Below are 47,746 nucleotides of genomic sequence, written 5' to 3'. Positions count from 1 at the left end.
CCCCCCCCCCCCCCCCCCCCCCCCCCCCCGCGGCCGGAGAGGAGGCCGGCCGCGTCCTCGGGATGGACATCAAGGGGCACCGCGCGCACGCCGTCCTCGTCGAGGCCGCCACCACCCCGGCCGCGGAGTACTACGCGGCCTTCCTGGTCGACAGGGCTGAAGGCGCCTTCCTGGCCGTCGTCTCCCGGCAGGGCGGGATGGACATCGAGGAGGTCGCCGCGACACGCCCCGACGAGGTGGTGCGGCTGCCGATCGACCCGCTCGCCGGCGTGGACGCCGCCACCGCGCGGCTGCTGACCGAGAAGGCCGGCCTGCCGGAGGAGGCGGCCGAGGCGCTCGAACGGCTGTGGCGCGTCATGGTCGAGGAGGACGCGCTGCTGGTCGAGGTCAACCCGCTGATCCGCACCGCCGGTGGGCGGATCGTCGCCCTCGACGGCAAGGTCACCCTCGACGGCAACGCCGCCTTCCGGCACGACCGGGAGGCCCCCGCCCTGTCGGACGGGCTGGAGGACCGGGCCCGGGCCAAAGGGCTGAACTACGTCAAGCTGGACGGCCGGGTCGGCGTCGTCGGCAACGGCGCGGGCCTCGTCATGAGCACGCTCGACGTGGTCGCCGGCGCCGGGGCGGCCCCCGCCAACTTCCTCGACATCGGCGGCGGCGCCTCCGCCCAGGTCATGGCCGACGGGCTGGAGATCATCCTGTCCGACCCCGGCGTGCGCTCGGTCCTGGTCAACGTCTTCGGCGGCATCACCTCCTGCGACGCGGTCGCCACCGGCATCGTCAGCGCGCTCGGACTCCTCGGCGAACGCGGCCTGGCCAGGCCCGTCGTCGTACGGCTGGACGGCAACAACGCCGAGGCGGGGCGGCGCATCCTCGGCGACGCCGCCCACCCGGCCGTCCGCCAGGTCCCCACCATGGACGGCGCCGCCGAGCTGGCCGCCGGACTCGCGGCAGGTGCGTGATGGCGATCTTCCTGACCAAGGACAGCCGGGTGCTCGTCCAGGGCATGACCGGCGCGGAGGGCATGAAGCACACCGCCCGGATGCTCGCCGCCGGCACCGACGTCGTCGCCGGGGTCACCCCGGGCAAGGGCGGGCGGACGGCCGGCTTCGGCGAGCGCGCGGTGCCCGTCTTCGGCTCGGTGGCGGACGCCGTCGCCGGCACCGGAGCCGACGTCAGCGTCGTCTTCGTCCCTCCCCGCTTCACCCTGGCCGCCGGCGAGGAGGCCATCGACGCGGAGATCCCGCTCTGCGTCGTGATCACCGAGGGCGTGCCGGTGCACGACGCCGTCCGCCTGCGGGCACTGGCCGCCGGACGGACCAGGATCATCGGGCCCAACTGCCCCGGCCTGATCAGTCCCGGCCAGTCCTCCGCCGGGATCATCCCCGCCGACATCACCTCCACCGGCCGGATCGGGCTCGTCTCCAAGTCCGGCACGCTCACCTACCAGCTCATGTACGAGCTGCGCGACCTCGGCTTCTCCACCGCGGTCGGCATCGGCGGCGACCCCGTCATCGGCACCACCCACATCGACTGCCTCCAGGCGTTCCAGGCCGACCCGGCGACCGACGCGATCGTGATGATCGGTGAGATCGGCGGCGACGCCGAGGAGCGGGCCGCCGCCTACATCGAGCAGCACGTCAGCAAGCCCGTCGTGGCCTACGTCGCGGGCTTCACCGCGCCCGAGGGCAAGACGATGGGCCACGCCGGCGCCATCGTGTCCGGCTCGTCCGGCACCGCCCAGGCCAAGAAGGACGCGCTCGAGGCCGTCGGGGTCCGGGTCGGGCGCACCCCCTCGGAGACGGCCGCGCTGCTGCGCACGGTGCTCGGGAAGGCGGCGCCATGAAGCGGTTGGAGGACCCATGCTGAAGTTCGACGTCAACCTCTCGATCATGCTCACCGACCTGCCCCTGCTGGAGCGTCCGGAGGCCGCGGCCAAGGCCGGGTTCGACGCCGTCGAGCTGTGGTGGCCGTTCCCCGGGCCGCAGCCGTCCGACCCGGAGCTGGACGCCCTGAAGACGGCCATCGACGACGCCGGGGTGCGCCTGGTCGCGCTCAACTTCGACGCCGGCGACCTGGCCACGGGCGACCGCGGCCTGATGGCCCGGCCCGACGGGTCGGCGCGCTTCCGCGCCAACGTCGACATCGCGGCCGGGTTCGCCGCCGAGATGGGCTGCACGGTGCTCAACGCGCTCTACGGCAACGACCCCGGCACCGACCCCGGCCTCGCCACCGAGAACCTCGCCCTGGCCGCCGACGTGGCCGCGCGCGCCGGCGCCGTCGTCGTGGTGGAGCCGCTCAACTCCTACGAGTGCCCCGACTACCCGATCACCTCGTCGGAGGCGGCCTTCGCGGTGATCGACGCCGCCGCCCGCGACAACGTGGCCCTGCTCGCCGACCTCTACCACCTGCACCGGATGGGCGAGGACGTGCTGGCGCTCATCGACACCCACACCCCCAGGTTCGGCCACGTCCAGATCGCCGACGACCCCGGCAGGGGGCGGCCCGGCACCGGGAGCATGCCGTACCCCGAGATCCTCGCCCGCCTGGAGGCCGCCGGCTACCAGGGCCACGTCGGCCTGGAGTACCGGCACCAGGGGCCGGGCGCGTTCGCTTGGAGGAAGCCGTGACCATCGGATTCGTCGGCCTCGGGATCATGGGCACCCCGATGGCCGCCAACCTGCTCAAGGCCGGGCACGCCGTGACCGGCTTCGACGTCAGCGCCGAGCGGGTCGAGCGGCTGCTGGCCAGAGGCGGCAAGGGCGCGCGGAGCGTGGCGGAGGCCGTCACGGGCGCGGACCTGGTGATCACCATGCTGCCCGACTCGCCCCAGGTGGAGGAGGTCGTCCCCGAGATCCTGGAGCACGCCCGGCCCGGGCTGCTCTATGTGGACATGAGCACGATCAGGCCCGAGACCTCCCGCTGGGTGGCCGGCCGGGCGGCGCCCCTGGGGGTCAGGGCGCTGGACGCCCCGGTCAGCGGCGGGGAGCGCGGCGCGGTCGACGGCACCCTGTCGATCATGGTCGGCGGCGCGGCCGAGGACTTCGAGGCGGCCAGGCCCGTCCTCGGCGTGCTCGGCACCACCGTGGTGCACGTGGGCCCGCCGGGCGCCGGCCAGACCGTGAAGGCGGCCAACCAGCTCGTCGTCGGCGGCATCTACGGGCTGGTGGCCGAGGCGATCGTGCTGCTGGAGGCCTCCGGCGTGGACCCGGCGGCCGGGCTGGACGTGCTGGCCGGCGGCCTGGCCGGGTCGCGGATCCTCGACCTCAAGCGGCACAGCATGATCCGGCGCGAGTTCGCCCCCGGATTCCGCGTCGACCTGCACCACAAGGACATGGGCATCGCGATCGCCGCCGCCCGCGAGGCCGGGGTCTCCCTCCCGCTCACCGGTCAGGTCGCCCAGCTCGTGGCGGCCGCCAGGGCGCAGGGCCACGGCTCGCTCGACCACTCCGCCCTGCTCAAGGTGATCGAAAGGCTGAACGGATGAAACGTGTCCCGTGCATGGAGGCGGTGGTCTCGGTGCTGGAGTCGGAGGGCGTGGACACCGTCTTCGGCATCCCCGGAGCCGCCATCCTGCCGTTCTACGCCGCCCTGCGCGGCAGCTCCATCAGGCACATCACGGTCCGCCACGAGGAGGGCGGCACCCACGCGGCCGACGGCTGGGCCAGGGTGACCGGCAACGTCGGCGTCTGCGTCGGCACCTCGGGCCCTGCCGGAACCAACATGATCACCGGGCTCTACACGGCGATGGCCGACTCCATCCCGATGATCTGCGTCACCGGCCAGGCCGCCACCATCAAGCTGCACCAGGAGGCGTTCCAGGCGGTCGACATCGTGGAGATCGCCAGGCCGGTGACCAAGTGGGCGGTGCAGCTCAAGGAGCCCGCCCAGGCGCCCTGGGTGTTCCGCGAGGCGTTCCGGATCGCCCGGTCCGGCCGGCCCGGGCCGGTGCTCATCGACCTGCCGATCGACGTGCAACGCGGCACCTGCCTGTACGACCGGGAGCTGGACGCGCCGCTGCCCGTCGAGGTGCCCCGCCCGCTGCCCCGGGCGGTGCGCGCGGCGGCCGGCCTGCTCCAGGGCGCGGACCGGCCGCTGATCCTGGCCGGCGGCGGCGTGATCACCGCCGACGCCTGCGACGAGTTACGCGAGCTGGCCGAATACCTGCAGATCCCGGTGCAGGTGACGCTGATGGGCAAGGGCGCTTTCCCCGAGGACCACCCGCTGTTCGCCGGGATGGCCGGCATCCAGACGCAGACCCGGTGGGGCAACGCCGCGTTCCTGGAGAGCGACCTGGTGCTGGCCGTGGGCGCGCGCTTCGGCGACCGGCACACCGGCGACCTCGACGTCTACCGCAAGGGCCGGCGGTTCGTCCACGTCGACATCGAGCCGACGCAGATCGGCCGCGTCTTCGAGCCGGACCTCGGGGTCGCCGGGCACGCCCGGCCGGTGCTGGCCGGCCTGCTGGCCGAGGCGCGCGAACGCACCGGGCAGCGGAGCCCCGGGCGGTGGGCGCGCAGGGTCGCCGAGCTGCGCGGCACCCTGACCCGCAGGGACGACTTCGACGACGTGCCGATCAAACCGCCGCGCGTGTTCAGGGAGATCAACGCCTTCTTCGGCCGCGACACCACGTTCGTCACCGCGATCGGGCTCTACCAGATCTGGTCGGGCCAGTTCCAGGCCACCTACCTGCCACGCCGCTACCTGGTCTGCGGCCAGGCCGGGCCGCTGGGCTGGGAGGTGCCCGCCGCCATGGGCGTGAAGTGCGCGCACCCGGAACGCCAGGTCGTGGCGGTGGTGGGCGACTACTCCTTCCAGTTCCTCATGGAGGAGGTCGCGGTCGCCGCCCAGTACCGGATCCCGTTCGTCATCGTGATGGTCAACAACGAGTACCTGGGCCTGATCAGGCAGGCCGAGCTTCCGTACGAGATGAACTACGCCGTGGACCTGCACTACGGAGAGGGCGGCATCGACCATGTCAAGGCGATGGAGGCCTTCGGCTGCCCGGCCCGTCGCGTGAAGCTGCCCGGCGACCTTCCCGACGCGCTGGCCTGGGCGAGCGCGGAGTCGGAGCGGAAGCGTTTGCCGGTGCTCGTGGAGGTGATGGTGGAACGCGAGGCCAATGCCGCGATGGGCTCCTCGCTCGAAGCGATCAAGGAGTTCGAGCCGCTGCCCGAGCTCGTCGCCGTCGACTGGTCCGACTGAGGAGGCCCACATGCAGCTCAAGCCCGGGATGTCCTGGACGGACGCCCACGACAGATGCTGTGCCGCGGCCCCGGAGGCGTTCCACGACGACCGGGTGCTCAACCACTGGGGCGGGTTCTGGCAGCGCGACGGCCGCCCGGCCCCCGTCTTCTCCCCGGTGGACGGCACCGCCATCACCGGGCCGCCCCGGCTGGACCGGGCGGGGGCGGCGCGGGCCGTGGCCGGCTCGGTCGACGAGCACCGGCAGTGGCGGCACGTGCCGCTCGCCGAGCGCCGGGCCAGGGTGTCGGCGGCGGTCGAGTCGATGGCCGCCCACCGCGACCTGCTCGCCCTGCTGCTGGTCTGGGAGATCGGCAAGCCGTGGAAGACCGCCTGCGCCGACGTCGACCGCTGCCTGGACGGCGTGCGCTGGTATCTCGGCGAGATCGACCGCATGGTGGCGGGCCGGACACCACTGCCCGGCCCGGTCAGCAACATCGCCAGCTGGAACTATCCGATGAGCGTGCTCATGCACGCCATGCTGGTCCAGGCGCTGGCCGGGAACGCCGTGATCGCCAAGACCCCGACGGGCGGCGGGCTGTCCTGCCTCACGCTGGCCACGGCCCTCGCCGTCAGGGAGGGCCTGCCGGTCACCCTGGTCAGCGGGGGAGGGGCCGAGCTGTCACCCGTGCTGGTGCGGGGACGGTCGGTGGGCTGCGTCTCGTTCGTCGGCGGCAGGGACGCGGGGGCGCAGGTGGCCGCGTCGGTGGCCGACCTGGGGCGCCGGCACGTCCTGGAGCAGGAGGGGCTCAACTGCTGGGGCGTCTGGGAGTACTCGGACTGGGACCTGCTGACCCGGCAGATTCGCGCGTCCTTCGACTACGGGAAGCAGCGGTGCACCGCCTACCCGCGGTTCGTGGTGCAGCGGGAGCTGTTCCACGAGTTCCTGGCCGCCTACCTGGCGGCGATCGGGTCGCTGCGCTTCGGCCATCCGCTGGCGGTCCGCGATGCGGACGATCCGCTGCCGGAGCTGGACTTCGGGCCGCTGATCAGCGCCTCGAAGGCCAAGGAGCTGGCCGACCAGGTGGACGAGGCCGTCGACAAGGGCGGCGTGCCGATCCACCGGGCCGCCCTCGACAGCGGACACTTCCTACCCGGTCAAGATATTTCCGCGTATTTCGCGCCGACGGCGCTGCTCGACCCGCCCCGCTCCTCACCGCTGTTCCACGCCGAACCGTTCGGCCCGGTCGACACGATCGTCCTGGTCGACACCGAGGCCGAGCTGCTGGCCGCCATGAACGCCAGCAACGGCGCCCTGGTCGCCACCCTCTCCTGCGACGCCGAGGAGACGGCGACCCGGCTCGCCCCCGAGATCCGCGCGTTCAAGGTCGGCCACAACCGGCCCCGCTCCCGAGGCGACCGCGACGAGCTCTTCGGCGGGCTCGGCGCCTCCTGGCGGGGCGCCTTCGTCGGCGGCGAGCTCCTGGTGCGGGCCGTCACCGTCGGCCCCGAGGGCGAACGCCTGGTGGGCAACTTCCCCCACTACACCCTGCTGCCCTGACCCCGCCCGCCCCCGGCGGGTCAACGGCGGACAACAACTCTTGGCCCGCATGAGAACCGTGCCGTCTCGAATTTGCTGTGAAGCCCCCATAGCGTGAGAAACAGCGGCGAAAACAGGGGGCGTGATGTTCATCGAGGTCATTCAAGGTCAGGTGACCACGACCGATGAGCTGCGGGAGGCCCTCGACTGGTGGCATCGCGAGATGTCGCCCGAGGCGCACGGCTGGCTCGGCACCACCGTCGGCGTGACCGACAGCGGCACGTACATAGCCGTGGTGCGCTACGACACGCAGGAGTCGTCGTGGCGCACGGCCGACCTGGCCCGGCAGGGCAAGTGGTGGTTCGCGACCGCGGGCCTGTTCGAGGGAAAGGTGATCATCCATGGCTGCGCCCGGGTGCGCCAGTACCTGGGCGGAGGGTCCGACTCGGCCGGATTCGTGCAGGTGATCCAGGGCCAGCTCAAGGACGCGGACCGGATGGACGAGATCATCCGGCGCTGCGAGCCCGAGCTGGGCGCCTTCCGCCCCGACCTCATCGGCGGCACCGCGGCCTTGCACGAGAGCGGCCTCTACACCGAGACCGCGTACTTCACCTCCGAGAAGGAGGCCAGGGCGGGCGAGCGCAAGGAGCCCCCGCCCCGGCTGCGCGAGGCCTTCGGCGAGCTGCTGACCCTCTTCGAGGGCGAGCCTGCCTACTACGACCTGCGCGACCCCTGGCTGTATTCGCCCATCGGCACCTGACCCGCTGACCGGCCGCCGCCGTTCGGTCCGCCCGGGTGCGTGTGACGCGCCGGACCAGGTTTCGGCGGACCGTACGAGGTAAGTCAAAGGCTTTCAAAGTCATGGCGGTGGAAGGACGGCCCGAGTGGAACAGGGGACGGAGTCCGGGAAGGAATCCCACGGCGAGCGAGCCGATCGCAACTTCGTGGAGCTGTTACAGGGCGCCCGGGTCGCGGTGACCGGGGTCCAGGTGCTGTTCGCGTTCCTGCTCACGGTCCCGTTCTCGGAGGGGTTCGTCCGGCTGGGCGACCTCGACCGGCGGCTGTACTACGTCGCGCTGGTGAGCGCGGCGATCGCGTCCATCTGCTACATCGCCCCGGCCACCCAGCACCGGGTGCTGTTCCGGCAGGGCATGAATAGACGCTGGTCCGCCGCTCGAACATGTACGGCATCACCGGCGCGCTCGCGCTGGTCGTGGCGATGACCACGTCCTCCATGCTGGTGGTCGACTACCTGTTCGACGCCACGGTGGCGATCGTCACGGCCGCGGTCATCGCGCTGCTGGCCTTGTGGGCCTGGTTCGTCCAGCCGGCGTTCGACCGCTCCAGCCCGCCGGAGGACTAGCGCGGCCGGCCGGGCGAGCCGCCTTCAGGTCGTGGTGTCGTGCGCGGGCAGCGCGCTGCCGTCGTCGCCCGGGGACCCCTCCTGGTAGGCCGCCCGGCCCACGATGTGGGCGGCCACCGAGACCGTGATCACCTGCGCCAGGCCGGTGACCGCCAGCGGCCCCGCCATCGCCCAGGTCGGGTTGCGCAGCCACATCGCCAACAGGATCAGCAGCACGCCCAGCACCTGTGGCTTGGTGCCCGGATGCATCCGCTCCAGCGTGGTGGTGAAGCGGACCAGGCCCACCCCGGCGACCAGGCACAACGCCGCACCGCTGATCATGCTGACGGCCGCCGCCACGTCGAGGAGGCTCATCGCGACCTGCCCGCGAAGAACCGGGCGATCGACACCGAGCCGACGAACCCCAGCAGCGACAGCACCAGCATGATCGGCACGTCGGAGTAGTCGCCCCGCACGGCGGCGAACGCGCCGATGCCGCACATGGCCAGCGCCGTCATCACGTCGAGCGCGACGGCCCGGTCCAGCATGTTCGGCCCCCGTACCATCCGGTAGAGCGTGGCCAGCCCCGAGCAGCCGAGCAGCCCCAGGGTCACCAGATAGACGCCTGTCACCGCACCTCCTCCCAATCCGCCCGGGTGCCGAACGCCGCCACGATGCGCCGCTCCAGCCCGGCGACGTCCGCCGCCACCTTCCCGGCCACGTCGCCCCGGTAGCCGAGGATGTGCAGCACCAGCTCCCGGCGCCCGCTGTAGACCTCGAGGACGAGGCTGCCGGGCACCGACGACAGCGCCACCATGACGAGCATGGTCATCGCGTCCGACGAGGTGCGCAGCCGTACCGGGATGACCTGGGTCGGCGGCGGGCCGGGACGCAGCACCCAGATGGTCACCCGGACGGTGGAGGCCACCATGTCGCCGGCGAACCTCACCAGGAAGGACGGCAGCGCCGTCAGGTGCAGCCGTAGGCCCGGATCGAGCACCGGCAGCGGCAGCAACCACGTGATGACGAGCCCGGTGGCCAGCCCGCCCAGCACGTTGCCCACCGACAGGTCGCCCCACAGGGTCACCCAGAGCAGGGCCAGCATCACCACCAGCGGCAGCGGCACCCGCCTGCCGAACAGCCTCGGCGCGAGCTTCACAGCCCCCTCCCGAAACTCGCGTTCCCGAGCGCCGCGCTTCCGAGGGTCGCCCTCCCGAGGACGGCGGAGATGTACGGCTCGCGGACCATGAGCTCACCCGCGGTCCGCATCGCCAGCGACGACAGCGGCCCGGCCAGCACCGTGAACGACAAAGCCAGCGCGACCAGCGCCGCCGACGCCCCGAGCAGCATGACGGGCATCGCGGCCGTGGTCACGACCGGTTCCCCGCCGGTCGTCTCCTCGCTCTCCACCACCAGGCCCGGGTGCTCGGCCGGCGGCTCCCGCCAGAACGCCTTGCCCCAGGTCTTCACCATGGCGTACAAGGTCAGCAGGCTGGTCACCAGCCCGCCGGCCACCAGCGTGAGCGCCAGCGGGCGGCCGTCCGCCACCCCAGCCTGCACCAGCACGAGCTTGCCCAGGAAGCCCGACATCGGCGGGATGCCGGACAGGTTCATCGCCGGGATGAAGAACAGCACGGCGATCAGCGGCGCCGTCTTCATCAGCCCTCCGAGCCGCTCCACGGACGTGGTGCCGGTGCGCCGCTCGATCAGCCCGGTCACCAGGAACAGGCTCGTCTGCACGGTGATGTGGTGCACGACGTAGAAGACGGCGCCGGCCAGGCCCTGCACGGTCGACAGCGCCACCCCGAACACCATGTAGCCGATGTGGCTGACCAGCGTGAAGGAGAGCATCCGCTTGATGTCGGTCTGGGCGACGGCGCCGAACACGCCGGTCAGCATGGTCGCCAGCGCCACCCACATCAGCAGCGTCGACACCGGCCCGCCGGGGAACAGCAGCGCCTCCAGCCGGATGACCGAGTAGACACCGACCTTGGTGAGCAGTCCCGCGAAGACCGCGGTGGCCGGCGTCGGCGCGGTCGGGTAGGAGTCGGGCAGCCACGCCGACAGCGGGAACATCGCCGCCTTGATCGCGAAGACCAGCAGCAGGGTCAGCTCGACCAGCAGCCGGACGTGCATGGGCAGCGTGGCGAACCGCTCGGCGAGCTGGGCGATGGCCAGCGTGCCGGTGCCCGCGTAGGTGATGGCCAGGGCGATGAGGAACAGCATCGACGAGGTCAGGGCCATCACCGTGTACGTGGCCCCGGCCCGGATCCTCGACTGGGTGCCGCCGAAGGTGAGCAGCACGTACGAACCGCTCAGCAGCATCTCGAACGCCACGAACAGGTTGAACAGGTCGCCGGTGAGGAACGCGTCGGTCACACCCGCCACCATCACCAGGAACGCGGGATGGAAGACCCCCATGGGCGCGGTGTGCTCCTGGTCGGCGTAGGCGCTCGTGACCGCGTAGATCATCACGCAGAGCGTCACGGCCGAGGAGACGACCAGCATCAGCGTGGACAGCCGGTCGGCGACCAGGCAGATGCCGACGGGCGCGGGCCAGCCGCCGAGGTCGGTGACGAGCGGTCCGTGGGTGTCGGCCTCGACCAGCAGCAGCACCGAGACCACGAGCACGATGCCGAGCGTCCCGATGCTGATCAGCGACTGCAGGCGGCGCAGGCGGACGCCGATCGCCAGTTTCAGCCCCGCGGCCAGGAGCGGCAGCAGCACCGGCAGGCCGATCAGGCTCTCCATCAGTCCTCGTCACCCTCGAGCTCCGGGTCCAGCGCGAGCGCCTGCCGCTCCCGCTCGGCGCGGATCGCGGACCGCATCTGCTTGAGCGCCTCCCGCTGCCGGGTCCGCAGCCGCTTGCGCAGCGCCTTCTCCCGCGCCGCCTGCTGGCGCTGCCGGCGCGCGTCCTCCTCACGCAGCCCGAGCAGCCGGATCCGCTTCTCCTCGGCGGGCTCCAGCTCCTGGCGTCTGGTCTCCTCGGCCAGCTGCCGCTCGGCCCGCTCGGCGTCCAGCCGGGCCAGCTCGGCCCGCTGGTCGAGGATGAGCCGCCGGTAGGCCGCCCGCAGCTCGCGGAGGCGCTCGCTCAGCTCGCCGCGCCTGGCCCACAGCCGCACCTGGCGGTCCTCGGTGTCGTCCTGCACCCCGTCGCTGCCGGTCAGCTGCCATGAGCGGTGCACCATGGCCAGCAGGAACGCGCTGACCCCCAGCGTGATCACGATGGAGGTCAGCACCATGGCCTGGGGGAGCGGGTCGGCCATGGTCTCCGGCGCGAACCGGCCCAGGATCGGCGGGGCGCCCGCCGGCCCGCCGACCGTGACGATCAGCAGGTTGACGCCGTTGCCGAGCACGATCACGCCCACCAGGATGCGGACCAGGCTGCGTTCCAGCAGCAGCGTGACCCCGACGGCGATCAGCACGCCGCAGGCGGCGATGGGCAGCAGCGGGACGGTCATGCCGTCTCCGCGTCGATCTGCCGGTCCAGCTCGGCGCCCAGGCCGCGCAGCACGTCCTGCACCAGGCCGACGACCGCCAGGTAGACGCCGAGGTCGAACACCAGCCCGGTGGACAGGTGCAGGTGGTCCAGCACCGGGACCGTCACATCCACGGTCAGGATGTCCAGCGCCGCCCGCCCGAGCACCAGCCCCGCCAGCGCCGTCCCGGTCGACAGGGTCAGCCCGATGCCCATCAGCACGCCCGCGTGCACCGGCACCGCCCTGGCCAGCTCGTAGCGCCCGCCCGCCAGGTAGCGGACGGTGATGGCCAGGCCCGCCACGATGCCGCCCGCGAACCCGCCGCCGACCCGCGTATGCCCGATGACCAGCAGGAACACCGACAGCAGCAGCACCGAGTGGAAGGTCAGCCGCGCCACGATCTCGAACACCAGCGCCCGCTGCCCGGGAGGCAGCGTCGAGGCCAGCCAGTGGGTGCGGCCGGGCGGCTGCTCGCCGCCCTCCCTCTCGATGCTGTACGTCCGGCGGCGCAGGAAGACCAGGCTGGTGACGCCCAGGGCGAGCACCACGATCACCGAGCTCTCGCCCATCGTGTCCCAGGCCCGGATGTCGAGCAGCAGCGCGCTGACGATGTTGTGCGCGCCCGCCGACTGCGCGGCCCGCGCCATGTGGGCGCCCGCGGGCTCGGCGACGCGCGCGCTCATCGCCAGCATCCCGGCGCCCGCGGCCACCACCCCCACCACGGCGCCGAGCGCCAGCCGGAAGCCGAACCGCAGCCGCCCCCTGTCCGCCTCCAGCGGCAGCCGCCGCAGCACCAGCGCGAACACCACCAGGCTCAGCGTCTCGGCGAGGAACTGGGTGAGCGCCAGGTCGGGGGAGCCGTGCACGAGGAAGAGCAGCGCCGCGCCGTACCCGGTGAGGCCGGAGACGACGGCCACCAGGATGTACGCGCGGGCGTACAGGGCGAGCACGGCCGACGCGATCAGCAGCACCACCACGATGGGCTGCTCGACCCGCTCCCAGCCGACGACGGTCACGTCCAGCACGGGCGGCCGGCCGTAGCCCAGGGAGAAGGCGCCGAGGCCGATCATCGCGACCAGCGCGAGCATCAGGTAGTCCGGCAGCGAGCCGCGCTGGGTGATGCCGGTGATCTGCACGGAGAAGAGGTCCAGCCGCCGCATGAGCGACCAGTACACGTGGCCGGAGTCGACGATGTGCAGGCTCGTCCCGAGCCGGGCGACCGGCTCCCGCGCCAGGAACAACCCCACCCCCGCGAGCAGGGCCAGCGCCGACAGGGCCAGCGGCACGGGCGCCCCCGACCAGAGCGCCAGGTGGGTGCCGTGGCCGGGCGGGAACTCCGCGGTGTAGCCCGTCATGGCGGCGCCGAAGGCGGGCGCGAGCGGCGCCACGGCGAGGCCGAGCACCGACAGCAGCGCGGGCGGGGCGAACGACGCCGCCGCGGGCCGGAGGACCGGCGTCGGCCCCCGGCCCGGCTTCCCGGCGAACGCCCCCCACAGGAAGCGCAGCGTGTAGGCGGCGGTCAGGGCCGACCCGAGCACGATCCCGGCCAGGATCGCCGTCGCAGCCGGCTCGCCGGTCAGGAACGACTCCAGCGCCGCCTCCTTGCCGACGAACCCCATGAACGGCGGCAGGCCCGCCATCGACGCACCCGCCGACACCGCGACCGCGCACACCCACGGCATCGACCGGCGCAACCCGCTGAGCGCCCGCAGGTCCCGGGTGCCCGTCGCGCGGTCGACCACGCCGACCACCAGGAAGAGCGCCGCCTTGAACAACGCGTGCCCGAGCAGCATCGCCACGCCCGCGAGCGCGGAGTCCCGGGTGCCCGCGCCGAACAGCGCCGTGAGGAGACCGAGCTGGCTGACCGTGCCGTAGGCGAGCAGCCGCTTGAGGTCCGTCTCGCGCAGCGCGCGCCACCCGCCGAGCAGCATCGTCAGCACCCCGAGGGGTACGGCCAGCGCCCGCCACAGCGCCAGGTCGCCGAAGGCCGGGCCCAGCCTCGCCAGCAGGTAGATCCCCGCCTTCACCATGGCCGCGGCGTGCAGGTAGGCCGAGACCGGGGTCGGCGCGGCCATCGCGGCGGGCAGCCACAGGCTGAACGGGAAGATCGCCGACTTCGACAGTGCCCCCACCAGGACCAGCACCACCGCCCACGTCGCCGGGGGAGGGTCGGCGACGATCACGGAGATGCGGTAGGTGCCCGCCGCCTCGCCGATCAGCACCAGCCCCGCCAGCATGGTGAGCCCGCCGAACGTGGTGACGGTCACCGCCACCAGCGCCGCCCGCCTGCTCGCCCTGCTCTCCGGGTGGTAGCCGATCAGCAGGTAGGAGAAGACCGTGGTCAGCTCCCAGAACACGTACAGCAGGAGCAGGTCGTCGGCGATCACCAGGCCGAGCATCGCGCCCGCGAAGGCGACCATCACCCCGCCGTACCGGCCCAGCCCCTCGTCGCCGGCCCTGAAGTAGCGCATGCTGTAGATCAGGACGAGCGCGCCCACGCCGGTGACCAGCGCCATCATCAGCAGAGCCAGCGGGTCGGCGCGGAAGGCCAGCTCCAAGCCGAGCGCCGGCGCCCATGGGCGGGCCGACGTGACCGGCTCGTTCGCCGCCGCCCAGACCGCGTATCCGAACCCGCAGGCGGGAGGCACGGCCAGCACGGCGAACGAGCCCCGCCCGAGGCGCCTCGCCAGCCACGGAGCGCAGATCGCCGCCACCGCGTGCAGGATCAGCAGCGACTCCATGGGCTCCTCGAGCAGGAATGACCGGGCACGTCCGGTCGAACCTCTCGCGACGCCCCCCGGTCACGCGCCGAGGCGCGACGGCTGTTGACCGGAACCTCACCACCCGCACACCCGCGCATGATCAGGCTCGCGCCGCTCACGTCCCAGCGGCGCAGCGTGGCGTCGTCGTTGATCGCCGGCCGCTGGACGGGACGCCGGAAGGCGGCGTTCTGTGGCACTGTAGGACGGTGCGTCCAGGGACCCGCCCGGCAAGGGGAGCCGACAAGAGGGGTGCCGACAACAAGAGGGGTGCCGACAAGAGGGGTGACCGATAAGCGGCAAAGAGGTCCGGAGCCTGCTGCGCCGGGCGGGGCGGCTGCTCGGAGACACCCGCAACCTCGGCCAGGAGCACGACAGGGCGCTGGCCGAGGTCCAGTCCGCCCTCGACGCGGCGCGCGAGCGGCTGGCCAGGGCCGGGCTGGGCGCCATCCCCTTGGCCCGGCTGAAGGACGTCACCGGCGGGCGGCTGCGGCTCGGGTCGCTCGAGAACGCCGGATACACCACGGTGCTGAGCGTGCTGAAGGCGACGCCGTACGAGCTGCAGAGGGTGCCGGGCATCGGGCCGCAGACACAGCGGCAGGCGCACGCGGCCGCCCGGCAGATCGCGCAGGCCGCGCGGGCGTCCACCGCCGTCCAGATCGACGTCGAGCACCAGGATTCCGAGACCACCGCGCTGCTCGTCGCCCTGCACCGGCTGGTGGCCGCCGGTCCCGACCTGCCGCGCGCCCGCCGCACGGCCGAGGCCGTCGGCCGGCGGCTCGACGCTCTCATCCCGGTCGCGCGTCCCGCGGGCAGCTGGTGGCGCACGCTGCTGTCCGGCGGCGAGCGCCGCGACCGCGCCGCCCGGGCCGTGGCGGAGATCGGCGAACTCCTGGCCCAGGAGACCGAGACCCGGCTGCTGCTCGCGCAGGCCACCGCCGATCTGCTGCGCCCGCCGCCCGACAGGGTCGAGGCGTGGATCGACTTCGAGGTCCGCTCGGCCGACTACTACAACCTGCTGGCCGAGTTCGCCGCCCTGGAGCCGGGCGACCGGGTGGCCGCCGAGGGGTTCCTGCCCGACGACCTGGCCGAACGCGTCAGGGGCCAGCGGCTCGACGACACCCACCGGCGTGTCTCGCTGCGCGGCTACCAGGCGTTCGGGGCCAGGTTCGCGCTGGCCCAGCGGCGGGTGATCCTCGGTGACGAGATGGGGCTGGGCAAGACCATCCAGGCCATCGCCGCCCTCGCCCACCTGCACGCCGAGGGCGCGACGCACTTCCTGGTCGTCTGCCCCGCGAGCGTGCTGGTCAACTGGGTACGCGAGATCGAGGCGCGCAGCACGCTGCGGGCCTACCGGCTGCACGGGGCCGATCGCGTCGTCGCCCGGGCGGAGTGGGCCGAGCGCGGCGGCGTCGCGGTGACCACGTTCGACGGGCTGCACAGGGTGGACAGCGCACGCGACGTCGCGATGCTCGTCGTGGACGAGGCCCACTACGCCAAGAACCCCGAAGCCCGCCGGTCCCAGGCGGTGGCCCAGTGGTGCCGGCGGGTCGACCGGGTGCTGTTCATGACCGGCACCCCGATGGAGAACCGGGTCGAGGAGTTCCGCAACCTCGTCCGCCACCTCCAGCCCCGCCTGCTGACCGAGGTCAGGGGCAGCGACGCGGCGGCCGGGGCCCAGGCGTTCCGCCGCGCCGTCGCGCCCGTCTACCTGCGCCGCAACCAGGAGGACGTGCTGACCGAGCTGCCCGACCTCGTCCACGTGGACGAGTGGGAGGAGTTCAGCGCGGCCGACGCCGACGTCTACCGGGAGGCGGTGGCGGCCGGCCGGTTCATGGCCATGCGCCGCGCCGCCTACGCGGTGCCGGAGAAGTCGGCCAAGCTGGAGCGGCTTCTGGAGCTGGTCGAGGAGGCGGCCGGCAACGGGCTCAAGGTCGTGGTGTTCTCCTACTTCCGCGCCGTGCTCGCGGCCGTGGGCGAAGAGCTCGGCGACCACCACGGGCCGATCTCCGGCGACCTCGCGCCCGACCGCCGCCAGCACGTCGTCGACGCCTTCACGGCCGCGCCGGGCCACGCGGTGCTGCTCGCCCAGATCCAGGCCGGCGGGGTCGGCCTCAACCTGCAGGCCGCCTCCGTCGTGATCATCTGCGAGCCGCAGGTGAAGCCGACCACCGAGAGCCAGGCCGTGGCCCGCGCCCACCGCATGGGCCAGGTCCGCAGGGTGCAGGTGCACCGGCTGCTCTCGCCCGACAGCGTGGACGAGCGGATGCTGCGCCTCCTGCACACCAAGAGCGCCCTGTTCGACGCCTACGCCAGGCGCAGCGACCTCGCCGAGTCGACGCCGGACGCGATCGACGTCTCGGAGCAGGCGCTGGCCCGCCAGATCGTCGAGGAGGAGCAACGCCGCCTGCACGTCGGCGACGCGTCCCGCCCCGCCACCCCACCCTGACGCCCGCCTGCCCAGGTGGGTTCACCCCACCGCCCGCGCAGGCGGACTCACCTCACTGCCTGCTCAGGCGGGTTCACTCCGGCTCAGAAGGTGGGTTCACCCCGGCTCAGCGGTGGAGGGGGCGGCGAGCCGGTGCGCCCACGGCGGGTCGGCGCCCGCCACGGCGCAGGTGAGCGCGGCGACCCGGGCGGCGAACGAGGCGGCCTCGGCGGCCGTGGCCAGGTCGAGCCCGTCCAGGCGCCCGCCGAGCAGCCCGCGCTCGCCCAGCCGGTGCAGCAGCCCGGCGGTGAACGCGTCGCCCGCGCCGACCGTGTCCACGACGGTCACCTCGGGCGCCGCCACCACCACCCGCTCGCCGGCCAGCGACACCAGCGCCCCCGACGCGCCCCTGGTGACCACGATCAGCCGAGCGCCCGCCTCGTGCCAGGTGTCGCAGACCCGCTCCACCGGCTCCCCGGGCGCCAGGAAGGCCAGGTCCTCCTCGCTCAGCTTGAGGATGTCGGCCACGTCGCACCAGCGCGACACCGGATAGTCCTCATGTCTCGCCAGGCTGGGCCGGACGTTCGGGTCGATCGAGACGGTCAGGCGCGCCGCGGCGGCGGCCGCGAACGACTCCACCGCCTGCCGTCCCGGCTCTCTGACCAGCGCCAGAGAGCCCGTGTGCAGGCATGACACCCCGGTCAGGTCACGCGAGCCCAGCTCGGCCGGCGACCACTGCCAGTCGGCGGCGCCCTCGGCGTAGAAGCGGTATACGGCCTGCCCGTGCTCGTCGAGCGACGCCACCGCGAGCGTGCTCGGCTCCTCGGCGTCCACGCAGCCCGACAGGTCCACCCCCGACGAGGCCAGGTGCTCGCGGAACAACCCGCCGAACACGTCACCCGAGATCCGCCCGAAGAACCGCACCGGGTCGCCGAGCCGCGCCAGAGCCACCGCCGTGTTCGCCGGCCCTCCACCCGGGAACACCCGCAACCCCAGGTCGGCGGAGCGCGCCGCCTCACCGCCCGGTCGTGGGGCCACCGAGGAGGCGTCCGGCCGCCGATCGGCGAAGGCGTCCGCCACGCACTCGCCCAGGACTGCGAACACCGCCCGCCTCTCCGCCGGTTGCCGTTGTCGCCACGGGACCAAGGTGCCGACGTCTCCCGGATCGGAGCCCATCATCCCCGCCCAGCGGGTGTCAACGACGACACCGTCCCTGCCGGCCGATCTGCCCGTTGAGCCGCCGGGACGGATTTGCCCGGGGTCCTGCGGCCACCGGCGCCACCAGGCCCCCCGGCGCCAACGGGCGATCCGTTCGCGCTCGGTGATGCCACAGCGTGATCCCTCGGTTCGCCGAAACCGAACGAGGTCCGCGAAACCGAACGAGGTCCGCGCGGGAGAGCCGCGGCTACCAGAACAAGGGCTTCAGCGGTCGTCCAGGTCGCGCAGCCCCGCGAACAGGTCGTGCTCGTGGGCCGGGACGTCGACCCGGGCCCGGACCCGGGTGAAGGCCTCGTTGGAGAAGGCCTGGTGGCGGGCCTCTTCGGGCATGCGCAGCAGGAAGATGTTGTCGCCCTGGCTGGCGTGCGCCTGCAGCGCCTTGAGCTTGCGCTCGACGTAGGGGGCGACGTCGACCAGGGTGGTCACCAGCTCGTCGGGGGTGCCGAAGTCGTCGGACGGCTCGAAGCCGACGTCGACACCGCTCTCGCGCATCAGCTCGAACATCCGCTTGATCGCGGAGCGCGGGATGGCCGTGTAGTAGAGCTTGTCGGGGATGCCCGTCGCCTCGGTGGCCGCCACGGCGACGCGGTGGGTCTGCACGTGGTCGGGATGGCCGTAGCCGCTGCCGCCGGTCTCGTCGTAGGTCACCACCACGTGGGGCCGGTAGCGCTCCATCAGCGTGGCGAGCCGGGCGGCGGCCGCGTCGACGGGGACGTTGGCGAACGCGTCGGGATGGTGATTGGTCTCCCAGCCGTCCATGCCGGAGTCGCGGTAGCCGAGCAGTTCGAGGTGGTCGATGCCCAGGTGCTGCACCGACTCGCGCAGCTCGGCCAGCCGCCGCTCGGCCACGGCCTCGTCGTCGTGACCCGGGTCGCCGGGCTTGACGCCGCCGGGCCCGTCGCCCTGCTCGCCGTTGGTGCAGGTGACCAGCACCGTGCGGATGCCCTCACCGGCGTAGCGGGCCAGGATGCCGCCGGTGCTCAGGCACTCGTCGTCGGGGTGGGCGTGCACGGCCATGAGGGTGAGTTGCCGATCCATGTCTGAGAACACTACCCGCCGGTTCCGGCAGGGCCCGGCCCAGCCTGGCGGACCAGTTCCCCGGCTCTGAGCCGGGCGGCGGCGGCCGCCGCGCGGTCGCCGAGCGCCTCGGCCAGGGCGCCCTGCTTGAGCCAGTTGAACGGGCTGCACGGCCGGACGTTGATCCGCTCGCTGACCAGCACCCGCGCCAGGTCGTGAGGGCCACCCCTGAGCGCCGCCTCCAGCAGCGTCCTCTGCACGGCGTCGCGCTGCGCGTGGCTGCCGCCGAACTCGTTGACCCGGTGCCTGATCGGCCAGAGCAGCTCCACGACCCGGTCGTGCTCGCCCTGCCCGAACGCCACCAGCGCCCGGCAGACCGGCAGGCCGACCCGGGCCGTCATCTGGTGGTTGGTGACCCCGGGACGCGGCTCGGTGACGTAGGCTTCGCGGCCGGCGATGAGCCGCTGGGCGTCGGAGAGGCGGCCCGCGCCCACGTACGACATGACCGCGTGCGTGTCGTTGAACGCGTAGAACGGCTCGGCCACCAGCGCGGGCCAGTCGCCGGCCAGCGCGCTCCACCGCTCCTGCTGGTCGGAGCCCTCCAGGTACAGCCGCCAGAGCAGGGCGGCGGCGTCGAGCAGCTCCAGGGACGTCCGTCCGCCGGCCAGCACGGCGTCGTAGATCGCCAGCGCCCTGGCCACATCGCCCGCCTCGAGCGCGTAGAGCGCGTAGTGCCACCAGTTGTGCACGTTGAAGAACGTGCCGGTCGACCAGTCGTCCACCCTGGCGTCGAGGTAGCGGATGCCGTGGCCGAACCTGCCCTGCATCTCGTACGTGTGCACCACGGCGTGGATGCCCCACACGTCGCGCGCGTTCAGCTCGACCGCGCGCAGCCCGACCTCCTCGGACCTGTCGTAGTGACCGGCCTCCTCCAGCCCGAAGGCGTACATGCCGAGCACGTGACCGAAGTGCCGGTCGTCCTCGTGCCAGGCGTTGAGGGCGCCGCCGATCCTGTCGCGCAGCGAGCGGGCGTCGCCGGTGAAGAAGTCGACCTGGTGGCCCGCGGCCAGGGCCAGCGCGTCACGCGGGTGCTCCTCCGTGATCGTGCCCAGCCGCCTCCCGCAGGTGAGGAAGTCGCCGTCGAGCAGCGCCTGGACGGCCTCCACATGGGCGCGCTCGCGGGGCAGGAGGGCGGAGTGGTCGATCCGGGCGCGGAACGCGGCGAAGCGCCGCCTGGCCGTCCGCGCGTCCTCCGACTCGGTGGTGAGCAGCCCGAGGTAGGCGGCCAGGACGTTGCCCATCGGGAAGTCCGGCGCCTCGGCGAGGGCGGCCGTCGTCTCGGCGTCGACCTCCACCCGGAAGTGCAGCAGTTCGTCGATCGCCCGGTCGTAGTGGCGGGTGGCGGCGTCGGCGGCTCCGGTCATGGCCAGGCCGTGCTGGTCGTTGGTCATCGGATCTCCTTGAGGCTGGAGACCCCGTCCTTCAGCTTCAGGGGCGGGGAGGAAAGCCGGAGTAATGCCATATTTGGCGGATCTTGCAGTACGGTGTGCGGCGTGGCGCGGATCGTGGAACGGGCTACAAGTACCGTTTCTACCCGACTCCCGAGCAGGTAGAGGAGCTTGCCCGGACGTTCGGCTGCGTGCGCCTGGTCTACAACAAGGCGCTGCAGGAGCGCGCCCGGGCCTACCGGCTGGAGGGTCGCGGCGTCTCCTATGCGGAGTCGTCGGCTGCGCTGACGGCGTTGAAGCGCTCTGAGGAGTTCCCGCAAGAAGTCGCGCCTGTCGGCGGAGTCCACCCGTTCGGCGTTCCGCTGGCGCGACGGCCGGCCGCGTGTACGCGCGGATCGCCGACCGCAGGCGGGACTTCCCGCACAAGGTCAGCACACGGCTTGTTCGCGAGAACCAATGACGCATAGGTTTGGATGGCTTCATGGACGTCACCAAGGACGGACGCAGCTGGCGGATCGGCACGGCTGGCGACGTCGCCTGGCTCGCTTGCCAAACCACACACGGCTTGTCGATCACCACGGCGATCCCACCGGTGTTCGACGCCTACGCCACCTTCTACCCGCCCGACGGCGTCAGTATCGAAGCCCATGAACGCGCCGTGGTCGACGAGCTCACCGAGCACACCCCTGACCAGCCCTGGTGGCTGGGCTATCTTGACACCGGCGCCCACGACATCGTCTTCCCCCTCGCTCCGAAGCAGTCCCTCTACTGGGACTGGCCCTATCTGCTGGTCGAAGCCGGACCCGAACAAGCCCTCACCTGGCGGACCGGGCACATGCGCGGCGAAGGATCGCTGCCCGATCTGTTCTTCCCCGCAGATCACTCCTGGCTCGCCTCCGCCCTCTGGGACGACACCTGGACCGACATCGGCGGCACCGCCGCTCTGATCACCGGCCTGCACCGCAATCCGCTGGTCAACGCCCGCCCCGTCGGACCCGACGAAGACGCCCTCCCACCAGGACTCACGCGCGACTAATCCCCGGCCGGCGCGGGCACCGGCCGGGCCTCGCGGTGCTCGGGCACCCCGCCGTAACGGGCGCGCTGTCGTGGACGAGCGAGGCCGACCCCGTCCGCCGGCGCCGCTGGTACACCGACGAAGAGCTCAACGCCGTCCAGGTCGTCAAGACCGACCGAGGCGACGGCGTCTGCTGGGTCGGCAGCGCGACACCTTTGCCGACAGGCCCCGTCACCGCGTGGTACATGGTCATGGCTTTCTCGCCGTTCCCGAGCACGGAAAGAATCTGCGCCCAGGCGGCGGACCGCCTGGGCGCACTGGCCGACCGCCTCAAAGACGCTTCGGTCAGGGGACGATGACGTGGAAGCCGGTGTCGCGGGCGCCGGAGGCGGTGCCGGTGCCGACGAAGACGTCGCGGGAGTCCCCGCAGGGGTTGCCGTCGTAGCGGACGAAGATGCTGGAGTCCCAGGGCGCGCTCGTCCACTGGGAGGTGGCGACCGGGACGGTGTTGGCGGCGTTGATGTCGGAGTCGAGCCGGATGCAGTACTGGCCGATGGCGATCTTGCGGACGGCGGTGACGCCCTTGGAGCGGACGACGGAGCCGTCGGCGTTGACGATGGCGGCGGCGCGGACACCCGGGCCTGAGGCGCCGCCGAGATCGGCCAGTGCCGGGACGACGAAGGCGCCGAGTGCACCGGCACAGGCGGTCAGGGTCACGGCGATGGCCACGGTGGTCTTCTTGACACGAGGCATGCTGGCTCTCTTTCCGAGCAAGGGGATTGTACGGGACACAGGCTTCCCGTCGGCCAGTCGATGATCTCCCGGCCGCTCCGAAGCCAGCACTTACTGTAGTTTTCCGATACTGAAAGTGACTGAGGCGACACGGTAAAGGTGAAGGCTTCTCATCCGGAACACGTATCGGCGGTGGGCCGTTGTGGCCGCAGGTCGCGGGTGCGACTCGAACGCGATTACCCATCGACACGGACAGTAATGACATGGATACTCTTCGTGTAACCCCCGTCTCCCTGATCACTTCCGTACCAGCGGCGGCCACGCGCCGCCCGCGACCGGACGCGAGCCAGGGAACAACGCAAGGAGAGCGATGCATTCGAAGAGGTCCACCGCCCTCACCCTCGCCGTCCTCCTCGGCGGCGCGTGCCTGACGACGGCCGCGGCCAACGCCACGACCGCCGCCGCTCCCGCCAACACCGCGCCCACGGCCGTGGTCCACCAGGCCACCGCGCTGCCCCCGGGCTACCAGCTGGTCACGCTGCCCAACGCCAACGTGCCGAACTTCCAGCGCCGCACCCTCTACTGCCCCGGCTCGAAGAGGGTCCTGGGCGGCGGGGCCGAAGCCCGCGGCAACGACGCGATCCTGGTCGGCTCGTTCCCCACCGATGACGGACGCGGCTGGATCGGCATCGGCCGCCAGAGCGCCTACCGCGACGTCGGCATCAGCGTCTTCGCCATCTGCGCCGACTGACGTCCGGCACCATCAGGCCCCGGTCGCCCGTCGGCCGGGGCCGTCCCATGTCCGGGCTCACCGCCGCCGTTCCGCGGCGATCCACCTGTGGGCGGCCTCCCGTGCGGCGCCCTTCTCGCGGTCGGGCGGCTGCGATTACCCAATGCTACAAGTCATTGACGACGCACGATTTGTGTGTAGAAGATTTGCACACCAAGTTCGCCTGTCGATGGGGACGACCATGTCAGCCGAGTCGTTCAACGCCAGCGTCTATCTCGTGGACCGCCAGGTCGAGGCGGGGCGGGGGGAGCACGTGGCGGTCACCGGGCCCGCCGGCACCCTCACCTACGCGCAGCTCGCCGACCGCGTCGGCCACCTCGCCGACGGGCTCCGTGTCCTGGGCGTCAGGCCCGAGGAGCGGGTGCTGCTCGTGATGTCGGACCGCCCGGAGACCCTGGTCACCATCCTGGCCGTGATGCGCATGGGCGCGGTCGCGGTGCCCGTCTCCACCATGTACGGCGGCGCCGAGCTCGGCACGCTCGTGCGCGACTCGCGGGCCAGGGTGGTCGTGGTCACGCCCGAGTTCGACGCGGTCATGCACGAGGCCCTCGCGGTCGCGCCCGAGGTCGCCATGCTCATCACCGTGTCCGACGAGCCCGACGAACCACCCGAACCACCCGAGGCGGCCGTGCGCGCGCCCGAGCGGGACGCGCAGGACGCGCAATCCGCGCTTCCCGTGACGGCGGTCCCCGAGGTGTCGTGGGCGGACGTGCTGAACGCCGGCCGCGCGCCGGCCGAGCCGTACGAGACGTGGGCCGACTCGCCGGCGCTCTGGCTCTACACCTCGGGCACCACCGGCGCGCCCAAGGCGGCCATGCACCGGCACGGCGCCGTCAGGGACGTCTGCGAGACCTACGGGCGGGAGGTGCTCGGCATCCGGCCGGACGACCGGTGCTTCTCGGTCGCGCGGCTGTTCTTCGCGTACGGGATCGGCAACTCGGTGTTCTTCCCGCTGGCCGCGGGGGCCACCACGATCCTGGATCCGGCCAGGCCCACCCCGGCCGGGGCGCTCGCGCGGGTGGCCGAGGACCGGCCGACGCTGTTCTTCGCCGGGCCGACGTTCTTCGCGGCCCTGCTCGCCACCGACGCCCCGGCCGACGCGTTCGCCCCGGTACGCCTGGCCGTGTCGGCGGGCGAGGCGTTACCCCCCGAGATCTACCGTCGCTTCACCGAGCGGTGGGGCGCCGACATCATCGACGGCATCGGCTCGACCGAGGCGCTGCACATCTTCATCTCCAACCGGCCCGGCCGGGTGCGCCCGGGCAGCTCGGGCACGGTGGTGCCCGGCTACGAGGCCAAGCTGCTCGACGACTCCGGCGCGCCGGTCGAGGACGGCGTGCCGGGCCATCTGCACATCCGCGGCGACTCGGTGGCCAGTGGTTACTGGTGCCGCGCCGCCACCACCCGGCAGGTGTTCCAGGGCGAGTGGCTGCGCACCGGCGACACCTACGTCCGCGACGCCGACGGCTTCTTCCAGTGCCTCGGCCGGTCCAACGACATGATCAAGGCGGGCGGCATCTGGGTCTCCCCGATGGAGGTCGAGGCCAGGCTGCTGGAGCACGAGTCGGTCGGTGAGTGCGCGGTCGTCGCCCACATCGACGGAGAGGGGCTGGAGAAGCCGATCGCCTGCGTGGTGCCCGCCGCGGGCAGGGCGGTGGACGCGGCGGAGCTGATCTCGTTCTGCCGTGACGGCCTGGCCTCCTTCAAGCGGCCCCGCGAGGTGCTGGTGCTGGACGAGCTGCCCAAGACCGCGACCGGCAAGATCCAGCGCGTCGTGGTCAGGAGGATCGCCGCCGACCTGCTCGGCGGGTGACGAGTCAGAACGCGTCGTGCAGCTCGCGGAGCTCGCGCTTGAGCACCTTGCCGCTGGCGTTCTTGGGCAGCGACTCGGCGAACACCACGCGTTTCGGCGTCTTGAACGGCGCGAGCCTGGCCCTGAGGAAGGAGACCAGCTCGTCGGAGCCGAGGGTCGCGCCCGCGCGGAGCACGACGACGGCGGTCACGGCCTCGATCCACTTCTCGTCCGGCACCCCGAACACGGCCGCCTCGGCCACCGCGGGATGCTGGTAGATGGCCTCCTCGACCTCCCGGCTGGCCACGTTCTCGCCGCCCGATTTGATCATGTCCTTCTTCCGGTCGACCACCGACAGGTAGCCGTCGGCGTCCATCACGCCGAGGTCGCCGCTGTGGAACCAGCCGCCCCGGAACGCCTCCGCCGTCTTGTCCGGGTCGTTCCAGTAGCCGAGCATGGCGTGCGGGCTGCGGTGCACGATCTCGCCGACCACGCCCGGCGGCACCGGCTCATCGTGGTCGTCGACGATCCGGGTCTCCACGTTCAGCGCGGGCCGCCCGGCCGAGCCGAGCCTGGTCAGCTGCTCGTCCGGGCCGAGGATGGTGGCCACGGGCGCCATCTCGGTCTGGCCGTAGAAGTTGAACAACCGCACGCCGGGCAGCCGCGCGGCGATCTCCTTCAGCACCTCCACCGGCATGATCGACGCGCCGTAGTAGCCCTTGCGCAGCGACGACAGGTCGCGGCCGTCGAAGTCGGGGTGGCGCAGCAGCCCGATCCAGACGGTCGGCGGGCAGAACAGCTTGGTCGCGCGCTCCGCCTCGATCGTCGCCAGGATCGAGGCCGGGTCCGCGCCCGGCAGGATCACGTTCGTGGCGCCGAGGTAGACGCCGGGCGTCAGGAAGCAGTGCAGCTGCGCGCAGTGGTAGAGCGGCAGCGCGTGCACCTCCACGTCGTCGGAACGCATCTCGCCGTCGACGACGCAGGTGACGTACTGGGCGATCAGGCTCCGGCTGGACAGCGTGGCGCCCTTGGGACGTGACTCGGTGCCGCTGGTGTACATGAGCTGGATCGGGTCGTCGTCGGCGACCTCGGCGGCGGGCTCGGAGTCGTCGCCGTGCGCCATCCACTCGCCGACCGGCTCCCAGCCGTCGCCCTGTCCGATGACCCCGCGCACCGCGATCCGCTCACCGGCCGCCCGCTCCGCCACGGGCAGCAGCGCCTCCTCCACGAGCAGGCCGGTCGCGCCGGAGTGCTCCAGGATGTACGCCACCTCGTCGGCGCCCAGCATGAAGTTGATCGGCACCGACACGGCGCCCAGCCGGGCCAGCGCGAAGTAGGTCACCACGAAGGCGTGGTTGTTGTGGCTGAACACTGCGAACCGGTCGCCCCTGCCCACACCTCGCGCCGCCAGGGCGTTGGCCGTGCGGTTGACCACGTGGTCGAGGTCGGCGTAGCTCTGCCTCAGGTCGCCGTACACGATCGCGGTCTTGGCGGGAAAGCGGGCGGCCGAACGCCGCAGCAGGTCACCGATGCCGTGCCGGCGAGTCGTCATCCGGGCACCCCTCACGTAAGCCGAATAATGTTCGGTAATCCTATCTGACAGACGGCGTGAAGCGGAGCGCGCCGGGGCAGTGTGAGATGGGCCAGAGCCGCTTCCAGCGGCAGCCCGGCGGGCAGCGCGTTCACGTGCCTGCGCCAGGTCTCCCGGTCGGCCCGCCAGGCGTCCAGATAGGCAGCGCACAGGCCCGGCGTGATGAGGGCCAGGCGTTCCCTGGCCGCGCGCAGAGACGTGAGCATGCGCTCTCTCTTGCCGGGTTCGGCGTCGCCCAGGCGCTCCATTATGAACTCGATGAAGCGGCCCCGCCTGACGAGAAACTCGCTCCAGTGCGGCTCACTCGCCTCGTTGAGTTTCCTGCCCTCCTCGACCAGCCAGAACAGGCCCTCGGCGAGCACGTCGCCTAGCTCCTCGTTCCTGGCTCGGACCGGGCTCTCGTACGGGTCGTACGGAGACTGGCGGACGTTTCCCGTGACGGCCAGCTCGCGCAGTCCTTCCTCCTCCAGCAGATAGAACCAGTCGTCGTTGTAGATGTCAGGAAAGAAGGAGGTGGAGCGCGTGATCTCCACAACGAGCGCGCCACCGCCCACGAACGTGTCCTGCGAGCCGCCGATGTCGCGGAACGCGTGACACACGACCGAGTTGTCGGGAAAGGAGCGGACGGGCAGCCCCACCTCGCTGTAACGGTCGAGCAGATTCGCCGCTCGGCGCAGATCGCCGGTCTCGCCGACCGTGATGTCGTCGTCGAGGAAGGCGATGCGGCGCAGCCCGAGCATCCTGGCCAGCGCCAGGCCGAGGTTGCGCTTCGTGGCGGTGTCGGTGTTGCGATGGAACGCGGGCGGCAGGACCCGAGAGGTCTCGAACCAGGGGAGGTTCAGGTCGTGCGGATGCCGGATGTCGAGGGCGACGACTTCGGCGTCTCGCCCCGCGACGTCGCACACGGAGAGCGCGTCCGTCTCCGTGCCGCTGCAGAGGGCCACCAACGGGCAGCCGAGATCCCGGGCGAGGCTCACCGCGTGGGTGAGGTAGCGGGGCGGGCGGATGGTCGGCACGATGATGGCGTCAAGTGTTCCCGAGGTCACAGGCTCGTCAGGGATGCCGAGAAGCCTGCGGTGTGACGCCCAGTGGTCTGACGTGTCGATCTGGGTCATGAAGGGGCTTTCGGCCGTCGAGCCAGCAGAGAAGCACAATCATCGCAATTCTGAAGGGAACGGCGAAATCGATGTGCAGAGGATGCGGCACTTCTCGGGACGGCGCTCGCTCGTGCCGTCCTCGTGGAGGATTTCCTCGGTGGTCTGGATCGGAGAGCGCCTCCACGTGCTGAACCCGACGCGGCGGTAGAGGTGGAGGGCGCTGTCGTTGTCCATGCCGACCCCGAGGGCGACGCTGGAGTGTCCGTAGCGGAGAAGCAACTGCTCCGCCGCGTGCATGAGCACGGTGCCGAGCCCCTTGTTGCGATAACGCTCGGCCAACTCCATGTGGGTGAGCAGGGGAGTGCCCTTGAGCCTTCGGCGGAGAACCTTCTCCTCCGCCTGGTCGCGCCAGATATAGACGTCGCCGACGGGGGTCGTGTCGGCCCAGACCACGAGGAGCGTGCCGTGGCCCGCCCGCTGGCGGGCGAGTGCGCGGGCGAAATAGCGCTCCTGGCCCAGGGCGGCCGTCAAAGCGTTGAGGTCGCCTTCCTGAAGGGGACGGATGCTCACATAACCGGCATCGGTCAAGGGGTCGCAGACCGCCCAGGGGGTGATCGGCAGCACCGTGTCCCTTTGTACGGGCCGCTTCGCTCCCCGGGGCGGCTCCGGTGTGTGGTGGACGACCCGGGTGCCGAGGGGGCCCCGGCCGGCCAGTTCGTCGCGAGCCTTCTCCAGCGGCAGGTCGGTGGGCAGGTCGGACAGGAACGTCTGCCAGTCGTCCCGATCGGCCTGCCAGGCGCGCAGGTATCGCACGCACAGTTTGGGCGTGACGAACTCGTGCTGCGCGAGAGCCGCCCGGAGCGACGCCCGCATGCGGTCGCGCCTGTGCCGGTCGCCCCCCGCCCCCTGGCGGATGCGGCGGAGGATGTCGCCGATGAGACGCCGGCGCCTGTCGATGTGATGTCCCCAGAAGTCGCGGTCGGCCCCGGTCCACGCCTCGCCCGCGTCCAGCAACGCGTAGAGGCCTTCGGCCAGGATGTCCCCGAACTCCTCGGTCCGGGCCCGGTCGGGCGAGAGGTAGGGATCGTACGGCCGCTGCACGACGGTGCCGACGACGGCTGTGGGCCGCAGCCGTGTGTCGCCGAGAAGATCGAGCCAGTCCTCGTTGTAGACGGCGGGGAAGAACGCCGGTGCCCGGTTCGCGGCGACCGCCATCGCCCCCGCGCCGACGAAGGTCGCCTGCTCTTCGCCCGTGTCACGGTTGGAGTGGCAGATCACGGAGTTGTCGTGAAACCACTTCACGGAGAGCGCCACCCGGTCGTACGTGTCGAGCAGGCCGGCGGCCCGGAGCAGATCCTCCGGATCGGGGACGACGATGTCGTCGTCGAGGAAGACCACGCGCTCCCAACCGGCCAGCTTGGCCAGCATCAAGCCCAGATTGCGTTTGGGACCCGTGTCGGCCCGGCGATCGACGGGGTTGCCGCGCAGCAACGCCGATGTCGTGAGGGACGGGCGAGGTCTCGCGTGGCGGGGAAGGTCGGCCGCCACCAGCTCGACGCCCAGGTCGTCGAGCCCGCGCACCGCCAGGTCGGCTGACGCCCAGCGCCCGCTGCACAGCGCGACGAGCGGGCAGCCCAGTCTGAGGGCGACACGTGCCGCGTTCCGCAGGTAGGCGGCGGGCCGCACGGTGGGCACGATGATCGCGTCCACCCGGCCGTGGGCCCGTGCGTCGTCTCGCCCCGACAGGAGGTGGCGATGGCTCACCGTGCCGCATCCCCTGCCGGCGGCCACTCGTGCAGCCGGTTCTCCTGCAACGTCCAGTCGGGCGACAGCACCTCGGTATCGATGATCACGACCCGGGTCAGCACGCTGTAGGCGCTGTGCCCCTGGAAGCGTTCGCTCAGGAAGGCGGAGTTGGCGTCGCGCAGGTCCCGGTCGGTGAGCGCCTTGACGACGCCCAGCGTGCCCCGGGCGTACATGCCGTTGCACATCGTGATCGTGGAGTCCTTGTAGTAAGGACTGGGACCTCGGTAGAAGTAGCCCACGTCCTGCTCCAGGACCTGCATCCCGTCCTCCGGCCTGAGCACGGGATGGTGGGTGCGCTTCCGGCCGCCTTCGTCGACCTCGAAGTAGGTGCCCTGGGGCGCGTTGTCCCAGTCGGCCACCTGCTTGACCGGCAGGGCGGGGTCTTCCAGCAGCTTGCGCGTCTGCTCGTTCCAGTCGACGCCCCCCAGCAGCACGAGATGTCCGGGATAGTGGTCGGCCGTGAGCACCGGCTTCCTGTACAGGCGGATCACGCTGTCCGGATTGAGGGCCCGGATGTGGCCGTGCAGCTCGATCAGCGCGTCGAGGTCGGCGAAGTTGTACATCTCGACATAGTCGGGGTCCTTGGGATTGGTGTAGGGCATCCGCTCGAGCATCTCGGCGGGCACCTGAGCACAGACGATCGTGATCGGCTTCCCGTCGCCGAACCGCCATGGGTTCTCGGCCGGGCCGGCGGGTTCGGGGACGAGCTCGCCGAGCGCCTCGGCACGCAAGGTCAGCAGCTCCTGGCGAAGCTCCTCGCGCCGACGGTGCTCATCACGGGTGAGGTCGGCGTCGCCCAGGAGGCGGAGCCGGTCGCCCCGGAGAGAGCCGGGTGTGCAGAACAAGGTCGCATAGGCCTCGAGCCTGGGGACCGGTGGCGGCTCGGGCTTGGTCTTGGACTCCCACGACGAGATGAGCGGCACGCTGACGCCCAAGGCGCGTGCCACCATCGGCTGGGTGATCCTCGTCTCGGGCCAGAGATCCGCGCGCAACGACCGCAGCCGCCGTGCGAGTGCCTGGCGAGGATCTTCCACTGACTCCACGGTGACATCCTTCACCTGGTCTTCAGTTAATTCAATGAACTCCTGTGGAGCACTTTGGCGCGAGACCGTCGCCGCAGGCCGGCGGTCGGTCAGCGCCCTGCGTGCCGCGGGCGTCCAGGACCTGGCAGATCGTGAGGGTGCGTCCGCGGTTGAGCGGGTTGAGCCCCCGATGGAACGGCGCCACGTCTTCGAGCAGTCGCCCGTCGCGCACCGTGGGGTGGTGACGTGCGTCTCCGGCCTCGAAGTAGCGGCCCTCGGGGCCGTCGCCGACCTGCCTGACGGACGGGCTGAGCCGGTGGATGACGCTGGTGGTGAGGTCGTTCCAGTCGACCCCGCCGAGCAGCACGAGATGCGTGGTGAGATCGTCGGGCTCCAGCTCGCCGGGGCCGAGCTCGTCGTCCGGCAGGAGGGCGAGCGAGCCGTCGCGCAGCGAGCGTAGCCGTCGTGCTAAGGCCTGACCGGAATCCGTCATGATGACACTCCCCATCTGAACTTCAGAATATTCAGCAGCCTTTACTGATGTTCGATGTACGGGAAACGCCCTGGCCGGCGGCACGTAGCAGACTACGCCGACAACGGAGGCCTTATCCAGGGTAATGCGGGGCTTCGGGTGGCGATTAGGCAATGCCGAGATCGGGCATCTCATCTTCAGGGCCTCTATGAGCCCGACTGAAGGTCAACTGAAGTTTGATCGCGGAGGGTTGCCATGAGCATCAGGGATCCGCCGGGCATGCCCCGAGGCGCGGGCTAGCACCCACGAACAGGCAGGCACCCCCGGGTCGGGGCAAACGATCACCAGGAGTGCCCGCACTCGTACAGGCCCCCATCGGCGCGTCACACACCGGGAACCTCGATGCTCGCAACCATAGTCTTCCCCGCCGGTCTGGCAACCGTCGTCGCCAGCCCCGAGGGCGTCGCCGCGGCACGCGGCGTCCTCTACCTCTTCGCCGCGATCTCGTTCTGGGCCCTCATCCTCGCCGTCCGCCAGGTGTCCAAAGTCGTCACCACCCTGCTCCGCGCGCTGCTCGTACTGATCGCCATCACAGCCCTCGGCGCGGTGGCCGTCGCGATCATCGCGCAGGTGGCGCTCGCCCTGGGGCCGCACTGACGGCGCGGGGTCGAACGACTCCGGGCCCGGACCACCGCCGGCCGTGGCGGCCGTTAGCCCCGGAAGAGGCCCACCGACCAGCGGACCGGGCGGTTCGTGGCCTCGCCCCTCATGCGCAACGTCACCGTGATCGTCGCCCGCTTGCCCTTCGGCACCTTGAACTCCGTCACGGCCATGGGGAACGAGCCCTGCTTCCACACCCCGCACGAACCGCTGGACGGGCTGTCCTTCCCGTCCACCCGGTAGCCGATCCACAGCCGCTCGGCCAGGTCGCCGGTGCAGATGTGGTCGATGCCGAGCGGGCGGCCGTCGCCCCGGACCCGGAAGGTCGCGGACCTGTCCCGGGGCCAGGTGCCGGTCGCGGAGTCGGCCAGCGTGTAGCCCGGGAGACGGCGGGGCAGATCCTTGGGCGCCTCCGGCTCGATCGGCTGCTCCGGCGGCGTCCACTCGTACACGGCCAGCGTCCAGGCGGCCCGCTCGGGCTTCACCGGCTCGCAAGGGCCCTTGCCGTCGGCCCGCACGCAGGCCGTGCCGGCGGTCTTCATGTCGAAGGTGATCGTGACCCGGTCCCGGGCGCCTGGCGGCAGGGTCAGCGGCAGGAGGCTCATCTCCTTCGTGCAGGGGCGGAAGAACCCTCCCATGGTGAGCCTTCCGTCGATCTTGACGATCGGGCTGCTGCCCATCCTGCTGCCGGACGTGCAGATCCCGGCCACGTCCAGCGGTTTGCCCGTGACCGGGATCGTGACCTTGGCCGTGTGGCTGCCCGACTGCTCGATGGCGGTCAGGGCGAGGCGCCTGTACTCGGTGCCGTCCGGGGAGGTGAACCTCTCGGGCAGCTCGGCAGCCCCGGACGGCCCGGACGGCTGGGTGGCGACCGTGATCTCGGGGGGCGGCTCCGCCGTACCGGACAGCAGGGGGAAGCCCAGTGCGGCGATCGCCAGCACGGCGGTGCCGGCGCCGAGCCGCCTGCGGCGGCGGATTCCGCGGATGCGCGCCTGGAGCTGCTCGTGGCGGGCCGGGTTGGCGGGAGCCGGGCTCTCGCCGTGCGCGCGTAGGACGTCCCGCAGGTCTTGTACGGTCATCGGTGCAGCTCCTCCACGATCAGGTCGTCCACTCGCAGCTTGGCCAGGGCCTTGGCCGTCTGGCTCTTGACGGTGCCGGGCTCGCAGCCCAGCAGCCGGGCCACCTCGGCCACCGGCAGGTCCTCGTAGAAGCGCAGCACCACCACGGCGCGCTGCCGGGCCGGGAGCCTGCCGACGGCCTCCCAGAGCGTGTCGCGCTCGCCCGGCCCGCCCGTCGTGTCGTGGGCGGGCGTGTCGGGCAGTTCGCCGGCGGGCAGCTCCGCCCGCCATTTCCGGCGCCACCACGACGTGTAGGTGGTCACCAGCACCCGGCGCACGTACGACTCGGGCTCCTCCACGCGGGGCCAGGCGAACCAGGCCTTGGTCAGCGACTCCTGCAGCAGGTCCTCGGCCAGCGCCCAGTCCCGGGTCAGCAGGTAGGCGGTGCGTAACAGCCGATCGGACCGTGTCACCACGAAGTCCTGATACAACGCCCGATCCGCCACTGAACTGCCTCCCGTCAGGTTCCTGACGGTAGTGACGCGCCGGGGAGCGCCTCAGGTTGCCCGGCTGGCGCGGATCACCGTGAACGGGGCCAGCTCGCCCAGGCCGCGCACCGAGAGCCGGTCGACCGGGCGCAGCTGGAAGGCCCGATCGCCCTCCAGCTCCTCGGCCATCTCCGGATCGGCCAGGATCGTGCCGGGCAGCGCCAGCGCGGTCAGCCGGCTCGCGAGGTTGACCGTGGTGCCGAACACGTCGCCCATCCGCCAGATCACCGGCCCGGTGGCCAGCCCGACGCGCAGCTCGGGCATCCCCTTGACCTTGGCGTGGGTCTCGACGAGCCGCAGCGCGATCTCGGCCGCCTCGTGCGCCTTGGCGGCGATGAACAGCACCGAGTCGCCGAGCGTCTTGACCACGCGCCCGCCGGACGACGTGATGACGTCGGAGGAGCGTCCCTCGAAGCTGTCGACCAGCCCGGCCAGCTCCCTCTCGGTGATCTGCCTGCTCAGCCTGGTGAACCCGACGAGGTCGGCGAAGCCCACCGACAGCCGTCCCGCGCTCTGCTCCTGCACGGCCATGCGGCCGGCGGCGGCGGCGAGCTGGCGCTGCCAGGAGTAGACGAGCAGCTTCGCCAGGTCGGGCACCACCCGCTCGGCCCGTCTGCGCCAGGCCCTGGGCCGTTCGGCCAGCGGCACGCCCTCCTGGTCGAGGGCCTCGGCGCCCAGCTGCGCCTGCGACTCGGCCAGCCGGGTGGAGGCCCTGCCGAGCGATCGGGCGATGAGCAGGACGTGTTCCTCGTCGTAGATGCCGTCGCTCACCATGCCGAGCAGTGTCCTGAGCGCTTCCACGTCGGAGTCGGTGAACTCGACGGCGTCGTCGGCGACGTTCGGGAAGCCCAGCGCGCGCCAGAACCGGCGCGCACGGTAGACCGGCACCCTGGCCATCTCCGCGACCTGGTGGCTGGTGTAGCGACGGGGCTCACGCAGGAACGCCTCCGCAAGCCCGTCCTGATCCTCGCGGGCCACGGCTGCAACATACACCGCCAAAGCGGGTGTTATGGCTACTCAAGCAGCGCCCGGAGCGCCGGACGCTCCCCGGCCGGGACGTGGCCCGCGTAGTGGTCGTAGACGCTCTGCCGGGAAAGCCGGGCGGCCAGCGGGCCGTCGCCGGCGCGGACGGCCGCCAGCACCTCCTCGTGACGGCGGATGCTCCGCCGCGTCAGCGCCGCGCGGCCGGGCGCGGCGGCGATCTCGTCGGCGGCCAGGTCGCACACGATCGAGCGGACCACCTCGGCGCAGATCTGGACGAGCTTGTTGCGGCCGGCCCGCGCCACCGCGTCGTGGAAGGCCACCTCGGCCGCGCTGAACTCGTCGTGGCCCGCCTCGGCGGCGGCCCGCATCGCGGCGACGGCCGCCTCCATCTCCGCCAGGTGCTCGTCGGTGCGCAGCCGGGCGGCGAGCAGGCCGGCCGAGGCGTCGAGCACCATGCGGAACTGCACCAGCTCCCCGAGCGACAGCCCGTCCACCCGGGCCAGCATGGTCATCGACTTGCGCAGCTCGGCGGGGGTGAACGGCTGCACCTCGGCGCCATGGGGGTCGCCCGGCCGCGACCGGACCAGGCCGCGCGCCTGCAGCACCCGCAGCGCCTCACGCACCGTGGAGCGGCTCACCGAGAACTGGCCCATCAGGTCGCGCTCGCTCGGCAGGCGCTGGCCGGGACAGAGCGCGCCGCTCTCGATCGCCTCTTCGATCTGCTCGACGATGCGCTCGTAGGCGCGTACGGTCCGCACCGGCTCGAACCGTGGACCACTCATGTTTGCCCCCCTTGACCCGAGCCGCCGCAGACTGGCAATGTGCAGCCTACTGGTCGGACCAGTGCACTATCCAGGAGGCTGTTGGACATGAGGCGCATCGGCATCTGGATCGCCGCGGGCGGTCTCCTGCTGGGCACGGCCGCCTGCGGCGGCGGGAGCACCGGCGAAGCCCCGAAACAGGCGGCCGGGAGCGAGACGTTGTCCGTCGGGTTCGTGGCCGAGCCGGCCAATCTCGACTTCACCTCGACCGAGGGCGCCGCGATCCCGCAGGCGCTGCTGGTCAACGTCTACGAGGGGCTCGTCAAGCTCGGCCAGGACGGCTCGATCCAGCCGCTGCTCGCCGAGAAGTGGGAGGTCTCGCCCGACCGCAAGACCTACACCTTCTCGCTGCGCAAGGGTGTCACGTTCACCAACGGCGCCCCGTTCACCGCCGACGACGTGATCTTCTCGTTCGACCGGGTCAAGACCGACTGGAAACTCAAGATCAAGTCGCAGCTCGACACGGTGGACAGGGTCGACAAGGACGACGCGTCGACGGTCGTCGTGACGCTCAAGCAGCCGAGCAACGGCTTCCTCTACACGATGACGACCCGGCTGGGCGCGATGTTCAGCCGCACCGGCGTCGGCGACCTGGCCAACAAGCCCGTCGGCACCGGCCCCTACCAGCTGGCCTCCTGGAAGCGCGGCGACTCCATCCAGCTGAGCGGCAACGACGCCTACTGGGGCGCCAAGCCCAAGATCCCGGCTGTCACGTTGAAATACTTCAAGGACGCCACGGCGATGAACAACGCCCTGCTGACCGGCGGCATCGACGTCATCTCCAGCGTCCAGGCGCCCGAGTCGCTGCGGCAGTTCGCCGACCCCAACCGCTTCGAGACGGTCGAGGGCACCACCAACGGCGAGGTCGTGCTGTCGATGAACAACGGCCGCGCGCCGTTCAACGACAAGAAGGTGCGCCAGGCCGTGCGCCACGCGATCGACCACCAGGCGCTGCTCGACACCGCCTGGGCCGGCCGCGGCGGGCTGATCGGCTCCATGGTGCCGCCCACGGACCCCTGGTACGAGGACCGCACCGGCGACTACCCCTACGACGTCGCCAAGGCCAGGGAACTGCTCGGCGGCAAGACCTACAACGTCAAGATGCGCATCCCCAACCTGCCCTACGCGGTGGCCGGCGCCCAGGTGGTCAAGTCGCAGCTGGCCCAGGTGGGCATCACGGCCGACATCGAGCCCCTGGAGTTCCCGGCCCGCTGGCTGGACGTGGTCTTCAGCAAGGCCGACTACGACCTGTCCATCATCAACCATGTCGAACCCCACGACATGAGCATCTTCGCCGACAAGTCCTACTACTTCAGGTACGACAATCCCGAGTTCGGCAAGCTGCTCACCTCCGCCGACCAGGGCGGCGAGCAGCAGCAGATCGACGACCTGAAGAAAGCGGCCAAGCTGCTCTCCGACGACGCCGCGGCCGACTGGCTGTTCCTCTTCCCCAACCTGATCGTGGCCAAGAAGGGCGTCACCGGGTTGCCCAAGAACGGCATCGCGGAGGCCTTCGACTTCACCGCGCTCGCCAAGCAGTGATCCTCTACCTCGTCAAACGGCTGGCGGTGCTCGTCGTGAGCACCGCCGTCGCCGGTGTGGCGGTCTTCGCGTTCATGGCCCTGCTGCCCGGCGACCCCGCCGAGATCGCGCTGGGCGTCAACGCGACGCCCGAGGCGGTGGCGGAGCTGCGCCGGCAGTTCGGCACCGACCGGCCGCCCGCGACCCAGTTCCTCGACTGGTTCGGCGGCCTCGCCCAGGGCGACTTCGGCACCTCCTACGTCACCAGCTCGCCCATCGGCCCGCAGGTCGCCGACCGCCTCGGCGTCACGGTAACACTGGTGCTCGGCGGCATGGTCATCGCGCTGCTCATCGCGATCCCGGCCGGCGTCCTCGCCGCCGTCCACCACCGCAACCCCCTCGGCGCGGCGATCAGCGCCGCCGGCCAGCTCGGCATCGCGATCCCCGCCTTCCTCGCGGGCATCCTGCTCGTCTTCGTGTTCGCGGTGCGGGCCCAGGCGCTGCCGTCGGGCGGCTACGTGCCCATCGCCGAGAACCCCGGCGAGTGGCTGCGCGGCCTGCTGCTGCCGTGGCTGTCGCTCGGCCTCGTCCAGGGCGCCGTCCTGACCAGGTACGTCCGCTCCGCCGTCCTCGACGTGATGCGCGAGGACTACCTGCGCACCGCCCGCGCCAAGGGCAGGGGCCGGATGGGCGCCCTGGTGCGGCACGGGCTGCGCAACGCGGCCATCCCGGTGGTCACCGTGCTCGGCCTGCAACTGGCCACCCTGCTCATCGGCGCGGTCGTGGTCGAGCGGGTCTTCGTCATCCCCGGCCTCGGCGACCTGCTGCTCAACGGCGTCGCCGCGCGCGACCTGCTGCTCGTCCAAGGGGTGGTGATGGTGCTGGTCGTCGCCGTGCTGCTGATCAACTTCGTGGTGGACGTGGCCTACGCCACGCTCGACCCCCGGCTCAGGGGGGCGCGATGAGAGGCCGGGTCAACGCCGGCCTGGCCGCCGGAGCCGTCCTCGTCGGGCTCGTCGTGCTGGCGGCGCTGCTGTCGTTCGTGTGGACACCGCATGACCCCACCCTCGTCGACGCGGCCGGCAAGCTGCGCGACCCCGGCGACGGCTACCTCCTGGGCGCCGACAAGTTCGGCCGCGACACCCTCAGCCAGCTCATGGTCGGCGCGCGCACCACGCTCTACGTCGGCATCGTCGCCGTCGGCATCGCCGCCCTCCTCGGGACCCCACTCGGCGTGATCGCCGGGATGACGCCGCACGGCTGGCTGTCGGAGCTGGTCATGCGGGTCAACGACCTCGTGTTCGCCTTCCCCGCGCTGCTGCTCGCCGTCATGCTCGGCGCCGTCTACGGGGCCGGCACGCTCACCGCGATGATCGCCATCGGCGTGGCCACCGTGCCCGCCTTCGCCCGCGTGGCCAGGGCGGCCACCCTGCAGGTCATGGTGACCGACTACATCCTCGCCGCCCGCGCCGCCGGCCGGCGCGGCACCGCCATCGCCTTCCGGCACGTGCTGCCGAACATCGGCTCCATGCTGATCGTGCAGGCGTCGGTGTCCTTCGCGATCGCCATCCTGGCCGAGGCGGCGCTGTCGTTCCTCGGCTTCGGCACCCGGCCGCCGACCCCGTCCTGGGGCCGCATGCTGCAGGAGTCGCAGGAGCTGCTGTTCTCCACGCCGCGCCTGGCGCTCTGGCCCGGCCTGGCGATCGCGCTGGCCGTCCTCGGCTTCAACCTGCTGGGCGACGGCCTGCGCGACCACCTCGACCCCAAGCTCAGGAGGATCCGTGCTGAGCGTTGAGGGGCTCACCGTCAGCGCCGAGTCGGTACGGCTGGTGCGCGAGGTGTCGTTCGGCATCGCGCCGGGCGAACGCGTCGGCCTGATCGGCGAGTCCGGCTCCGGCAAGTCGCTGACCGCCCTGGCGCTGATGGGCCTGCTCCCGGAGGGCGTCACCGCCACCGGCACGGCCCGGCTGCGCGAGCGCGACCTCGTCGGCGTGCCCGAACGCGAGCTCAAGCGGCTGCGCGGCCGCGACGTCTCGATGGTGTTCCAGGAGCCGATGACCGCCCTCAACCCCCTCATGCGGGTCGGCGCGCAGGTCGCCGAGGTCATGACCCTGCACGGCGCGCCCGCCGCGCGGGCCCGCGAGCGCGCCGTCCAGCTCCTCGACCGGGTACGCCTGCCGCGGCCCGAGCAGATCGCCCGCGCCTACCCCCACCAGCTCTCCGGCGGCCAGCGCCAGCGCGTCATGCTCGCCATCGCCCTGGCCAACGAGCCCGGCCTGCTCATCTGCGACGAACCCACCACGGCGCTCGACGTGACCGTGCAGCGGCAGATGCTGGAACTGATCGCCGAGGTCGCGCCCGCGCTGCTGTTCATCACCCACGACCTGGCCGTGGTCGCCTCGATCTGCGAGCGGGTCCTGGTCATGTACGGCGGCCGGATCGTCGAGGCCGGGCCCATCCGCGAGGTGTTCGCCCGGCCCCGCCACCGCTACACCGAGGGCCTGCTGGCCGCCTCCAGGCTGACACCGCGCGGCACCCGGCTGCCCACGATCAAGGGCAGCGTCCCGCCCGCCGGCCACTTCCCCGACGGCTGCGTCTTCCGCAACCGCTGCCCGCACGCCGACCCCGCCTGCGAGACCGAACCTCCGCTGACAGGAGACGGCCATGCCTTCGCATGCCGGCACCCCGGTGCCTGACCCCGGGACCGGGCCGCTGATCGAGGCCCGCGACGTCACCCGCGTCTACCGCCGTCCCCGCACCTCGCTCACCAGGCCCGGCGAGGCCGTGCACGCGCTCAAGGGCGTGTCGCTCGCCGTCCGCCGGGGCGAACGCTTCGGCATCGTCGGCGAGTCCGGCTCCGGCAAGTCGACGCTGCTGCGGCTGCTGTGCGCGCTCGACCGGCCCACCAGCGGCGTCATCCGGTTCGACGGCCAGGACCTCGCCGCCAGGTCCGAGCGGCGGCTCCGCTTCCTGCGCCACAGCCTGCAGATCGTCTTCCAGGACCCGATGAGCTCGCTCGACCCCCGCATGCGGGTCCGCGACCTCGTCGCCGAGCCGCTCGTCGCGCTCGGCGAGCCCGTCGGCGGCCGGGTCGCCGAACTACTCGACGAGGTCGGCCTGCCCGCCTCGGCCGCCGACCGCTACCCGCACCAGTTCTCCGGCGGCCAGCGCCAGCGCATCGCGATCGCCCGCGCGCTCGCGCCCCGGCCCAAGGTGCTGGTCGCCGACGAGCCGGTCAGCGCCCTCGACGTGTCCGTGCGCGGCCAGATCCTCAACCTGCTGGCCGACCTGGTCGACGAGCTCGGCCTCACCCTGGTCTTCGTCTCGCACGACCTGTCCGTGGTCCGGCACGTCTGCGAGACCGTCGCGGTGATGAACGACGGCGAGATCGTCGAGACCGGGCCGGTCGACGACGTCTGGGCCGATCCGCGTCATCCTTACACGCGGACGCTGCTGCGGGCCGTACCGACCTTGGAGGGATTGCTGTGATCGACGTCGACGCCCAGGGAGTGGTCGAGTTCACCCAGGCGCTGGTCCGCATCCCCAGCACCAACGACCCGGCCCGTGGCCGGAACGAGCGGCCCGCCGCCGACCTGGTCGCCGCGAAGATGCGCGAATGGGGCTGGGAGCCGCGGATCTCCGAGGCCGCGCCCGGCCGCCCCAACGTGGTGGCCGTGGTCGAGGGCGGCGGGGGCGACGGGCCGACGCTGATGTTCGAGGGACACACCGACGTGGTGACCGAAGGCGACCTGTCGACCTGGACCGTCGACCCGTTCGGCGGGGAGATCCGCGACGGGAGGCTGTGGGGGCGGGGCAGCGCCGACATGAAGTCCGGCCTGGCCGCGGCCCTCTACGCCACCCGCGCGCTGCAGCTCGCCGGCCCGTTCCCGGGGCGGATCAAGGTGTGCGCGCTGGCCGACGAGGAGGGCCTGATGCTCGGCGCCCACCACTTCGTCGCCGAAGGGCTGGCCGCCGACGTCGACGGCGCCATCGTGGCCGAGCCGGAGGCGGGGGAGATCTGCGCGGTCGCCAAGGGCGCGCTGCGGCTGCGCGTCGACCTCACCGGCAAGATGGCCCACGGCGCGATGCCACAGCACGGCCGCAACCCCATCCGGGCCGCCGGCTCCCTGCTGGTCGCGCTGCGCGACCTGGAACGTGACCTGCAGCTGCGCCACCCCGCCCACGAGCACCTCGGCGAGGTGTATGTGACGCCGACCGTCGTCCGGGCCGGCACCGAGGAGCAGGTCAACGTCATCCCCGCCGTCGCGTCGGTCTTCGTCGACGTGCGGACGATCCCCGGGACGGACCACAAGGAGATCGCCGACCGGGTCGCCGCCCTGGCCGCCGCCGACGGGATCGCCGTCCAGGTGACGAGCCTCGTCGACCGGCCGCCGGTCGAGGTGCCGCTGGACGACCCCGTGGTCGTCGCCCTGGCCGGCGCGCACCACGCGGTCACCGGCGCCGAGCCGGTCTACGGCGGCGTGCCCGGCTCGACCGACGGCACCGTCCTCACACACTGGGGCGGCGTCCCGTCCGTGGTCTACGGGCCGGGCGGCAAGTGGATCGCCCACCAGGCCGACGAGTACGTCGAGGTCGCCGAGATCGTCCAATGCACCCGCGTCTTCGCCGAAGCCGCCCGCCGCTTCCTGACCGGGCCCCAGGCATGACCCCCGGCCCGCTCGGCGAGGACCGCCGGCCCCTTGCCGATCGGGACGCGGGTGTGACCTCTGGCCCGGTCGGTGGGGATCGTCTGCCGCTTGCCGATCGGGGCGTGGGTGTGACCTCTGGCCCGGTTGGTGGGGATCGTCTGCCGCTTGCCGATCGGGGCGTGGGTGTGACCTCTGGCCCGGTTGGTGGGGATCGTCTGCCGCTTGCCGATCGGGGCGTGGGTGTGACCTCTGGCCCGGTCGGTGGGGATCGTCTGCCGCTTGCCGGTCAGGGGGTGGGTCTGTCTGGGCCGACCAACTCGCTGGTCGACGTGGCCGGGCTCCGGGTCGGGCACGCCCAGCGGCTGGGCGACGGCCACCGCACCGGGACGACCGTCGTGCTCGCGCCCGAGGGCGGCATGGTGGCCGGGGTGGACGTGCGCGGGGCCGCCCCTGGCACCCGCGAGACCGAGCTGCTCGACCCGCGCAACCTGGTCGAACGGGTGCACGCCATCGTGCTGACCGGCGGCAGCGCCTACGGGCTGAGCGCCGCCTGCGGCGTGATGGAGCGGCTCGCCGACGCGGGCATCGGCTATCCCGTCGAGGGCGGCGTGGTGCCCATCGTGCCCGCCGCCGTCATCTACGATCTCGGACGCGGCGGCCGGTTCCGCGCCACCCCCGACGGCGCCCTCGGCGCGGCGGCCTACGACGCCGCCACGGGAGCGCCATGCGATACCAGGACGGGTGCCGCGCACGATGCCGCCACGGGCGCGCCGTACGACATCGGGCCGCGTGCCGCGTACGACGCCGCCACGGGCGCGCCGAAGGACATCGGGACGGGTGCCGCGCAAGACACTGCCATGGGCGCGCCGAAGGACTTCGGGACGGGTGCCGCATACGACGCCGCTGGCGGCGGGATCGGCGGGGTCGGCGGGGCCGTGAACGGGTCGGTGGGGGCCGGCACCGGGGCGGTGGCCGGCGGGCTGGCCGGCGGCATCGGCACGGCCAGCGTCGTGCTGCCCTCGGGCGTCACCGTGGCCGCGCTGGCCGTGGTCAACGCCGCCGGGTCCGTGCTCGATCCCGGCGGCGGCGGGATCTCCGGCGCCAGGTACGGCCTGCCTGGAGAGTTCGGCCACCTGCGCGAGCCGCTGCGGCAGGAGGTCGACGCCTGGAACCCGGCCGGGGTGACCTCGTTCAACACCACCATCGGCGTCGTCGCCACCGACCTGACGCTCACCAAGGCCCAGTGCGGCAAGCTGGCCGGGGTCGCCCACGACGGCCTGGCCAGGGCGATCAGGCCCGCGCACACCATGGTCGACGGCGACACGATCTTCGCCGTCGCCACCTGCGCCCTGCCCATGCCGCAGGGCGAGCAGAGGGTTTACGGCTCCCGTACCGTCACCGACAGCGGTGCCGGGCCCGGGGCGGCGCACCTGCACGACCTGCTCGCGGCAGGGGCCGACGTGTTCAGCCGGGCCGTCGCGCACGCCGTGCTGGCCGCCACCGGGCGCGAGGGGGCGCCCGCATATCTCGACGTGTTTCCAAGCGCCCTGGGGGAGATCTCTTGACACGGCCGACAGGAGAGGGAGCGCCCGGACGAGACGCGCCGGGCCGGGACGTGCCCCAGGAGAACATGCCGGGACGAGACGCGCCGGGCTGGGACGTGTGGGGGATGGACGTGTGGGGAGGCGACCGGCGGGGGCGGGAGTGGCCGGACGGGCTGCCCGTCGGCGACGGGTGGGTGGACGTCGCCGGCACGGCCGACGTGATCTTCCCTTACGACGGCTCCGTGGTGGCGGCCGCGCCGGTCGGCACCGCCGCGCTGGCCACACGGGCCCTCGACGAGGCGCTCGCCGTCGCCCCGGCCATGGCCGCGCTGCCCTCGCACGCCCGCCGCGCCGCGCTCATGGGCGCGCACGACGCGCTGGCCGGGCGGCGGGAGGAGTTCGAGCGGCTGCTCGTCCTGGAGACCGGCAAGCCGCTGGTCGACTGCCGGGTCGAGGTGGCCAGGACACTGGTCACGCTGGCCACCGCCGCCGAGGAGGTGGCCCGGCTGCACGGCGAGACCGTGCCGCTCGACCTGCTGCCCGCGGGGGAGGGGCTGGTCGGCTTCTGGACGCGGCGTCCCATCGGCGTCGTCGTCGGGATCACCGGTTACAACTACCCGCTGCTGCTGGCCGCGCACAAGATCGCGCCCGCCGTGGCCGCCGGCTGCCCGGTGATCGTCAAACCCGCCCCCACCACGCCGCTCGCCACGCTCTGGCTGGTCCACCTGCTGCGCTCGGCGGGCGCGCTGCCCCCGGCCGCCGTGCAGCTCGTCACCGGCGACGTCGAGGTGGGCCGGACCCTGGTCGAGGACCGGCGGATCGGAGCCGTGTCGTTCACCGGCTCGGCCGCCGCCGGGCACGCCATCGCCCGCAACGCCGCGCCCACCAAGGTGCTGCTGGAGCTGGGCTCCAACGCCGCGCTCGTGGTGGCCGCCGACGCCGACCTGGCGGCGGCCGCCGACGCGGTCGTGCGGGGCGGCTACTACGCCTCCGGCCAGGCCTGCATCTCGGTGCAGCGGGTGCTGGTCGAGGAGCCGGCGCGCGAGGAGTTCCTGGCGCTGCTCGCCGAGCGGATCAAGGACGTCGTCGTGGGCGACCCGCGCTCGCCCGAGACCCGGGTGGCGCCGCTGATCGACCCCGCCTCCACCGAACGGGTGCTCGGCTGGGTGCGCGACTCCGGCGGCACCCTCGTCGCGGGCGGCACGGCGGACGGGCGGGCCCTCGCGCCGACGGTGCTCGCCGACGTGCCCGACGGGGCCGCCGCCTGGGACGAGGAGATCTTCGGGCCGGTCGTGTGCGTGCGCTCGGTGCCCGGCCTCGACGCCGCCTTCGCCACGGTCAACGCCTCACGGTACGGCCTGCACGCCTCGGTGTTCACCCGGTCGCTGGCCACCGCCTTCGCCGCGATCGACCGGATCGAGGCCGGGGGCGTGGTGGTCAACGACGTGCCGGGGTTCCGGGCGGACAACATGCCCTACGGCGGGGTCAAGGACTCCGGCATCGGCCGGGAGGGGCCGCGGTTCGCGATCGAGGAGTTCACCGTCACCAGGATGGCCGTCATCCGTCCCTGACCAGAGGGCAGAGCCGGGCCGCCTGCGGTTCGGCGCACGCGTCGGCAGTCGCTGATCGCCCTGCCGATCTGTGGCCGTCGCGGCGTCTTGCGATGCTACCCGGCCATCCGCCGCCGGAGAGGGAAGGGCTCAGCGTTTCAGCGTGCGCCCCGGTGCCGCGTACCCCGATCGACCCAGGAAATCGGCTCCGCGGGACGATGAGGCCGAGACATAGGATGTCCTGACTTGCCCCCATGCTCCGCGACGGCGAAGAAGGACATCATGAAAGCGATCGTCCAGGACGCGTACGGCTCACCTGATGGCTTAGCACTCCGGGAGGTCGACAAACCGGTAATCAAGGACGATGAGGTGCTGGTACGCGTGCACGCGGCCTCCGTTCACCCGGATGTCTGGCACGTCGTGCACGGCCGGCCGTACGTCCTGCGCCTCATGGGGGCGGGGTTGCTCAGACCGAAGAACCGTGTTCCGGGAACTGATGTGGCCGGTCACGTGGAATCGTTGGGCAAGGACGTGACGCGGTTTCGATTGGGCGACGAGGTCTTCGGCGAGACCTTCCGCGGCAGCCAGTGGAGAAACGGCGGCGCCTTCGCCGAGTACGTGTCCGTCCCGCAGGACACCCTGGCATTGAAGCCCGCCAACATCACCTTCGAGCAGGCCGCGGCCGTGCCCACCTCCGGGCTCATCGCCCTGCAGAACCTTCCCGAGGGACGGCTGCGGCCGGGCCACAAGGTGCTGGTCAACGGTGCCGGCGGTGGTGTCGGGTCCTTCGCCGTACAGCTCGCCAAGGCGTACGGAGCGACGGTAACCGGCGTCGACCACAAGACGAAACTGGACATGGTGCGTTCGCTCGGCGCGGACCGCGTCATCGACTACACGCAGGAGGACTTCACCCGGAGCGGCGAGCGCTATGACCTGATCTTCGATGTTCCCGGGAACCACGCGTTCGCCGATTGCCGGCGCGCGCTCAAGCCCGAGGGCACCTACGTGCTCATCGGGCACGACCGGTTCGGGGACGTGGGCAGCCGCTGGCTGGGAAGCCTGCCGCACTTCTTCAGGCTGATGGCGCTGTCCATGTTCCGGAGTCAACTGCCGAAGATGAGCTCATCGATGCCGAGCAAGCGGGACTCGATGGCCGTCTTGAAGGAGCTGCTGGAAACGGGGAAGCTCACGCCGGTCGTCGACCGGACGTTCGCGCTCGGCGAGGTCCCCGAGGCCATCCGCTATCTGACCGAGGGCGAGGCCCGGGGAAAGGTCGTCATCGTCATGTAGCGGGCCGCGCCCCGCCCGGGCCGGCCTCCACTGCCGGCCGGCGACGCCGAGCAACGCGCCGCAGGCCGGGGAGCGCGGCGAGTAAGGCGAGGCGGGAGAGGGGGCGCGGGGTGGTCATGAGGGGGCCTTCTCAGCGCTGTCGCGTGGTGTAGAGGCGGATCTCGATGCCGTCGGGGTCGGTGAGGCCGGAGATCAGCCAGCCGACGCTGCCTTCGGCGATCTTGCCATGCCGCTCGCCCAGCGCGTCAAGATGATCCGCCCAGGCCCGCAGCGCCTCCAGCGTCGGCACCCCGAGCGCGACCGGGTCGAACCCGCTGAGCCCCGCGGCCAGCCGCGGCTCCTCGCGCAACGCCAGCATCACCGTCCCCGCCGGGTCGCGCAGCGCCACCCCGCGCAGCACGCCGGCCTCGACGAACTCGATGGCCACGTCGAGGCGGAGCACCCGCCGATACCACTCCAGGCTCTTGCGCACGTCGGACACGGGCAGCTTGACGTGGTGGAATCCGCCCAGCTCGACCATCGAGCACCTCCATGATCCAGGCGAGCCTCTATATTAGAGTCACACTTTAAAGTGATACTCCAAATCGACGACCGGAGTCAAGGAGCGCTGTCGTTGCGCACCCAAGATGGCAAGTGTGAGTGCACTGGCCGAGGCGGGGCACCAAGTCAGGTGCAGATCGACACCACTCCGCTGGATGTCCTGGTGGTCTTGGATGACGGAGTGATGGGGCGCGTCGAGTTGACGATCGCGGTCGATGTCGCCACCCGCACCATCTGCGCGGCCGCCGCACTCACCACGCCCAGGACGAATACGACCCCACCTGATCAACTCCGCTCGCTAGAAAGGCCGCCCTAATGTAGATCATCCACGTGTGCGGAGGGCCTGGACGGCGGCGGTGATTGCCTTCCTGTGGTAGCCACTGGTGGGCATGGTGGCGCCGTGGGCCTGGCGGATGATGCCCTGGGAATCAAGGAGGATGCTGCCTGACTGCTGCAGCGAGCCGAAGACCTTTCTGCTCAGGCCGATCATCTCGTGCGGGGTGCTGTGGCGGCCGGTGAGGACGGGGAACGGGATCTGACGCTTGGCCTTCCACTCGGCCGCTGCTTGGCGGTCCTCGGGAACGGCGACAAGCACTCGGACGTTGTCGGCAGCGAGCTCGTCGCGGCGCCGGATGAGGTCTTGGACGTGTCGGTTGCAGACCGGGCACGACGTCGACCGCATGAAGTAGATGAGCACAGCATGATTGCCCTGGTAGTCGGACAGGCGGACGGCCTGGCCGTCGGTGTCTTCCAGCACGACGTCGGGCGCGGGCGATCCAGTTTCAAGCATGGCGGAACTCCTCTTCAACTCGGGTTGTGGAAATACGGTCTGCCCAGGTCAGGCGCTAGCGGGTTCCGCGGTCGTGCGGCTCGCCCATGGCGTCGGTCTTTCCGCCCAGGCCGAGCCGTACCGTGCTACGTGCCCGGTGTAGCTGGGACTTCATCGCGGCGTTGCTCAGGCCGAGCCTCTCTGCGACTACCCGCCCTGGGTAGCCCAGGACGTCCCGCATGATCAACACTCTGCGCTGAACGTCCGGCAGCTCGCTGATCGCCTGCGCGACGATCTCGGCTTCCAGACGCCGGATGACCTCCTCCTCGGCCGACGTCACCAGACCGGCGCCAGCCTCGTCATAGCGATCGAACAGCAGCCGAGCCCGGCGCAGGCACTCATTCCGGACAATTCGGAACATCCACGATGCCAGTGCCCCGGTAGCGCGGAGTGAACCGATCTTCCGGTAGAGGATGATCAGCGCTTCCTGCGCGGCGTCCTCAGCATCCTGCGGGGACGCGCAGAGATGCTCCGCGAAGCGCCGCACATGAGAATGGGCACCATGGACCACCGCAGTGATCGACTCTCGATCACCAGCCTGTGCGGCCTCGATGAGCCGCGTGCTCACCCAGCCGCGGTCAGCCACGTCCGCGCCCTTGCCACCGGAACGAGGTCGTGAACAGTGCCTGCCGCACAGCCGGCATCACTACGTCACTCATCCGAATCTCCTTCCCAGCGTGACCGTCATCCCATAAGAGGCCCCCACACCGCGAAAGGATTCACCGTCTCAGGATCAATCTCGCTTGGCGCACCCCGAGCAGTACGCCGACAAGCAGCCTGTCCCCGAAGAGGAGCTGCACCCAACGCCGAAGCGCGACCAGCCTCAGTCCGTCAACCCCCGGGAACTTCCGGGCCGGACCACTTAGTTGGGCGGGGTCGAAGCGGCCGTCGACCGCGGTCCAGCCGCCGTCCACGTAGAGGACCGAGCCGGTGACGAAGCTGGCCGCGTCGCTCGCCAGGTAGACCACGGCCCCGGCCATCTCCTCGGCCCGGGCCCACCGGCCGAGCGCGCTCTTGGCC

At 71.8% G+C, this 47,746-nt stretch carries 46 protein-coding genes and 1 pseudogene; 24 read left to right on the top strand and 23 right to left on the bottom strand.

The window, feature by feature from the left end:
• The 8 genes and pseudogenes from AB0C16_RS35755 to AB0C16_RS35720 form a co-directional block, all read left to right on the top strand.
• The coding region (locus AB0C16_RS35755) for an ATP-grasp domain-containing protein (RefSeq protein WP_357689808.1) at positions 1–962 on the top strand (962 nt) is incomplete at its 5' end.
• Positions 962–1,846, top strand: coding sequence for a succinate--CoA ligase subunit alpha (gene sucD / locus AB0C16_RS35750; protein ID WP_357689806.1), 885 nt, complete (start codon positions 962–964; stop codon positions 1,844–1,846). The genes AB0C16_RS35755 and sucD, both read left to right, overlap by 1 nt.
• 16 nt (positions 1,847–1,862) lie before the next feature.
• Positions 1,863–2,630: a TIM barrel protein gene (locus tag AB0C16_RS35745; RefSeq protein ID WP_357689804.1), complete on the top strand. Its 768-nt coding sequence runs from the start codon at positions 1,863–1,865 to the stop codon at positions 2,628–2,630.
• Positions 2,627–3,487 (top strand): 2-hydroxy-3-oxopropionate reductase, encoded by an 861-nt coding sequence (locus tag AB0C16_RS35740; protein WP_357689802.1) that lies wholly within the window; start codon positions 2,627–2,629, stop codon positions 3,485–3,487. The genes AB0C16_RS35745 and AB0C16_RS35740 overlap by 4 nt, the downstream gene beginning before the upstream one ends.
• Positions 3,484–5,205: a glyoxylate carboligase gene (gcl, locus tag AB0C16_RS35735; protein WP_357689800.1), complete on the top strand. Its 1,722-nt coding sequence runs from the start codon at positions 3,484–3,486 to the stop codon at positions 5,203–5,205. The genes AB0C16_RS35740 and gcl overlap by 4 nt, the downstream gene beginning before the upstream one ends.
• Before the next feature lie 10 nt (positions 5,206–5,215).
• Positions 5,216–6,745 (top strand): aldehyde dehydrogenase family protein, encoded by a 1,530-nt coding sequence (locus tag AB0C16_RS35730; protein WP_357689798.1) that lies wholly within the window; start codon positions 5,216–5,218, stop codon positions 6,743–6,745.
• A 151-nt stretch (positions 6,746–6,896) separates the two neighbouring features.
• On the top strand, positions 6,897–7,484 hold the full coding sequence (locus AB0C16_RS35725) for a hypothetical protein (protein ID WP_357689796.1): 588 nt from the start codon (positions 6,897–6,899) through the stop codon (positions 7,482–7,484).
• A 124-nt stretch (positions 7,485–7,608) separates the two neighbouring features.
• Positions 7,609–8,087, top strand: a pseudogene (locus AB0C16_RS35720) (DUF6328 family protein).
• Positions 8,088–8,111: 24 nt separating this feature from the next.
• Here AB0C16_RS35720 and AB0C16_RS35715 read toward each other — a convergent pair.
• Genes AB0C16_RS35715 through AB0C16_RS35690 form a run of 6 tightly spaced genes read right to left on the bottom strand, consistent with a single transcriptional unit; the run spans position 8,112 to position 14,286 of the window.
• Complete coding sequence (locus AB0C16_RS35715; RefSeq protein WP_357689794.1) at positions 8,112–8,441, bottom strand: monovalent cation/H(+) antiporter subunit G; 330 nt, start codon at positions 8,439–8,441, stop codon at positions 8,112–8,114.
• Entirely contained in the window at positions 8,438–8,698 is a 261-nt protein-coding gene (locus AB0C16_RS35710) for a monovalent cation/H+ antiporter complex subunit F (RefSeq protein WP_357689792.1), read from the bottom strand. Before AB0C16_RS35710 ends, AB0C16_RS35715 begins: the two co-directional genes overlap by 4 nt.
• A complete protein-coding gene (locus AB0C16_RS35705; RefSeq protein ID WP_357689790.1) occupies positions 8,695–9,225 on the bottom strand; it encodes a Na+/H+ antiporter subunit E in 531 nt (176 codons plus the stop codon). Before AB0C16_RS35705 ends, AB0C16_RS35710 begins: the two co-directional genes overlap by 4 nt.
• Complete coding sequence (locus tag AB0C16_RS35700) at positions 9,222–10,817, bottom strand: Na+/H+ antiporter subunit D (protein WP_357689788.1); 1,596 nt, start codon at positions 10,815–10,817, stop codon at positions 9,222–9,224. The genes AB0C16_RS35705 and AB0C16_RS35700 overlap by 4 nt, the downstream gene beginning before the upstream one ends.
• Positions 10,817–11,527 carry a Na(+)/H(+) antiporter subunit C gene (locus AB0C16_RS35695; protein ID WP_357689786.1) on the bottom strand — a complete coding sequence of 237 codons (711 nt, stop codon included), beginning with the start codon at positions 11,525–11,527 and terminating at the stop codon, positions 10,817–10,819. Before AB0C16_RS35695 ends, AB0C16_RS35700 begins: the two co-directional genes overlap by 1 nt.
• Positions 11,524–14,286 (bottom strand): Na+/H+ antiporter subunit A, encoded by a 2,763-nt coding sequence (locus tag AB0C16_RS35690; protein ID WP_357689784.1) that lies wholly within the window; start codon positions 14,284–14,286, stop codon positions 11,524–11,526. Before AB0C16_RS35690 ends, AB0C16_RS35695 begins: the two co-directional genes overlap by 4 nt.
• A 472-nt stretch (positions 14,287–14,758) precedes the next feature.
• On the opposite strand from AB0C16_RS35690, the gene AB0C16_RS35685 reads away from it, so the two are divergent.
• Positions 14,759–16,753 (top strand): DEAD/DEAH box helicase, encoded by a 1,995-nt coding sequence (locus AB0C16_RS35685; protein ID WP_357689782.1) that lies wholly within the window; start codon positions 14,759–14,761, stop codon positions 16,751–16,753.
• A 96-nt stretch (positions 16,754–16,849) separates the two neighbouring features.
• Here AB0C16_RS35685 and AB0C16_RS35680 read toward each other — a convergent pair whose 3' ends face one another.
• The 3 genes from AB0C16_RS35680 to AB0C16_RS35670 form a co-directional block, all read right to left on the bottom strand.
• Entirely contained in the window at positions 16,850–17,836 is a 987-nt protein-coding gene (locus tag AB0C16_RS35680; protein ID WP_357689780.1) for a carbohydrate kinase, read from the bottom strand.
• Positions 17,837–18,154: 318 nt separating this feature from the next.
• Complete coding sequence (locus AB0C16_RS35675) at positions 18,155–18,988, bottom strand: PIG-L family deacetylase (RefSeq protein WP_357689778.1); 834 nt, start codon at positions 18,986–18,988, stop codon at positions 18,155–18,157.
• 11 nt (positions 18,989–18,999) lie between these two features.
• Positions 19,000–20,418, bottom strand: a complete 1,419-nt coding sequence (locus AB0C16_RS35670) for a tetratricopeptide repeat protein (protein ID WP_357689776.1) — start codon at positions 20,416–20,418, stop codon at positions 19,000–19,002.
• 95 nt (positions 20,419–20,513) lie between these two features.
• On the opposite strand from AB0C16_RS35670, the gene AB0C16_RS35665 reads away from it, so the two are divergent.
• The 3 genes from AB0C16_RS35665 to AB0C16_RS35655 are packed head-to-tail and all read left to right on the top strand — an operon-like array spanning position 20,514 to position 21,789.
• Entirely contained in the window at positions 20,514–20,882 is a 369-nt protein-coding gene (locus AB0C16_RS35665) for a helix-turn-helix domain-containing protein (RefSeq protein ID WP_357689810.1), read from the top strand.
• A 14-nt stretch (positions 20,883–20,896) separates the two neighbouring features.
• On the top strand, positions 20,897–21,451 hold the full coding sequence (locus tag AB0C16_RS35660; RefSeq protein ID WP_357689774.1) for a hypothetical protein: 555 nt from the start codon (positions 20,897–20,899) through the stop codon (positions 21,449–21,451).
• A gap of 35 nt (positions 21,452–21,486) precedes the next feature.
• Positions 21,487–21,789, top strand: coding sequence for a hypothetical protein (locus AB0C16_RS35655; protein WP_357689772.1), 303 nt, complete (start codon positions 21,487–21,489; stop codon positions 21,787–21,789).
• Here AB0C16_RS35655 and AB0C16_RS35650 read toward each other — a convergent pair.
• Positions 21,776–22,183, bottom strand: coding sequence for a hypothetical protein (locus AB0C16_RS35650; protein ID WP_357689771.1), 408 nt, complete (start codon positions 22,181–22,183; stop codon positions 21,776–21,778). The genes AB0C16_RS35655 and AB0C16_RS35650 overlap by 14 nt on opposite strands.
• Positions 22,184–22,532: 349 nt before the next feature.
• Between AB0C16_RS35650 and AB0C16_RS35645 the strand changes: the two genes are divergently transcribed.
• Together AB0C16_RS35645 and AB0C16_RS35640 are read left to right on the top strand one after the other, a co-directional pair.
• Positions 22,533–22,913: a hypothetical protein gene (locus AB0C16_RS35645; protein ID WP_357689769.1), complete on the top strand. Its 381-nt coding sequence runs from the start codon at positions 22,533–22,535 to the stop codon at positions 22,911–22,913.
• A 220-nt stretch (positions 22,914–23,133) separates the two neighbouring features.
• On the top strand, positions 23,134–24,765 hold the full coding sequence (locus AB0C16_RS35640) for a benzoate-CoA ligase family protein (RefSeq protein ID WP_357689767.1): 1,632 nt from the start codon (positions 23,134–23,136) through the stop codon (positions 24,763–24,765).
• Between the two features lie 4 nt (positions 24,766–24,769).
• On the opposite strand, the gene AB0C16_RS35635 is transcribed toward AB0C16_RS35640, so the two are convergent.
• The 5 genes from AB0C16_RS35635 to AB0C16_RS35615 are packed head-to-tail and all read right to left on the bottom strand — an operon-like array spanning position 24,770 to position 30,753.
• Positions 24,770–26,296, bottom strand: coding sequence for an acyl-CoA synthetase (locus AB0C16_RS35635; RefSeq protein ID WP_357689765.1), 1,527 nt, complete (start codon positions 26,294–26,296; stop codon positions 24,770–24,772).
• Positions 26,297–26,307: 11 nt separating this feature from the next.
• Complete coding sequence (locus AB0C16_RS35630) at positions 26,308–27,450, bottom strand: hypothetical protein (RefSeq protein ID WP_357689763.1); 1,143 nt, start codon at positions 27,448–27,450, stop codon at positions 26,308–26,310.
• Between the two features lie 39 nt (positions 27,451–27,489).
• A complete protein-coding gene (locus AB0C16_RS35625; protein ID WP_357689761.1) occupies positions 27,490–29,196 on the bottom strand; it encodes a GNAT family N-acetyltransferase in 1,707 nt (568 codons plus the stop codon).
• The gene (locus AB0C16_RS35620; RefSeq protein ID WP_357689759.1) at positions 29,193–30,281 is read right to left on the bottom strand and encodes a helix-turn-helix transcriptional regulator; all 1,089 of its coding nucleotides are present in this window, start codon (positions 30,279–30,281) and stop codon (positions 29,193–29,195) included. Before AB0C16_RS35620 ends, AB0C16_RS35625 begins: the two co-directional genes overlap by 4 nt.
• Before the next feature lie 31 nt (positions 30,282–30,312).
• Entirely contained in the window at positions 30,313–30,753 is a 441-nt protein-coding gene (locus tag AB0C16_RS35615) for a hypothetical protein (protein ID WP_357689758.1), read from the bottom strand.
• A 381-nt stretch (positions 30,754–31,134) separates the two neighbouring features.
• On the opposite strand from AB0C16_RS35615, the gene AB0C16_RS35610 reads away from it, so the two are divergent.
• Positions 31,135–31,389: a hypothetical protein gene (locus AB0C16_RS35610; protein ID WP_357689756.1), complete on the top strand. Its 255-nt coding sequence runs from the start codon at positions 31,135–31,137 to the stop codon at positions 31,387–31,389.
• Positions 31,390–31,442: 53 nt separating this feature from the next.
• Here AB0C16_RS35610 and AB0C16_RS35605 read toward each other — a convergent pair whose 3' ends face one another.
• From AB0C16_RS35605 to AB0C16_RS35590, 4 genes are read right to left on the bottom strand one after another with little or no spacing between them, the layout of a single operon-like run.
• Positions 31,443–32,471, bottom strand: coding sequence for a hypothetical protein (locus AB0C16_RS35605; protein ID WP_357689754.1), 1,029 nt, complete (start codon positions 32,469–32,471; stop codon positions 31,443–31,445).
• Positions 32,468–32,956: a SigE family RNA polymerase sigma factor gene (locus AB0C16_RS35600; RefSeq protein ID WP_357689752.1), complete on the bottom strand. Its 489-nt coding sequence runs from the start codon at positions 32,954–32,956 to the stop codon at positions 32,468–32,470. Before AB0C16_RS35600 ends, AB0C16_RS35605 begins: the two co-directional genes overlap by 4 nt.
• A 51-nt stretch (positions 32,957–33,007) precedes the next feature.
• Positions 33,008–33,976, bottom strand: coding sequence for an adenylate/guanylate cyclase domain-containing protein (locus AB0C16_RS35595; protein ID WP_357689750.1), 969 nt, complete (start codon positions 33,974–33,976; stop codon positions 33,008–33,010).
• A gap of 35 nt (positions 33,977–34,011) precedes the next feature.
• Positions 34,012–34,764 carry a GntR family transcriptional regulator gene (locus AB0C16_RS35590; protein ID WP_357689748.1) on the bottom strand — a complete coding sequence of 251 codons (753 nt, stop codon included), beginning with the start codon at positions 34,762–34,764 and terminating at the stop codon, positions 34,012–34,014.
• An 87-nt stretch (positions 34,765–34,851) separates the two neighbouring features.
• On the opposite strand from AB0C16_RS35590, the gene AB0C16_RS35585 reads away from it, so the two are divergent.
• The 9 genes from AB0C16_RS35585 to AB0C16_RS35545 all read left to right on the top strand — a co-directional run bounded on the left by AB0C16_RS35585 (position 34,852) and on the right by AB0C16_RS35545 (position 45,357).
• Positions 34,852–36,345, top strand: a complete 1,494-nt coding sequence (locus AB0C16_RS35585; protein WP_357689746.1) for an ABC transporter substrate-binding protein — start codon at positions 34,852–34,854, stop codon at positions 36,343–36,345.
• Positions 36,342–37,289: an ABC transporter permease gene (locus tag AB0C16_RS35580; protein WP_357689744.1), complete on the top strand. Its 948-nt coding sequence runs from the start codon at positions 36,342–36,344 to the stop codon at positions 37,287–37,289. Before AB0C16_RS35585 ends, AB0C16_RS35580 begins: the two co-directional genes overlap by 4 nt.
• Positions 37,286–38,119 (top strand): ABC transporter permease, encoded by an 834-nt coding sequence (locus AB0C16_RS35575; RefSeq protein WP_357689742.1) that lies wholly within the window; start codon positions 37,286–37,288, stop codon positions 38,117–38,119. Before AB0C16_RS35580 ends, AB0C16_RS35575 begins: the two co-directional genes overlap by 4 nt.
• Entirely contained in the window at positions 38,106–39,020 is a 915-nt protein-coding gene (locus AB0C16_RS35570) for an ABC transporter ATP-binding protein (RefSeq protein ID WP_357689740.1), read from the top strand. The genes AB0C16_RS35575 and AB0C16_RS35570 overlap by 14 nt, the downstream gene beginning before the upstream one ends.
• On the top strand, positions 38,989–39,813 hold the full coding sequence (locus AB0C16_RS35565) for an ATP-binding cassette domain-containing protein (protein WP_357689738.1): 825 nt from the start codon (positions 38,989–38,991) through the stop codon (positions 39,811–39,813). Before AB0C16_RS35570 ends, AB0C16_RS35565 begins: the two co-directional genes overlap by 32 nt.
• Positions 39,810–40,991, top strand: coding sequence for a M20 family metallopeptidase (locus tag AB0C16_RS35560; RefSeq protein ID WP_357689736.1), 1,182 nt, complete (start codon positions 39,810–39,812; stop codon positions 40,989–40,991). Before AB0C16_RS35565 ends, AB0C16_RS35560 begins: the two co-directional genes overlap by 4 nt.
• Positions 40,992–41,266: 275 nt before the next feature.
• Positions 41,267–42,538 (top strand): P1 family peptidase, encoded by a 1,272-nt coding sequence (locus AB0C16_RS35555; protein WP_357689734.1) that lies wholly within the window; start codon positions 41,267–41,269, stop codon positions 42,536–42,538.
• A 65-nt stretch (positions 42,539–42,603) separates the two neighbouring features.
• Positions 42,604–44,088 (top strand): aldehyde dehydrogenase family protein, encoded by a 1,485-nt coding sequence (locus AB0C16_RS35550; RefSeq protein WP_357689732.1) that lies wholly within the window; start codon positions 42,604–42,606, stop codon positions 44,086–44,088.
• Between the two features lie 261 nt (positions 44,089–44,349).
• Positions 44,350–45,357, top strand: coding sequence for an NAD(P)-dependent alcohol dehydrogenase (locus AB0C16_RS35545; protein WP_357689730.1), 1,008 nt, complete (start codon positions 44,350–44,352; stop codon positions 45,355–45,357).
• A gap of 130 nt (positions 45,358–45,487) precedes the next feature.
• Here the strand turns inward: AB0C16_RS35545 and AB0C16_RS35540 are convergent, their stop codons facing one another.
• The 4 genes from AB0C16_RS35540 to AB0C16_RS35525 all read right to left on the bottom strand — a co-directional run.
• Positions 45,488–45,877 (bottom strand): VOC family protein, encoded by a 390-nt coding sequence (locus tag AB0C16_RS35540; protein WP_357689728.1) that lies wholly within the window; start codon positions 45,875–45,877, stop codon positions 45,488–45,490.
• A gap of 342 nt (positions 45,878–46,219) precedes the next feature.
• Positions 46,220–46,687 carry a peroxiredoxin family protein gene (locus AB0C16_RS35535; protein WP_357689726.1) on the bottom strand — a complete coding sequence of 156 codons (468 nt, stop codon included), beginning with the start codon at positions 46,685–46,687 and terminating at the stop codon, positions 46,220–46,222.
• 55 nt (positions 46,688–46,742) lie between these two features.
• Complete coding sequence (locus AB0C16_RS35530) at positions 46,743–47,312, bottom strand: RNA polymerase sigma factor (protein WP_357689724.1); 570 nt, start codon at positions 47,310–47,312, stop codon at positions 46,743–46,745.
• A 133-nt stretch (positions 47,313–47,445) separates the two neighbouring features.
• The coding region (locus AB0C16_RS35525) for an SDR family oxidoreductase (RefSeq protein ID WP_357689722.1) at positions 47,446–47,746 on the bottom strand (301 nt) is incomplete at its 5' end.

This window comes from Nonomuraea sp. NPDC048916 (assembly GCF_040649575.1).
GTDB lineage: Bacteria > Actinomycetota > Actinomycetes > Streptosporangiales > Streptosporangiaceae > Nonomuraea.
This window is presented reverse-complemented; position numbering and strand designations above follow the sequence as displayed.

Bases quoted from the DNA above. Each gene is read 5' to 3' on its own strand.
- AB0C16_RS35630 (WP_357689763.1), bottom strand. From the start codon at position 27,450: ATGACCCAGATCGACACGTCAGACCACTGGGCGTCACACCGCAGGCTT.
- AB0C16_RS35550 (WP_357689732.1), top strand. From the start codon at position 42,604: ATGCCGGGACGAGACGCGCCGGGCTGGGACGTGTGGGGGATGGACGTG.
- AB0C16_RS35615 (WP_357689758.1), bottom strand. From the start codon at position 30,753: ATGACGGATTCCGGTCAGGCCTTAGCACGACGGCTACGCTCGCTGCGC.
- sucD (WP_357689806.1), top strand. From the start codon at position 962: ATGGCGATCTTCCTGACCAAGGACAGCCGGGTGCTCGTCCAGGGCATG.
- AB0C16_RS35645 (WP_357689769.1), top strand. From the start codon at position 22,533: ATGCATTCGAAGAGGTCCACCGCCCTCACCCTCGCCGTCCTCCTCGGC.
- AB0C16_RS35635 (WP_357689765.1), bottom strand. From the start codon at position 26,296: ATGACGACTCGCCGGCACGGCATCGGTGACCTGCTGCGGCGTTCGGCC.
- AB0C16_RS35610 (WP_357689756.1), top strand. From the start codon at position 31,135: ATGCTCGCAACCATAGTCTTCCCCGCCGGTCTGGCAACCGTCGTCGCC.
- AB0C16_RS35715 (WP_357689794.1), bottom strand. From the start codon at position 8,441: ATGAGCCTCCTCGACGTGGCGGCGGCCGTCAGCATGATCAGCGGTGCG.
- AB0C16_RS35545 (WP_357689730.1), top strand. From the start codon at position 44,350: ATGAAAGCGATCGTCCAGGACGCGTACGGCTCACCTGATGGCTTAGCA.
- AB0C16_RS35650 (WP_357689771.1), bottom strand. From the start codon at position 22,183: ATGCCTCGTGTCAAGAAGACCACCGTGGCCATCGCCGTGACCCTGACC.
- AB0C16_RS35675 (WP_357689778.1), bottom strand. From the start codon at position 18,988: ATGGATCGGCAACTCACCCTCATGGCCGTGCACGCCCACCCCGACGAC.
- AB0C16_RS35670 (WP_357689776.1), bottom strand. From the start codon at position 20,418: ATGACCAACGACCAGCACGGCCTGGCCATGACCGGAGCCGCCGACGCC.
- AB0C16_RS35590 (WP_357689748.1), bottom strand. From the start codon at position 34,764: ATGAGTGGTCCACGGTTCGAGCCGGTGCGGACCGTACGCGCCTACGAG.
- AB0C16_RS35690 (WP_357689784.1), bottom strand. From the start codon at position 14,286: ATGGAGTCGCTGCTGATCCTGCACGCGGTGGCGGCGATCTGCGCTCCG.
- AB0C16_RS35745 (WP_357689804.1), top strand. From the start codon at position 1,863: ATGCTGAAGTTCGACGTCAACCTCTCGATCATGCTCACCGACCTGCCC.
- AB0C16_RS35640 (WP_357689767.1), top strand. From the start codon at position 23,134: ATGTCAGCCGAGTCGTTCAACGCCAGCGTCTATCTCGTGGACCGCCAG.
- AB0C16_RS35535 (WP_357689726.1), bottom strand. From the start codon at position 46,687: ATGCTTGAAACTGGATCGCCCGCGCCCGACGTCGTGCTGGAAGACACC.
- AB0C16_RS35605 (WP_357689754.1), bottom strand. From the start codon at position 32,471: ATGACCGTACAAGACCTGCGGGACGTCCTACGCGCGCACGGCGAGAGC.
- AB0C16_RS35730 (WP_357689798.1), top strand. From the start codon at position 5,216: ATGCAGCTCAAGCCCGGGATGTCCTGGACGGACGCCCACGACAGATGC.
- AB0C16_RS35575 (WP_357689742.1), top strand. From the start codon at position 37,286: ATGAGAGGCCGGGTCAACGCCGGCCTGGCCGCCGGAGCCGTCCTCGTC.
- AB0C16_RS35585 (WP_357689746.1), top strand. From the start codon at position 34,852: ATGAGGCGCATCGGCATCTGGATCGCCGCGGGCGGTCTCCTGCTGGGC.
- AB0C16_RS35695 (WP_357689786.1), bottom strand. From the start codon at position 11,527: ATGACCGTCCCGCTGCTGCCCATCGCCGCCTGCGGCGTGCTGATCGCC.
- AB0C16_RS35700 (WP_357689788.1), bottom strand. From the start codon at position 10,817: ATGGAGAGCCTGATCGGCCTGCCGGTGCTGCTGCCGCTCCTGGCCGCG.
- gcl (WP_357689800.1), top strand. From the start codon at position 3,484: ATGAAACGTGTCCCGTGCATGGAGGCGGTGGTCTCGGTGCTGGAGTCG.
- AB0C16_RS35540 (WP_357689728.1), bottom strand. From the start codon at position 45,877: ATGGTCGAGCTGGGCGGATTCCACCACGTCAAGCTGCCCGTGTCCGAC.
- AB0C16_RS35660 (WP_357689774.1), top strand. From the start codon at position 20,897: ATGGACGTCACCAAGGACGGACGCAGCTGGCGGATCGGCACGGCTGGC.
- AB0C16_RS35565 (WP_357689738.1), top strand. From the start codon at position 38,989: ATGCCTTCGCATGCCGGCACCCCGGTGCCTGACCCCGGGACCGGGCCG.